The sequence below is a fragment of the Aeromonas sp. PrichA-15 genome, assembly GCF_017939245.1.
GTDB classification, from domain to species: domain Bacteria; phylum Pseudomonadota; class Gammaproteobacteria; order Enterobacterales; family Aeromonadaceae; genus Aeromonas; species Aeromonas caviae.
In genome coordinates this window covers 1-46,738 of sequence record NZ_JAGKRH010000024.1, presented here as the reverse complement: position 1 = coordinate 46,738, position 46,738 = coordinate 1, and the positions used below count along the sequence as shown (strand labels likewise).

Annotated in this window: 48 protein-coding genes; 19 read left to right on the top strand and 29 right to left on the bottom strand. The window is 63.3% G+C overall.

All coding sequences use genetic code 11. From position 1 onward, the window contains the following. Positions 1 to 170 precede the first annotated feature (170 nt). Positions 171 to 581, bottom strand: coding sequence for a large-conductance mechanosensitive channel protein MscL (gene mscL / locus J9889_RS04180; RefSeq protein ID WP_010673746.1), 411 nt, complete (start codon positions 579 to 581; stop codon positions 171 to 173). Positions 582 to 841: 260 nt separating this feature from the next. On the opposite strand from mscL, the gene J9889_RS04175 reads away from it, so the two are divergent. The 6 genes from J9889_RS04175 (at position 842) to nqrE (ending at position 6,521) form a co-directional block, all read left to right on the top strand. Continuing rightward, the gene (locus tag J9889_RS04175) at positions 842 to 1,546 is read left to right on the top strand and encodes a disulfide isomerase DsbC N-terminal domain-containing protein (RefSeq protein ID WP_039041117.1); all 705 of its coding nucleotides are present in this window, start codon (positions 842 to 844) and stop codon (positions 1,544 to 1,546) included. Next, entirely contained in the window at positions 1,512 to 3,242 is a 1,731-nt protein-coding gene (gene recJ / locus J9889_RS04170; protein ID WP_180911426.1) for a single-stranded-DNA-specific exonuclease RecJ, read from the top strand. The genes J9889_RS04175 and recJ overlap by 35 nt, the downstream gene beginning before the upstream one ends. A 150-nt stretch (positions 3,243 to 3,392) precedes the next feature. Next, on the top strand, positions 3,393 to 4,574 hold the full coding sequence (locus J9889_RS04165; protein WP_210556010.1) for a MerR family transcriptional regulator: 1,182 nt from the start codon (positions 3,393 to 3,395) through the stop codon (positions 4,572 to 4,574). A 40-nt stretch (positions 4,575 to 4,614) separates the two neighbouring features. Continuing rightward, positions 4,615 to 5,118, top strand: coding sequence for an N-acetyltransferase (locus J9889_RS04160; protein ID WP_104452442.1), 504 nt, complete (start codon positions 4,615 to 4,617; stop codon positions 5,116 to 5,118). Between the two features lie 306 nt (positions 5,119 to 5,424). Continuing rightward, the gene (locus J9889_RS04155; protein WP_010673751.1) at positions 5,425 to 5,718 is read left to right on the top strand and encodes a hypothetical protein; all 294 of its coding nucleotides are present in this window, start codon (positions 5,425 to 5,427) and stop codon (positions 5,716 to 5,718) included. Positions 5,719 to 5,921: 203 nt separating this feature from the next. Beyond that, positions 5,922 to 6,521 (top strand): NADH:ubiquinone reductase (Na(+)-transporting) subunit E, encoded by a 600-nt coding sequence (nqrE, locus tag J9889_RS04150; protein ID WP_167824705.1) that lies wholly within the window; start codon positions 5,922 to 5,924, stop codon positions 6,519 to 6,521. 33 nt (positions 6,522 to 6,554) lie between these two features. Here nqrE and J9889_RS04145 read toward each other — a convergent pair whose 3' ends face one another. From J9889_RS04145 to leuS, 15 genes are all read right to left on the bottom strand, one after another. Continuing rightward, positions 6,555 to 7,043, bottom strand: a complete 489-nt coding sequence (locus J9889_RS04145; RefSeq protein ID WP_171864896.1) for a GNAT family N-acetyltransferase — start codon at positions 7,041 to 7,043, stop codon at positions 6,555 to 6,557. Between the two features lie 145 nt (positions 7,044 to 7,188). Further along, positions 7,189 to 8,154 (bottom strand): lipoyl synthase, encoded by a 966-nt coding sequence (gene lipA / locus J9889_RS04140; RefSeq protein ID WP_109111910.1) that lies wholly within the window; start codon positions 8,152 to 8,154, stop codon positions 7,189 to 7,191. An 85-nt stretch (positions 8,155 to 8,239) separates the two neighbouring features. Then, positions 8,240 to 8,932 carry a lipoyl(octanoyl) transferase LipB gene (gene lipB, locus J9889_RS04135; RefSeq protein WP_171864895.1) on the bottom strand — a complete coding sequence of 231 codons (693 nt, stop codon included), beginning with the start codon at positions 8,930 to 8,932 and terminating at the stop codon, positions 8,240 to 8,242. A gap of 93 nt (positions 8,933 to 9,025) precedes the next feature. Continuing rightward, positions 9,026 to 9,289 (bottom strand): DUF493 family protein YbeD, encoded by a 264-nt coding sequence (gene ybeD, locus J9889_RS04130; protein WP_010673756.1) that lies wholly within the window; start codon positions 9,287 to 9,289, stop codon positions 9,026 to 9,028. 279 nt (positions 9,290 to 9,568) lie between these two features. Beyond that, positions 9,569 to 10,798 (bottom strand): D-alanyl-D-alanine carboxypeptidase family protein, encoded by a 1,230-nt coding sequence (locus J9889_RS04125; protein WP_010673757.1) that lies wholly within the window; start codon positions 10,796 to 10,798, stop codon positions 9,569 to 9,571. 165 nt (positions 10,799 to 10,963) lie between these two features. After that, entirely contained in the window at positions 10,964 to 11,893 is a 930-nt protein-coding gene (locus J9889_RS04120) for a septal ring lytic transglycosylase RlpA family protein (RefSeq protein ID WP_210556009.1), read from the bottom strand. Continuing rightward, complete coding sequence (gene mltB / locus J9889_RS04115) at positions 11,835 to 12,833, bottom strand: lytic murein transglycosylase B (protein WP_210556008.1); 999 nt, start codon at positions 12,831 to 12,833, stop codon at positions 11,835 to 11,837. Before mltB ends, J9889_RS04120 begins: the two co-directional genes overlap by 59 nt. Further along, positions 12,833 to 13,936, bottom strand: a complete 1,104-nt coding sequence (gene rodA, locus J9889_RS04110) for a rod shape-determining protein RodA (protein ID WP_010673760.1) — start codon at positions 13,934 to 13,936, stop codon at positions 12,833 to 12,835. Before rodA ends, mltB begins: the two co-directional genes overlap by 1 nt. Beyond that, positions 13,933 to 15,846: a penicillin-binding protein 2 gene (mrdA, locus tag J9889_RS04105; protein WP_010673761.1), complete on the bottom strand. Its 1,914-nt coding sequence runs from the start codon at positions 15,844 to 15,846 to the stop codon at positions 13,933 to 13,935. Before mrdA ends, rodA begins: the two co-directional genes overlap by 4 nt. Positions 15,847 to 15,910: 64 nt before the next feature. After that, positions 15,911 to 16,378, bottom strand: coding sequence for a 23S rRNA (pseudouridine(1915)-N(3))-methyltransferase RlmH (rlmH, locus tag J9889_RS04100; RefSeq protein WP_005298242.1), 468 nt, complete (start codon positions 16,376 to 16,378; stop codon positions 15,911 to 15,913). Between the two features lie 21 nt (positions 16,379 to 16,399). Further along, positions 16,400 to 16,741, bottom strand: coding sequence for a ribosome silencing factor (rsfS, locus tag J9889_RS04095; RefSeq protein WP_010673762.1), 342 nt, complete (start codon positions 16,739 to 16,741; stop codon positions 16,400 to 16,402). A 212-nt stretch (positions 16,742 to 16,953) separates the two neighbouring features. After that, positions 16,954 to 17,607, bottom strand: coding sequence for a nicotinate-nucleotide adenylyltransferase (gene nadD / locus J9889_RS04090; RefSeq protein ID WP_041215656.1), 654 nt, complete (start codon positions 17,605 to 17,607; stop codon positions 16,954 to 16,956). After that, a complete protein-coding gene (gene holA / locus J9889_RS04085) occupies positions 17,601 to 18,635 on the bottom strand; it encodes a DNA polymerase III subunit delta (protein WP_210556007.1) in 1,035 nt (344 codons plus the stop codon). The genes nadD and holA overlap by 7 nt, the downstream gene beginning before the upstream one ends. A gap of 27 nt (positions 18,636 to 18,662) precedes the next feature. Next, entirely contained in the window at positions 18,663 to 19,145 is a 483-nt protein-coding gene (gene lptE, locus J9889_RS04080) for an LPS assembly lipoprotein LptE (RefSeq protein ID WP_043153202.1), read from the bottom strand. 114 nt (positions 19,146 to 19,259) lie between these two features. Further along, positions 19,260 to 21,836: a leucine--tRNA ligase gene (leuS, locus tag J9889_RS04075; RefSeq protein ID WP_210556006.1), complete on the bottom strand. Its 2,577-nt coding sequence runs from the start codon at positions 21,834 to 21,836 to the stop codon at positions 19,260 to 19,262. 251 nt (positions 21,837 to 22,087) lie between these two features. Here leuS and J9889_RS04070 point away from each other — a divergent pair, with 251 nt between their 5' ends. Next, entirely contained in the window at positions 22,088 to 22,576 is a 489-nt protein-coding gene (locus J9889_RS04070) for a zinc ribbon-containing protein (protein WP_041215952.1), read from the top strand. Positions 22,577 to 22,661: 85 nt separating this feature from the next. Here the strand turns inward: J9889_RS04070 and lnt are convergent, their stop codons facing one another. From lnt to miaB, 5 genes are all read right to left on the bottom strand, one after another. Beyond that, positions 22,662 to 24,191: an apolipoprotein N-acyltransferase gene (gene lnt / locus J9889_RS04065; RefSeq protein ID WP_210556005.1), complete on the bottom strand. Its 1,530-nt coding sequence runs from the start codon at positions 24,189 to 24,191 to the stop codon at positions 22,662 to 22,664. 180 nt (positions 24,192 to 24,371) lie between these two features. Continuing rightward, entirely contained in the window at positions 24,372 to 25,253 is an 882-nt protein-coding gene (corC, locus tag J9889_RS04060) for a CNNM family magnesium/cobalt transport protein CorC (RefSeq protein ID WP_210556004.1), read from the bottom strand. A 95-nt stretch (positions 25,254 to 25,348) separates the two neighbouring features. After that, positions 25,349 to 25,813, bottom strand: a complete 465-nt coding sequence (gene ybeY / locus J9889_RS04055; RefSeq protein WP_039041101.1) for an rRNA maturation RNase YbeY — start codon at positions 25,811 to 25,813, stop codon at positions 25,349 to 25,351. Further along, positions 25,810 to 26,868: a PhoH family protein gene (locus tag J9889_RS04050; protein WP_010673771.1), complete on the bottom strand. Its 1,059-nt coding sequence runs from the start codon at positions 26,866 to 26,868 to the stop codon at positions 25,810 to 25,812. The genes ybeY and J9889_RS04050 overlap by 4 nt, the downstream gene beginning before the upstream one ends. Positions 26,869 to 26,918: 50 nt before the next feature. Further along, entirely contained in the window at positions 26,919 to 28,352 is a 1,434-nt protein-coding gene (gene miaB / locus J9889_RS04045; RefSeq protein ID WP_010673772.1) for a tRNA (N6-isopentenyl adenosine(37)-C2)-methylthiotransferase MiaB, read from the bottom strand. Positions 28,353 to 28,576: 224 nt separating this feature from the next. Between miaB and J9889_RS04040 the strand changes: the two genes are divergently transcribed. The 3 genes from J9889_RS04040 to J9889_RS04030 all read left to right on the top strand — a co-directional run bounded on the left by J9889_RS04040 (position 28,577) and on the right by J9889_RS04030 (position 31,186). Continuing rightward, a complete protein-coding gene (locus tag J9889_RS04040) occupies positions 28,577 to 29,740 on the top strand; it encodes an FAD-dependent monooxygenase (RefSeq protein ID WP_201984930.1) in 1,164 nt (387 codons plus the stop codon). Between the two features lie 140 nt (positions 29,741 to 29,880). Continuing rightward, positions 29,881 to 30,447: an isochorismatase family cysteine hydrolase gene (locus tag J9889_RS04035; RefSeq protein WP_210556003.1), complete on the top strand. Its 567-nt coding sequence runs from the start codon at positions 29,881 to 29,883 to the stop codon at positions 30,445 to 30,447. A 103-nt stretch (positions 30,448 to 30,550) separates the two neighbouring features. After that, positions 30,551 to 31,186, top strand: a complete 636-nt coding sequence (locus J9889_RS04030) for a cold shock domain-containing protein (protein WP_210556002.1) — start codon at positions 30,551 to 30,553, stop codon at positions 31,184 to 31,186. Positions 31,187 to 31,231: 45 nt separating this feature from the next. On the opposite strand, the gene J9889_RS04025 is transcribed toward J9889_RS04030, so the two are convergent. Next, positions 31,232 to 32,119, bottom strand: a complete 888-nt coding sequence (locus tag J9889_RS04025) for a LysR family transcriptional regulator (protein WP_210556001.1) — start codon at positions 32,117 to 32,119, stop codon at positions 31,232 to 31,234. Positions 32,120 to 32,233: 114 nt separating this feature from the next. Between J9889_RS04025 and J9889_RS04020 the strand changes: the two genes are divergently transcribed. Together J9889_RS04020 and J9889_RS04015 are read left to right on the top strand one after the other, a co-directional pair. Then, positions 32,234 to 32,458, top strand: a complete 225-nt coding sequence (locus J9889_RS04020) for a hypothetical protein (protein WP_134996970.1) — start codon at positions 32,234 to 32,236, stop codon at positions 32,456 to 32,458. Beyond that, positions 32,455 to 33,126, top strand: coding sequence for an HAD-IA family hydrolase (locus J9889_RS04015; RefSeq protein ID WP_210556000.1), 672 nt, complete (start codon positions 32,455 to 32,457; stop codon positions 33,124 to 33,126). Before J9889_RS04020 ends, J9889_RS04015 begins: the two co-directional genes overlap by 4 nt. A gap of 21 nt (positions 33,127 to 33,147) precedes the next feature. Here the strand turns inward: J9889_RS04015 and J9889_RS04010 are convergent, their stop codons facing one another. Both J9889_RS04010 and J9889_RS04005 read right to left on the bottom strand, forming a co-directional pair. Then, positions 33,148 to 33,696, bottom strand: coding sequence for a GGDEF domain-containing protein (locus tag J9889_RS04010; RefSeq protein WP_246878031.1), 549 nt, complete (start codon positions 33,694 to 33,696; stop codon positions 33,148 to 33,150). A 240-nt stretch (positions 33,697 to 33,936) separates the two neighbouring features. After that, positions 33,937 to 34,539, bottom strand: a complete 603-nt coding sequence (locus J9889_RS04005) for a nitroreductase family protein (RefSeq protein WP_010673779.1) — start codon at positions 34,537 to 34,539, stop codon at positions 33,937 to 33,939. Between the two features lie 290 nt (positions 34,540 to 34,829). Here J9889_RS04005 and J9889_RS04000 point away from each other — a divergent pair, with 290 nt between their 5' ends. Together J9889_RS04000 and J9889_RS03995 are read left to right on the top strand one after the other, a co-directional pair. Beyond that, positions 34,830 to 36,374, top strand: coding sequence for a sensor domain-containing diguanylate cyclase (locus tag J9889_RS04000; RefSeq protein ID WP_210555999.1), 1,545 nt, complete (start codon positions 34,830 to 34,832; stop codon positions 36,372 to 36,374). Positions 36,375 to 36,615: 241 nt separating this feature from the next. Next, positions 36,616 to 37,089: a YMGG-like glycine zipper-containing protein gene (locus J9889_RS03995; RefSeq protein WP_039041096.1), complete on the top strand. Its 474-nt coding sequence runs from the start codon at positions 36,616 to 36,618 to the stop codon at positions 37,087 to 37,089. 86 nt (positions 37,090 to 37,175) lie between these two features. Here the strand turns inward: J9889_RS03995 and J9889_RS03990 are convergent, their stop codons facing one another. Together J9889_RS03990 and J9889_RS03985 are read right to left on the bottom strand one after the other, a co-directional pair. After that, on the bottom strand, positions 37,176 to 38,132 hold the full coding sequence (locus J9889_RS03990) for a D-2-hydroxyacid dehydrogenase (RefSeq protein WP_039041095.1): 957 nt from the start codon (positions 38,130 to 38,132) through the stop codon (positions 37,176 to 37,178). 116 nt (positions 38,133 to 38,248) lie between these two features. Continuing rightward, positions 38,249 to 39,019: a DUF3530 family protein gene (locus tag J9889_RS03985; RefSeq protein WP_104455463.1), complete on the bottom strand. Its 771-nt coding sequence runs from the start codon at positions 39,017 to 39,019 to the stop codon at positions 38,249 to 38,251. Between the two features lie 309 nt (positions 39,020 to 39,328). On the opposite strand from J9889_RS03985, the gene J9889_RS03980 reads away from it, so the two are divergent. From J9889_RS03980 to J9889_RS03965, 4 genes are read left to right on the top strand one after another with little or no spacing between them, the layout of a single operon-like run. Beyond that, entirely contained in the window at positions 39,329 to 40,369 is a 1,041-nt protein-coding gene (locus tag J9889_RS03980; protein WP_210555998.1) for an isopenicillin N synthase family oxygenase, read from the top strand. 21 nt (positions 40,370 to 40,390) lie between these two features. Further along, on the top strand, positions 40,391 to 41,203 hold the full coding sequence (locus J9889_RS03975; protein WP_210555997.1) for a MetQ/NlpA family ABC transporter substrate-binding protein: 813 nt from the start codon (positions 40,391 to 40,393) through the stop codon (positions 41,201 to 41,203). Next, positions 41,200 to 41,994 carry an ATP-binding cassette domain-containing protein gene (locus J9889_RS03970; protein WP_210555996.1) on the top strand — a complete coding sequence of 265 codons (795 nt, stop codon included), beginning with the start codon at positions 41,200 to 41,202 and terminating at the stop codon, positions 41,992 to 41,994. The genes J9889_RS03975 and J9889_RS03970 overlap by 4 nt, the downstream gene beginning before the upstream one ends. Next, on the top strand, positions 41,979 to 42,650 hold the full coding sequence (locus J9889_RS03965) for a methionine ABC transporter permease (RefSeq protein ID WP_010673787.1): 672 nt from the start codon (positions 41,979 to 41,981) through the stop codon (positions 42,648 to 42,650). Before J9889_RS03970 ends, J9889_RS03965 begins: the two co-directional genes overlap by 16 nt. 94 nt (positions 42,651 to 42,744) lie before the next feature. Here the strand turns inward: J9889_RS03965 and efp are convergent, their stop codons facing one another. From efp to J9889_RS03950, 3 genes are all read right to left on the bottom strand, one after another. Further along, positions 42,745 to 43,311, bottom strand: coding sequence for an elongation factor P (gene efp, locus J9889_RS03960; RefSeq protein WP_010673788.1), 567 nt, complete (start codon positions 43,309 to 43,311; stop codon positions 42,745 to 42,747). Between the two features lie 45 nt (positions 43,312 to 43,356). Next, complete coding sequence (gene earP / locus J9889_RS03955) at positions 43,357 to 44,553, bottom strand: elongation factor P maturation arginine rhamnosyltransferase EarP (protein ID WP_210555995.1); 1,197 nt, start codon at positions 44,551 to 44,553, stop codon at positions 43,357 to 43,359. A gap of 92 nt (positions 44,554 to 44,645) precedes the next feature. After that, positions 44,646 to 45,689: a GMP reductase gene (locus J9889_RS03950; RefSeq protein WP_010673790.1), complete on the bottom strand. Its 1,044-nt coding sequence runs from the start codon at positions 45,687 to 45,689 to the stop codon at positions 44,646 to 44,648. Between the two features lie 379 nt (positions 45,690 to 46,068). On the opposite strand from J9889_RS03950, the gene J9889_RS03945 reads away from it, so the two are divergent. Then, positions 46,069 to 46,560: a RimK/LysX family protein gene (locus J9889_RS03945; RefSeq protein ID WP_246876605.1), complete on the top strand. Its 492-nt coding sequence runs from the start codon at positions 46,069 to 46,071 to the stop codon at positions 46,558 to 46,560. Positions 46,561 to 46,738 lie beyond the last annotated feature (178 nt).

Below are 46,738 nucleotides of genomic sequence, written 5' to 3'. Positions count from 1 at the left end.
TATAACCTGGCCAGAAGGAGGCAATATCAATATGATGCACGGCGACAGCAGGGTGATGGTGGTGGTGTGTTTGGAGACAGCCAGTTTACCAGCACCCTGTCTGTCAACTTCCACTTCCCCAAGATCCCGCGAAGAACCTTTTTTTTCAGCACACGACAGGGAGGAAACGGTTATTTCCCCTGCTGGGATTTCAGCAAGTCGCGGATCTCGGTCAGCAGCTCCTGATCCTTGGTGGGGCCGGCCGGGGCAGCGGCTTCCTCTTCCTGCTTCTTCTTCAGGGTGTTGATGGCCTTGAGCCCCATGAAGATGGCGAAGGAGATGATCAGGAAGTCGATACAGGTCTGGATGAACTTGCCGTAGGCGATGACCACGGCAGGGGCATCCCCTTCGGCGGCCTTCAGGGTCACGGCGAGATCGCTGAAATCCACGCCCCCCAGGATCAGCCCGATGGGGGGCATGATCACGTCTCCCACGAAGGAGGAGACAATCTTGCCAAAGGCGGCACCTATGATGATACCGACCGCCATGTCGATCACATTGCCCCTGGATGCAAAGGCCTTGAACTCTTGAATCAGACTCATTTTTCCCCCTAGAAATGGACAACGTGCCACCTGAGCGCACGTCGATTTGAATAATAAAACATCAGCATAACAGAGGGATGACTAAAGATGTCTCCCGTCGTCCTGATTAGCTTGCGGGGCTCAAGCCCGATTGGCAACCTGTCATCCCGTGATTTTTTCTTGCGGACGATTATTAATCGATCACTAATTAAGGTCTTTGGGAGAGGGAATTGTCTGGGTTACCTTATGAGACCCTTCAATCATGCCAAGTGAATGAGCTGATGCGATATTTACTGCTGGGAATGATGCTGCTGTGCGCTTTTGCGGCCAGCGCGGGGATGGACCCCCATGTGTTGAAACAGACCATAGAGCAGCGCCTCGGTGTGCAGGTCTACCTGGTGGACGAGACCCCCATGCCGGGCCTCTATCTGCTGGGCACGGCCCAGGGACTGCTCTACAGCGATGCCAGGGGAGACTATGTGCTGCAGGGCTCCATGCTGGATCTGGCCCACGACATGAGAAACCTCACCCGGCTCAGCCAGCAGCAGCAACGCAGGCTGGCGCTCTCCCAGATAGGGGAGGCCCGGCTCTGGCTCAAGGCCACCCCTGAACGCCACCGCCTCACCCTGTTTACCGATCTCGCCTGCGGTCCTTGTCGCATCGCGCTGGAGGAGTTGCCCCGTTTGCAGGCGAGGGGCGTGAGCGTGCAACTGCTGCCTGCGCCTGTCGCCGCCTCGGATCAGGCTAGCTGGTGCGATCCCGGGCTGCTGCGCGAACTCAACTTCAGCGATCGTTTGCCTGAGAGCGGCTGTAATGCGATCCTTGCCCATCATATCGGCCTGAGCCAATGGCTCGGGATCAAGGCGTCACCGAGCTGGGTCCTGCCCAATGGCGACCTGGTGCGCGGTTATCAGAGCCCTGAACAACTGCTCAAGATACTGGATCACATCAATGCCCCTGCTAATCCGTCGTCGTCCGCGAGTTGATGATTCTCATCTGCCCGCCACCCTGCACCCGTTGCTTCGTCAAATCTTCGCCAGCCGCGGGGTCGAAGACCCTGCCCTGCTGGAGCGCAGTGCCAACCAGCTGCTGCCGCCCCAGCGCCTGTTCGGCATGGCGCAGGCGGTGCCGCTGCTGGCCGAGGCGCTGACGGCGCAAAAACGCATTCTCATCGTCGGTGACTTCGACTGCGACGGCGCCACCAGCTCGGCGCTGTGCGTGCTGGCCTTGCGCGCCATGGGGGGGCACCACATCGATTTTCTGGTGCCCAACCGTTTCGAGTTCGGCTATGGCCTCACCCCGGAGATCGTCGAGCTGGCGGTGGCCCGCGGCGCCGAGTTCCTGATCACGGTGGACAACGGGATCTCCAGCATCGCCGGGGTGGCGGCGGCCAAGGCGGCCGGCATGCAGGTACTGGTTACCGATCACCATTTGCCGGGTCAGGAGCTGCCTGACGCCGACGCGATAGTGAACCCCAACCAGCATGGCTGCAACTTCCCCTCCAAGTCGCTGGCCGGGGTCGGGGTCGCCTTCTATCTGATGGCGGCCCTCAACACCCATCTGCGCCAGAGCGGCTGGTATGAGCGCCAGGGGCTGCGCGCCCCCAACGTGGCTGATTACCTCGATCTGGTGGCCCTCGGCACCGTGGCCGACGTGGTGGCGCTGGATGGCAACAACCGCATCCTGGTCCATCAGGGGTTGCAGCGGATCCGGGCCGGCCGTTGTCGCCCCGGCATCCAGGCGTTGGTGGACGTGTCGGGCCGCGACGGGCGTCGCCTGTGCGCTGCCGATCTCGGCTTTGCGCTGGGGCCGCGCCTCAACGCGGTGGGCCGGCTCGATGACATGTCCCTCGGGGTCGCCTGTCTGCTCTGTGACGACATCAATCTGGCGCGCCAGTTCGCCTCCGAAATGGACAGCCTCAACCAGGAGCGCAAGGAGATCGAGCAGGGGATGCAGCAGGAGGCGCTCGCCACTTTGGAGCAGATCCGTTTTCGTGACGGCGAGGTGCCCTCCGGCATCGTGCTGCACCGAAACGAGTGGCATCAGGGGGTGGTGGGGCTGGTGGCCTCCAAGGTGAAGGAGAAGTACTACCGCCCGGTCATCGCTTTTGCCGAGAGCAGCGAGACCGAGCTCAAGGGCTCCGGGCGCTCCATCCCGGGGGTGCACCTGCGCGATGCGCTGGAACTGCTCGATACCCGCCACCCCGGCTTGATGGGCAAGTTTGGCGGCCACGCCATGGCGGCCGGGTTGACCCTGCCCAAGGCCAATATCGAGGCCTTCGGGCGGGCTTTTGAGGCGGTCATCGGCGAGCTGGTGACCCCTGAGCTCTTGACCGGGGTGCTGCTCACCGATGGCGAACTGCTGCCGGACGAGCTCACCCTCGAGCTGGCGGAGCTTATTCGCGCCTCCGGCCCCTGGGGTCAGGCCTTCCCCGAGCCGCTGTTTGACGGCGAGTTCGTGCTGGTGCAGCAGCGGTTGGTGGGGGAGAAGCACCTCAAGATGATGCTGACCACGGATTCCGGCCACGCGGTGGATGCCATCGCCTTTGGCGTCGACTTGCAGCGCTGGCCCGATGCCTCGGTGAAGCGGGTGCGGCTGGTCTACCGGCTCGACGTCAACGAGTGGCGCGGCAACCGCAGCGTGCAGTTGTTGGTGGAGCATCTGGAAGCCGCCGGCCTCTGATCCCGCGAGTCTCTCTTGCTGTCGATGACGGCCACCTCAGGGTGGCCGTTTTTTTATGGTGTGAACCCGGATGTTGTCGTTGACCCGTCTATTGCTTCACAGTTTAAGCTTCCCTTCATCGGGTCACGGACCCCTCAGCGAGTCGCTGTCATGAAAATATCCGAACTGGCCCGGCGCTGCGGCCTGGCCCGCTCCACCCTGCTCTATTACGAGAAGCTGGGGGTGATTGCGGGCACGAGGGGCGCCAACGGCTATCGCCACTACGACGATGACGATCTGCAGCGGCTGCGGATGGTACAGGCCCTGCAGGCCGGCGGGCTCAGCCTCAAGCAGTGCCTCGCCTGCCTGGCGGGCGAGCTGGAGCAGGCAACGCTGGAAGCCCGGGTCAGGGAGCTGGATGAAGAGCTGGCGCGGATGCAACGCGCCCGGGATCTGCTGGCGGATCTCGCCGGTTTGCGTGCGCACTCCGGCGACGAGTTCAAGGCCTGGCAGCGGCAACTGCAGCATCAAGCCCCGCAGGCCTACTTTGCCTGGGTGATGAAGCAGGGATTCAGTGAAAAAGAGCGTTACCACCTGCAGTGGCTCAGCAAAGACATGAATGAACATGAACGTTATATCCGGGATTTCAAGCTGCTGCTGGATGGCATGAGCTATTGGGGGCCGGGCGATAGCCTCTTCACCCAGCAGCAATTTGCCGCGCTGCCCAGCCAGCCTCGCCGGATCCTCGACATGGGCTGCGGGCGCGGCGCCGCCACCCTGGCGCTGGCACAGGTGACGGACGCCACCATAGTGGCCATCGATCTGGACGAGGAGGCGCTGGCCGCCGTGGCCCGTAGCGCCAGTGCGGCGGGGCTGAGTCAGGTCACTACCCTGTGCGCCAACATGGCGGCGCTGCCGGCAGATCTTGCCCCCGCCGATCTCATCTGGGCCGAGGGGAGCGCCTACACCATCGGGGTGGCCAACGCCTTGCAGGCATGGCGGCCGTACCTTGCCGGCCCTGCTGCCTGCCTGGTGCTGAGCGACCTGGTGTGGCTGACGGACACGCCCCCAGAGGAGGCACTGGCGTTCTGGCAGCGGGATTATCCCGCCATGCAGACCCTGGCGGGCCTGCTCAAAACGGTGAAGGAGGCGGGTTATCGCTGCCTGTGGCACACCCCGTTGCCGCAAAGGGCCTGGGACAACTATCTGGATCCCATCGAGCGCAATCTGGCGCGCCACCGTGCCGAGCTGGGGGATAGCCCAGCCTGGCAGGATCTGAGCCGGGAAGTGGCCATCCACCGCCAATACCTGGGCAGCTATGGCTATGTGATCTGCTGCCTGCAGACAGTCTGATCAGGCCATCCATTGCAAGATAACAAACGGAGAAAACCTTATGAATATTCTCATTCGACCTGAAACGGGCGCCGATCACGACGCCATTGAAGCGCTGACCGTGGCCGCGTTCCTCAATGCCCCCCATACCGATCACAACGAACAGCTGATCGTGCGCGCCTTGCGCCAGGCCGGGGCACTCAGCCTGTCGCTGGTGGCGGAGCAGGCGGGGCGGGTGGTCGGCCACCTCTGCTTCTCGCCGGTCACCATCAGCGATGGCAGCCCGCACTGGTATGGCCTTGGCCCCATTTCCGTCTCCCCTGCGCTTCAGGGCAGGGGGCTGGGGTCACGGCTGATGGACGCGGGTCTGGCCGAGCTCAAGGGGATGGGAGCGGCCGGCTGCGTGGTGCTGGGGGATCCCGGCTTCTACGGCCGTTTTGGTTTCGTGTCCGAGCCGGGGTTGACGCTGCCCGGCGTGCCGCCCGAGTACTTCATGACCCGCTCGTTCGGCGCTGCCATGCCCAGTGGTGAAGTGCGCTATCACCCGGCCTTCGAGCAGGGGTGAGCCCTCACCTTGAGGAAGATGCAAGTCGCTTTCTCAAGGTGGTGCAACCTTGCCGGTTTTAGGGAATGGGGCGGTGTTTAATATCGCTCCTGTTAATATCTCATGGTGGAAAATGCAATAAGTGACGGTATTGTGATATATTCCACCTGTAATTTTTCTTGACGGACAGCCCCCTTGTCATCCTCTCGCCGCCCCTCGTCATGGCCGATGGTGCTTGCCATCGCCTGCCTTCTCTGGCTTGCCGCTGCGGCGGCGGCAGGGGTCGTTGCAACTAGGGGAATGGAGACGCAAGGGCAGGAGCGGCCGATGCTGTTCCATGAGCCAGCGAACCCGGGGCTTGCCGACAACGTCAGCCTGCCGCCCGCCTCCCAGTGGCGGCTCGGTTTCGAGCAGGGACGGCGACTGGAAGGGGCTGCTCATGCCGAGCTCTACCAGATGCTGCTGGCCTGGTTCCAGCACGAGATCCTCGGCCTGCTCTGCGGCCTGCTGTTTTTCCTGCCTCTCATCTATCTCAGGCAGCGGCCCGACTACTTCGGCGCTCTGCACACACGGCGGCTTCGCTGCCACCACCTGCAATATCGCTTCTGCCAGGGCGACTAGGTTCACCAGCCGGGCGCCCGCCCGTTTGATCCCCGTCATTGAGTACCGCTGACCGGGCTGCTCGGCAGTCTGGCGGCTGCCGTGGTCATTACCGGGCGCTGCGCCAGCTCTCTCTGTAAACGTCATCCGTGACGTCATCTTCGCGACTGGCCGTTGGCCGGGCGCGGACGTGCTCTTATTGCAACCAAGTGGTGAACTCATTCATGGACTATTACGTCAATCTCTTCATCCAGTCGATTTTTGTGGAAAACCTGGCGCTGGCCTTCTTCCTTGGCATGTGCACCTTCCTGGCCGTTTCCAAGAACATCAACACCGCCTTCGGTTTGGGCATGACGGTGCTGGTGGTCATGGTGATCGCCATCCCCCTCAACAACCTGATCTACCGCCATATCCTGCGTCCCGAGAGTACCTTCCTCGGGGAGTTTGATCTGGGCTTTCTCGATTTCATCGTCTACATCGGGGTGCTGGCGGCGCTGGTGCAGGTGATGGAGATGGTGCTCGACAAACATTTCCCGGCGCTCCATCACGCGCTCGGCATCTACCTGCCGCTGCTGACGGTGCACTGCGCCATCTTCGGCGGGGTGATGTTCATGGCCCAGCGGGATTACGACTTCATCGAATCCGTGGTCTACGGGGCGGGCTCAGGGCTGGGCTGGCTGCTGGCCATCGTCGCCATTGCGGGGTTGCGCCAGAAGATGAAGTATTCGGATGTGCCCGAGGGGCTGCGGGATATCGGCATTACCTTCATCGTGGCCGGGCTGATGTCCCTCGGCTTCATGTCCTTTTCCGGCATCTCGCTCTGAGCCATGGGCCGGGTGGTGGCCCAATGAAGGTGCTCAATCCAGACGCTTTGCCATGTTGTAGCCGGTGATGGTGAAGCCCAGCGCCTGATAGAGCGCCAGTGCCCTCGGGTTGTCATGGGCCACCCTCAGCTTGATCTGGTGGATGCCTAGGGGGGCGAGCTGCGCTTCCAGGGCGGCCATGGCTGCCTTGCCGAGGCCGCGACCACGATGGGGCGGTGTCACATAGAAGTCGTAGATGAAGGTGGTGCCGGCAGCGGCGTCGATGGCGTGCCAGAGATAGCCCAGAGGCTCGCCCGGCGAGTTCGAGGCTTCAGGTACCATGGCGAGCAGGTGATGACCCGGGGTGGCGACACCCAGTGGCAGGAGCTGCTGCAACGAGGCGTCGGCCTGACGGTGGGCGTCAGGCAGCGCCATCCCGTGGTTGCTGGCAAGATCCTGGGCGTAATCCTCGATGAAGTAGTCGCGATAGGCGGGAAAGTCTGCGTCACGCAGGGGGATCAGGCGAACGGTGAGAGTCGGCATCCGGCACAGCACTCCAGAGAAGGGGAGTGGCCACGTTACGCCAGAACGGCGCCAATCACAAAGGGACAACCGCTGCCTGCGAGGTGACGGCGATAAAAAAAGAGCGCCCAAGGGCGCTCTTTTTTCTGCCAGCAGGAAAAGAGGCTTATTTGACCTCTTCCCCCTTGGCTTGCAGGTCTGCGTGGTAGGAGGAACGCACGAAGGGACCGCAGGCGGCGTGGCTGAAGCCGAGCTCCATGGCCACATCCTTGAGTTCGTCGAACTCTGCGGGCGGCACATAACGCTTCACCGGCAGGTGGTGGCGGCTCGGTTGCAGATACTGGCCCAAGGTCAGCATGTTGACGCCGTGCTCGCGCAGATCCTTGAGTACCTCGACGATCTCCTCGTTGGTCTCGCCAAGGCCCATCATCAGACCGGACTTGGTCGGCACGTGGGGGTGCATCTCCTTGATGCGGCGCAGCAGCTCCAGGGACCACTTGTAGTCGGCACCCGGACGGGCAACCCGGTACATGCGCGGGGCGGTTTCCAGGTTGTGGTTGAAGACGTCAGGCGGGGTCTCGCGGAACACCTCCAGCGCCTGCTCCATCCGGCCACGGAAGTCCGGGGTCAGGATCTCGATGCGGGTCTGGGGGCTGTGCTCGCGGATCTCGCGGATGCAGTCGGCGAAGTGCTGGGCACCGCCGTCCCGCAGATCGTCGCGGTCCACCGAGGTGATCACCACGTACTTGAGGTTCATCTCCTTGATGGTGAGTGCCAGCTTCTTCGGTTCCTCCGGATCCAGCGGCAACGGACGGCCGTGGGCCACGTCGCAGAAGGGGCATCGGCGGGTACAGATGGCGCCCATGATCATGAAGGTCGCGGTGCCGTGGTTGAAGCACTCCGCCAGGTTGGGGCAGGAAGCCTCTTCACACACAGAGTGCAGCTTGTTTTTGCGCAGGGTGCTCTTGATGTGCTCGATCTTCTGGCTCGACGGCGGCAGCTTGATCCGCATCCACTCCGGCTTGCGCAGCACTTCCTCGTTGGGATCCGGCATGAATTTCACCGGGATCAGGGCCATCTTGTCGCCATCGCGCAGCTTGACGCCCGGCTCCATACGAACGGGTTTGCTCATGATTCACTCTCGGTGTTTGTTATTGTCTGGTTGACGGTCACCAGGGGCCTTGCGGCTCCCTCGTGACCACGGGGCATGGGGTTGCTCATGCCGCCTCTTCGGTATTCGTGATCTCTTGGTAGCCAATCAGGTGGGCCAGCTCCGTCACCAGCAGGGACTGTGCCTCGGCGACGCTCTGCGGGCCGCCCAGGGCGCTGGTCTGGGTCATGGCCATGCCCGCATAGCCGCACGGATTGATGCGCAGGAAGGGAGTCATGTCCATGTTGACGTTGAGGGCCAACCCGTGGAACGAGCACCCCTTGCGAATGCGCAAACCCAGGGACGCCAGCTTGGCTTCCATACCCAGATCGCTCTTCACGTAGACGCCCGGGGCATCGGCCTTGGCGTAGGCCTCGATATTGCTTTTGGCGAGCGTGTTGATGATGGCGGTTTCGAGGCAGGTCACCAGCTCCCGTACAGAGAGCTTGCTGCGGCGCACATCCACCAGAACGTAGAGCACCAGCTGGCCCGGGCCGTGATAGGTCACCTGGCCGCCGCGATCACTCTGCACCACCGGGATGTTGCCGGGGGCGAGCAGGTGTTCGGCCTTGCCGGCCTGACCCTGGGTGTAGACGGGGTCATGCTCCACCACCCAGAACTCGTCCGGGGTGTCGGGGGTGCGATTGTCGGTGAACGCCTTCATGGCGTCCCACACCGGCTGGTAGGGGCGACGGCCCAGCTGTCTGACGAGCAGTTGGCCGGCTGACGGTTGTGGCTCTGCGGGCGTTTCGAGTGACATCTTTCCTCACTGGCGGCGCGGTGTCGGTACGGTCGCCGCTGCGACCGGGCGGCAAATAATCAGTCGCCCCGGTGGCGGGGCGACAGAGGCAACTTACAGGACGTAACGAACCAGCTCGATCTTGCCAAGGGCGGTATACATGGCCTCGATGTGTTCCTTGCTCTGGGCGGTGACCGTCACCCGTACCGAGTGATAGTTGCCCTTGGAGCTCGGTTGAACGGTCGGGCTGTAGGTGCCGGGAGCATGTTGCTGCAGCACTTCCACCACCATGTCGGGCAGGGCGGGATCGGCCACGCCAAGCACCTTGAACGGGAACTTGCAGGGGAACTCCAGCAGTTCATCAAACTTGGTATTCATCTACTTCACCTTTCTGGGTCGCCGGGACGCGGCGTCATCTTTACGTCTTTGAGGGCCGCCGAAACGGTCCCCTCATCTGCCCCCAGGGGACAGTTCCCAGTCTATATGGGCATGAGCCGCCTCGGGATCAAGACCCGGCGGTGCGGCAAGACGTGGAAATGCTGCTTTTTACCACAAATCGTCAGTCGGCGGAACCTGCAGATTACAGGGTTATTGACTGGACAGACCGCAAAAGACAGCAGCGGCGCCTGTTGGCGCCGCTGCTTGAGGAAGGGTCTGTTACTTGAACCAGCTGGAGACCAGCATGACCAGGTAATCCCACAGGCGGCTCATCAGGCCACCTTCCTGCACCTCTTCCAGGGCAACCAGGGGAACCTGCTTGATCTCCTTGTCCCCTTGCTTGAGGTACACGGTGCCGACGCGCTGGCCCTTGGCCAGGGGCGCCTTCAGCTCGCTCTCCAGCTGGAAGTCCGCCTTGAGGTTGTTGCCCTGGCCACGGGTGACCAGCACGGAGACGTCCTTGTCGACCCCCAGCTTCACTTCCGGCTTGTCGCCCATCCAGATCTTCTGGGTGACCAGTTCGGTGCCCGCCTTGTAGGGGGTCAGGCTCTGGAAGAAGCGGAAGCCGTAGGTGAGCAGCTTCTTGCTCTCGGCAGCGCGTGAGGCCTCGCTGTTGGCCCCCATGACCACGGCGATCAGGCGCATGCCTTCGTTGTTGGTGGCGGAAGAGACCAGGTTGTAGCCGACCTGGCTGACGTGACCTGTCTTGATGCCGTCAACCTGCAGGGATTGGTCCCACAGCAGGCGGTTGCGGTTGTGCTGGGTGATGCCGTTGAACACGAAGGACTTCTGGGAGTAGATCTTGTACTCCTCCGGCTGATCGTGGATCAGGGCCTGACCCAGGCGGGCCATGTCGCGGGCGGTACTGTAGTGGCCCTCTTCATCCAGGCCGTGGGGGTTCTTGAACTGGGAGTCCTTCATGCCGAGCTTGGCGGCCCAGGCGTTCATCAGGCTGGCGAAGGAGTCGGTGCTGCCTGCCAGGTGCTCGGCCATGGCGACGCAGGCGTCGTTGCCGGACTGGATGATGATGCCCTTGTTGAGATCATCGACGGAGACCTGCTTGCCCACCTCGATGAACATCTTGGAGGAATCGGAGTAGTTCTTGGACCAGGCGTTCTGGCTGATGGTCACCATGTCGGTGCCCTTGATGTTCCCCTTGTGCAACTCGTCGCCGACGATGTAGGAGGTCATCATCTTGGTCAGGCTGGCGGGGGGCAGACGCTCGTCGGCGTTCTGCTCGGCCAGCACCTGTCCGGAGAAGTAGTCGATCAGGATGTGGGCCTTGGCGGAGATCTCGGGCGCGGCAGGCACCACCATGGGGGCGCTGTTCAAAGTGGGGACCGGCTGGGCACTCGGCAGGGCCGAATCCGGGGTTGGAACAGGCTGGTTGGCCTGAGCGGTGGCGCTTAACAGGGAGGCCAGAATAACGGAGCGGGCAAATTTGGACATCTTGAAATTCCTGGTGCCTGGATGGGATGTACCCAAGTTGAAAAAAAGCGGGCCCCACTATACCAGATGTGCGTGTCGGTCATAGTCCGAGATGCGACCTGGACGGGATTTTATGGGATGGCCCCCGACCTCGCGTCGTATCCCGGCGCGAGGTCGGGGCGGGTATCAGGGCACGATGAAGGCCTGCTCCAACCCGCCCTGGCGGATCTGCTCGAGCAGGGGGGCCTGCTTGTCGCTGGCCACGGGCCCGAGCAGGACGCGGAAGACGGCGCCATGTGCCACCACCTGGTACGGCACGCCATAGCGCTGGGTCATCACTTTGCCCATGGCCTCGGCCCGCGCCTGCGAGCCGCTGGCGAGCACCTGGATCATCTTGCCCTGGGTCGCACCGGCCTTGGGGGGGGAGACGGTGGTGGTTGCCGTGGCGGCAGGAGCAGGCGCAGGGGCGGCCTTGGCCGGTGCCGTGGGGGCCGGCGTCTCGTTCGCGAAGGAATTGGCGGCTGGCGCCGCAGGCTCCATGGGCGTCATCGGGGTCATGGGCACCATCTCCACCATCTGATCCGGCTGATCGGTGATGAGTTCGAGGCGCACCCGGGCCTCACCCCCTTCCACCATCTCCAGCTGCGCGGCGGCGGCGTGGGAGAGATCGATGAGGCGATCGCTGCCGAAGGGGCCGCGATCATTGACGCGTACTATGGTCTCCAGACCGTTGTCCAGATTGGTGACCCGCACGTAGCTTGGCAGGGGCAGGTTGCGGTGGGCGGCGCTGAACAGGGTGCTGTCCTGCACGTCGCCGTTGGCAGTCTTGTTGCCGTCCAGATCCCGGGAGAGCCAGCTGGCAGTGCCTTCCTCGCTGTAGTGCTTGACGTCGCGCCACACCTCAAACTTCTGCTTGCCGATCCAGTAGTCCCGGTTGCCGCTCTCGCTCATGGGTTCGGGGCGGGGAATGGCGCCGGTCGCCTGGGGGATCTCGATGACCTGGGGTTTCTCCTGGGGGACGGGCTCTGGCGGCAGCGGCTGGGGTTCGGGTTGGCTGCTACAGGCGGCCAGCAACAAGGTCAGGCTGAGGGGAAGAAGTTTGTGGCTGTAATGCATAAGCGTCCTGGATTGCTTGACTGAGTTGATGCACCGCCATCGCATAGAGAGGGCTGCGATTGTAGCGGGTGATCACGTAAAAATTGTGGCGCGCGACCCAGTATTCCGGTCCTTCGGCCTGCTCCATCGCCAGCAGTTTTACCGGCGTCTCGGGTGACGGCGGTGTGGCGACTTCAATGCCCGCAGCGGCCAGCTCTGCCCAGCGGTGTCTTAGCTCGGGCTCGGGTGCAAGCAGGGTACCTACTGGCGCCAATCCGATCAAGGCGGGCTCCACCACCGGCTCGCCCCAGCGCCAGTGGTGCAGGGCGAAGTAGTTGGCCACGCTGCCGATGGCATCTACCGGGTTGGCGAAGAGATCCCGCTTGCCGTCTCCGTCGAAGTCGACCGCGTAGTGGCGGTAGCTGGAGGGCATGAACTGGCCCATGCCCATGGCGCCGGCATAGGAGCCCTTGAGGGTGGTGAGCGGCCACTTCTCTTCCCGGGCAAGCAGCACCAGCTGGGCAAACTCCTTGGCGAAGAAATCCGCCCGTTCGGGGTAGTGGAATCCCAGGGTGTAAAGGCTGTCGAGCACCGGATGGCGCCCCATCTGTCGACCGTAAAAGGTCTCGATGCCGATGATGGCGACGATGAGGGAGGCGGGGACCTGGTAGGTCTGCTCGGCCCGTGCCAGGGTGGCGGCATAGCGCTGCCAGAATCCCACTCCGTCCCGGATGCGCTCCGGGGTGACGAACAGCGGCCTGTAGCGGTGCCAGGGCTTGGCTTCCCAGGGGCGGTGGATGGTGTCCAGTACCTCCTGGCGCAGGCTGGCCTGGGCGGCGGCGGCCTGCAACTCTGCCAGCGGCACCTGTTGCTGCTCGGCCAGCAGGCTGAGCCGGGCCGGCGAGACGGCAGCACCCGCCGTCAGGGTGCACAGAGACAGAGCCAGCCAGCCGAGCCGCATCAGGCGAGCAGCCGCCTGTGGGTCTGGATGGACATCAGAACGCCGAAGCCCGCCATCAGGGTCACCATGGAGGTGCCGCCGTAGCTCACCAGTGGCAGGGGAACTCCTACCACCGGCAGGATGCCGCTTACCATGCCCATGTTGACGAACACATAGACGAAGAAGGTCAGGGTCAGGGCGCCCCCCAGCAGGCGTTCGAAGCTGTTCTGGGCCTGCATGGAGATAAACAGGCAGCGGCTGATGATGTAGAGGTAGATGACCAGCAAGAGGGCCACTCCCACCAGACCGAACTCCTCGCTGAAGACGGCGAAGATGAAGTCGGTGTGGCGCTCTGGCAGGAATTCGAGCTGGGACTGGGTGCCTTGCAGCCACCCCTTGCCGAACACGCCGCCGGAGCCGATCGCAATCTTGGACTGGATGATGTGATAGCCGCGACCGAGCGGGTCCTTCTCCGGGTCCAGCAGCATCAGCACCCGCTGGCGCTGGTAGTCGTGCATCAGGAAGAACCAGAGCACCGGCATGAAGGCGCAGATGAGCAAGACCGCGAGCCCGATGAGCCACCAGCTGATCCCCGCCAGGAAGATGACGAAGAAGCCGGAAGCGGCCACCAGGATGGAGGTGCCGAGATCGGGTTGGGCCGCGATCAGCAGGGTGGGCAGCAGCACCATCACCAGGGCGATCATCACATGACTGAACTTTGGCGGCAGGGAGTGCCGGCTGAGCCAGGCGGCCACCATGATGGGCATGGAGAGTTTCATCACCTCGGAGGGCTGGAACTTCATGAAGCCGAGATCGAGCCAGCGCTGGGCCCCCTTGCCGATGTGGCCGAACACGTCCACAGCGATGAGCAGCAGCACCACCACCGCAAACAGGGGCACCGACCAGCGGGCATAGAGGGAGGGTGGCAGCTGGGCCATGCCGATCATCAGACCGAAGGCCAGGGCGCCGCGCACCAGCTGGCGCACGATGGAGTCGAGATCCTGGCCCGAGGCGGAGTAGAGCACCACCATGGAGAGGGCCATCAGGGTCAGCAGGCCGAGCAGCAGCGGCAGGTCGATGTGCAGCTTGTACCAGATGCTCTGCTGGCGGGCAGAATTACTCATTGGGAAACGACCTCACTCGGTTGGGACGGCTTTTCCGGTGCCGGTGGCAACTGGGGTTCCGGCGGGAGCAGATAGGCATCCAGCATGTGGCGGGCGACCGGTGCCGCCATGGCGCTGCCGCCCCCGGCGTTCTCCAGCACCAGGGCGACGACCGCCTTGGGTGCCTCGAAGGGGGCGAAGGCGACGAACAGGGCGTTGTCGCGGTGCTCCACCTTGGTGGTGGCCGCGTTGTAGACCTGGTTCTCCTTGAGACCCACCACCTGGGCGGTGCCGGACTTGCCCGCCGCCTTGTAGGGGGTATTGGCGAAGGCGCGGCGCCCCGTCCCTTCGTGGCCGTTGATGACGCGCCACATGCCGTCTTTGGCCACCTGCCAGTAGGTATCGCTCTTGGCGGCGATGGCCACGTTCGGGTTGATGGGGGCGTTGACCACGCCATCGGACGAGGCGGTGCTCTTGAGCAGGTGCGGCGTCACGTCGTGACCGTTCTGGGTCAGGATGCTGATGGCCTTGGCGAGCTGGATCGGGGTGGCGCTCCAGTAGCCCTGGCCGATGCCGATGGAGATGGTGTCCCCCTGGTACCAGGGTTGACGCCAGCGGGCCATCTTCCAGTCCCGGGAGGGCATGACGCCCCGGGTCTCTTCATAGAGGTCCACGCCGCTGTACTGGCCGAAGCCGAACTTGGTCATGTAGCTGTTGATCTTGTCGATGCCGACCCGGTAGGCGAGATCGTAGAAATAGGTATCCGCCGACACTTCGATGGCGCGATAGACGTCGAGCCAGCCGTGGCCCCAGCGGCGCCAGTCCCGGAACTTCTTGGTGGTGCCCGGGATGGAGAAGCTGGGCCCGCCGAAGTAGCGGTAATTGGGGGTGATCGCCCCCTCGTTGAGCCCCATCACCGCCATCATGGGCTTGACGGTGGAGGCGGGGGCATAGATGCCCTGGGTGGTTCGGTTCACCAGCGGCCGGGCGGGATCATTGAGCAGCGCCGAGTAGTTGGCGCTGGAGATGCCGGTCACGAACAGGTTGGGGTCGTAGCTCGGGCTCGACTCCATGGCCAGGATGGCGCCGGTGTTGGGCTCCATCATCACGATGGCGCCCCGGCGGCCGGCCAGCAGCTCCTGGGCCTTCAACTGCAGGCGGATGTCGATGTTGAGGTAGATGTCCTTGCCGGGCTCGGGGGGCTGGAATTTCAGGGTACGTACCACCCGGCCGCGGTTGTTCACCTCGACCTCCTGATAACCCGCCACGCCGTGCAGCTGATCCTCGTAGTACTTCTCCACCCCCTGTTTGCCGATGTCCTTGGTGGCGGCATAGTTGGCGAGCTTCTCCTCCTTCTCGAGGCGCTCCACGTCACGGGTGTTGATCTTGGCCACGTAGCCCAGGGCATGGGTCAGGGTGTCGCCGAACGGGTAGTAGCGCTTGAGGTAGGCCTCGATGCTGGCCCCCGGGTAGTTGTGCTGGTTGACCGAGAAGAGGGCGACCTGGTATTCGGTCAGCTTCTCGAACAGGGGCACGGGCTTGAAGCGGCGCTGACGCTTGACCTCGGCCAGGAACTTCTCCTTGGTCCCCTCCGGCAGGGCCAGCAGGGTGATGAGGTCGTCCGCGGTCTTCTCCAGGTTCTCGGTCTCTTCGGGCACGATCTCCAGGCTGTAGACAGGGCGGTTTTCCGCCAGCAGGACACCGTTGGCGTCGTAGATGAGGCCACGGGGCGGCGCCACCGGTACCACACGGATGCGGTTGTCGTTGGATCGGGTCTGATAGGTTTCGTAAGACTCTACTTGCAGGTAGTAGAGGTTAGCCAGCAGCACCAGCATGAGGGTGACCATGCCGATGTAGGCGACCAGGGTGCGCCGGAAGAACAGACGTCCCTCGGCACTGTGATCGCGCATTTCAATGCGATTCTTCAGCATGCCGTTACCTTGTGGCTGACGTGCGGGTGAGAGAGGAGAAATGCATGCTCAGGGTCGGCATGGGTCACTCTCTGTGATAAGGGTGATTGGTGGTGATGCTCCAGGCGCGATAGAGGCTCTCGGCCACCAGCACCCGCACCAGGGGATGGGGCAGGGTCAGGGGCGAGAGCGACCAGCTCTGCTCCGCAGCAGCCTTGCACTCGGGGGAGAGCCCCTCCGGGCCACCCACCAGCAGCGCCACGTCCCGGCCATCCAGCTTCCAGGCTTCCAGTTGCACGGCGAGCTGCTCCGTGGTCCAGGGCTTGCCCGGAATGTCCAGGGTCACGATACGAGAGCGGCCGGCGGCGGCCAGCATGGCTTCCCCTTCCTTTTGCAGGATGCGGGGAATGTCGGCATTCTTGCCGCGCTTGCCTGCGCCGATCTCGACCAGCTCGAACGGCATGTCTTTGGGGAAGCGGCGACGGTACTCTTCGAAGCCATGCTCTACCCAGGCAGGCATCTTGGTGCCCACGGCAATCAACTGGATCTTCATCTTTGGTTACGCTGTCGCCCTTTATTGCGAATTGACCTGGGCGGCGCCGCTCCAGAGTTTTTCCAGCTGGTAGAAGTCGCGGTACTCATCCTGCATCACGTGGACGATGACCGACCCCATGTCCACCAGCACCCACTCACCGGTGAGTTCCCCTTCCACGCTCAGCAGGTCGAGCCCCGCATGACGGGCCTCGCTGGCGAGGTTGTGGGCGATGGCACTGACGTGACGATTGGAGTTGCCGGAGCAGATGATCATGGTGTCCGTGATGCTGGATTTGCCGCGCACATCGAGGGTGATGATGTCGCGGCCTTTCATGTCATCGATCTTGTCGACGATAAAGGCGAGCAATTCTTGGCCTTGCAATGTCTTCTCCTATCTTCCGGCGCCAGAGGGCGGCGGATTATATCATGGTCACTCCCGTTTCCCAGCCTGGCAAAGGGAGCATCGCCCGGGGAGCCGTCCCGTGGGGGAGGGGCCCCTTGACGATCACTATAGTGTGCAACCCGGCCTGGCAATAGTCAGGGCCGGGCCCGGTGCGCCCGGACGTGTCGGCTGAGCCGCCTGCGTGGCGCCGTTTACTGCGTTGCCGATGAGCGGTAGAGCCCGTGGCGCCGGATATAGTCGGCGACCGGGTTGGGCAGCAGGTATTTGGGATCCTGGCCTGCCGCGAGCAGGGCACGCAGGCGTGTGGCCGACAGCTCGACGGGCAGGTTGTCACAAAGCCAGACATGACCGTGGCGCTGGCGATGGAGATCCTGAATATCCCGGGTCTGGTGGCGGGCCAGCAGCTCGGCCACCTGGACGGGATAATCCGGTTGCCAGCCTGGGCGGCAGCTCACCACCAGATGGGCGTAATCGAGCAACTCCTGCCAGCGGTGCCAGCCCGGCAGGCCGAGCAGGGAATCCATCCCCATCAAAAAGCAGAGCGGGGTGTCCGGCAGCTCGCTCCTCAACTCGACAAGGGTGTCGATGGTCCAGGAGGGGGTGTCGCGCCTGAGCTCCCGCTCATCCACCACGAATCCCGGGTTGTCCGCCGCAGCGAGCCGGACCATGGCGAGCCGCTGCTCGCTGGAGCAGAGCGGATTGGCCCGGTGGGGCGGGATATGGTTCGGGAGCAGGCGCACCTCGGCCAGACCCAGGGCGTCCCGTGCCTCGATGGCGGGCCTCAGGTGGCCGATGTGAATGGGATCGAAGGTGCCGCCGAGGATCCCGATGGGCGGTGTCAGCATGATTCCGTCTCCAGCAGGGGGAGCGGGGTACCGTCACGAAAGCCGAGGGCGATGGTTTGCAGCATCAGCCAGGCCTGTTCGGTGTCGAAATGGCGCTGGGCATGGTCCAGCTGGGCCATCAGTTGCCAGAGTTGCCGGATCTTGGGGAAGGGAAGTCGGGTCAGCGCCTGCTGGATGAGCTGCTGGCGGCTCTGCCAGATGCGCAGGCGGCTGAAATGCTCCACCAGGGGCTGTCCGGCGCGGGCGGCCAGCGCCAGCTCGGTGAGCTGCTCCAGTTCGCGGCACAGGGTCCAGGCCAGCATGCCGGGTTCGGTGCCCTCGGCGCGCAGGGCCAGCAGGATGCGCTGGGCCCGGTTCACCTTTCCTTCCAGCAGGGTATCGACGAGCTGGAAGGGGGTGAAGTGGGCGTGGCGGATGATGGTCTCCTGCAGATAGGCGACGCTGATGGGCTGGGGCGGGGAGAGCAGGGTCAGCTTCTCGATCTCCTGGCTCGCGGCCAGCAGGTTGCCCTCGTAGGAGTGGCACATGAAGTTGACCGCATCCGGCAGCGCCTTGAGGCCGAAGCGCTGAAAGCGGGCGCTCATCCAGCGCGGGAAGAAGCGGGGTTCGGGGTGGTTGACCGGCACATAGGTGCCGCTCTGGCTCAGCTTGTCGAACCAGGCTGCCTTCATCTGGGTCTGGTTGAGGCGGGGGCCCGAGAGCACCAGCAGCAGGTCGGGGTGGAGCTGCTTGCCAATGTCGCTGATGCGGGCGGCGAGATCCTTGTCGATCTTGGCGGGCAGCTCCAGCTCGATGATCTGGCGGGCCGAGAACAGGCTCATGGCCTGGCAGGCATCGTAGACCTGGTTCCAGTCCAGCCCCTGTTCCACCACGAAGCTGTGGCGTTCATCGAAGCCTTGTTTGCGTGCCACCTGACGCACGGCGTCGATGGCTTCCAGCTTGAGCAGGGGCTCGTCCCCAAAAATGAGATAGCAGGGCTTGAGCCCTGCCTTGAGATGATCCGCAAACTGCTCGGGATAGACTCTCATCAACACCCTCTCATCAAGATACGCGCATCAGAACTTGACCTGACTGAGCTGGCGAATAACCAGGTTGGCGGCCTGCTCCTGCATCTCCTTGCCCAGCTGCTCCTGCTCGCGGGAGGAGGCGAGTGCCGCATCCGGCTTGTTCAGGAAGCTGCGGTTGAAGGTGATGGGGAAGACCTGGGTTGGTTTGCCCGGCATGACCACGGTGAACTGGGTGCTGTAACTGAGCAGGTATTCGCGGTCCTGGCCGATGGAGTCGACGGAGGCGACCTGGCTGCGGCTACGAACCCCGGCCAGGGTCAGCACCGGGATGCCCTCCTTGTCGGCGAGTTCGACGCCAGCGGCCTTGAGACGGGTGGTGACGAGTCGGTAGAAGTCGCTCTTGTTGTCACCGACCACTTTCATGGTCATCAGTTCGGGGGGAATGGCGGTGCCCCGCATCTGAAAACCGCAGGCCTGCAGCAACAGTCCTGCCAGTACGATGGCCATCCAGCGCGTGAAGATGGTGCCCATAAAAAATCCTCTTTGCATGAAGGGAAGAGCGGCGGGCGCAGGGCCCGCCGTCATCATCCGTGTGTCGTCAGCCCCTGGCGGCCAGACCGTCGGCCGCCGCCAGGGGAGGCGTCATCAGTTGGCCACGATGTTGAGCAGCTTGCCCGGCACGTACACGACCTTGCGCACGGTCAGACCGTCGGTGAACTTCTGTACGGACGCATCGGCCATGGCCAGCTTCTCTACGTCGGCCTGGCTTATCTCGGCCGGCACGGTCAGCTTGCCGCGCATCTTGCCGTTGATCTGCACCACCACCAACTTCTCGGTCTCGACCATGGCCGCTTCGTCGGCCACCGGCCAGGCCGCGACATCGATGTCCCCTTCCTTGCCCAGCATCTTCCACAGCTCGAAGCCGATGTGCGGGGTGATGGGGTAGAGCATGACCACGACCGCTTCCAGCGCTTCCTGCATCAGGGCGCGATCCTGAGCGTCACTGCCCAGTTTGGCCAGGTTGTTCATCAGCTCCATGATGGCGGCGATGGCGGTGTTGAAGGTCTGACGGCGACCCACGTCGTCGCTCACCTTGGCGATGGTCTTGTGCAGCTCGCGGCGCACGGCTTTCTGGTCGCTGGTGAGGGCGGCGATGTCCAGTGCGGCAACGGCGCCACCGGATACGTGCTCGAAGGTGATGCGCCACAGGCGACGCAGGAAGCGCTGGGCACCTTCCACGCCGGAGTCGGACCACTCCAGGGTCATCTCGGCCGGAGAGGCGAACATCATGAACAGACGGACGGTATCGGCGCCGTAACGCTCCACCATCAGTTGCGGGTCGATGCCGTTGTTCTTGGACTTGGACATCTTGGTCATGCCGGAGTGGATCACTTCACGGCCTTCGAGGTCGACCGCCTTGGTGATGCGGCCCTTGTCATCACGTTCCACCTTGACGTCGAGGGGGCTGACCCAGACGTTGCCGCCCTTCTCATCCTTGTAGTAGAAGGCGTCGGCCAGCACCATGCCCTGGCAGAGCAGGCGCTTGAACGGCTCGTCGCTGTTCACGAGGCCCGCATCACGCAGCAGCTTGTGGAAGAAGCGGGCGTAGAGCAGGTGCATACAGGCGTGCTCGATGCCGCCGATGTATTGATCCACCGGCAGCCAGTGGTTGGCAGCCGCCGGATCCAGCATGCCCTTGTCGTAGTCCGGGGAGCAGTAGCGGGCGTAGTACCAGGAGGACTCCATGAAGGTGTCGAAGGTATCGGTCTCGCGGAACGCTTCCTGGCCGTTGTAGGTGGTCTTGGCCCACTCGGCATCGGCCTTGATGGGGCTCTGGATGCCATCCATCACCACGTCTTCCGGCAGCAGTACCGGCAGTTGATCTTCCGGGGTCGGCACCACGGTACCGTCCGCCAGGGTCAGCATGGGGATGGGGGCGCCCCAGTAGCGCTGACGGGAAACCCCCCAGTCGCGCAGACGGTAGTTGACGGTGCGCTTGCCCTTACCCAGTGTTTCCAGCTTGTTGGCGATGGCATCGAAGGCACCCTGGAAGTCGAGGCCGTCGAACTCGCCGGAGTTGAACAGCACGCCCTTCTCGGTATAAGCCGCTTCGCTCACGTCGACGTCACCATCAACCGGCTTTATGACAGGCTTGATCTCGAGGCCGTACTTGGTGGCGAATTCGTGGTCACGCAGGTCGTGACCCGGTACCGCCATCACGGCGCCGGTGCCGTAGTTCATCAGCACGAAGTTGGCGACCCAAACGGGCACCTTGCGGCCATCCAGCGGGTGAATGGCGTAGAGGCCGGTTGCCATGCCCTTCTTCTCCATGGTGGCCAGTTCAGCTTCGGCTACCTTGGTGTTCTTGCACTCTTCGATGAAGGCGGCCAGCTCCGGATTGTTCTGGGCTGCTTGCAGCGCCAGCGGGTGGCCGGCGGCGATGCCCACATAGGTCACACCCATGAAGGTGTCCGGACGGGTGGTGTAGACCTCGAGGTGCTCGGCCTGACCGTCGATATTGAAGCTGATGTTGACCCCTTCGGAGCGGCCAATCCAGTTGCGCTGCATGGTCTTGACCATTTCCGGCCAGCCTTCCAGATTGTCGATGTCGTTCAACAGCTCTTCGGCGTAGTCGGTGATCTTGATGAACCACTGAGGGATCTCTTTTTGTTCCACCGGGGTGTCACAGCGCCAGCAGCAGTTGTCCACTACCTGCTCGTTGGCCAGCACCGTCATGTCGTTCGGGCACCAGTTGACGGAGGAGGTCTTCTTGTAGACCAGGCCCTTTTCGTAGAGCTTGGTGAAGAACCACTGCTCCCAGCGGTAGTAGTCCGGCTTGCAGGTGGCCAGCTCCCGATCCCAGTCATAACCCAGACCCAGCATCTTCAGCTGGTTCTTCATGTATTCGATGTTTTCGTAGGTCCAGGGGGCCGGCGCCGTGTTGTTCTTGATGGCGGCGTTTTCTGCCGGCAGGCCGAAGGCGTCCCAACCGATGGGTTGCAGCACGTTCTTGCCATTGAGCCGTTGATAACGGGAGATCACATCACCTATGGTGTAGTTGCGAACGTGCCCCATGTGTAGACGACCAGACGGATAGGGGAACATGGAGAGGCAGTAGAACTTTTCCTTGTCTACTTTCTCCACCGCCTTGAAGGTTTTCTTGGCATCCCAGTGCTTCTGCACTGCTGGTTCTATGGATTGGGGAACGTATTGCTCTTGCATTGGTGACATCCGGATCTGTGAAATGAATAGATAAAACGGCTGGGAAATCCCGATAGAATACCCATATCCTGCGGCGGCAACAACCGCCAGCATCCGCCCGGTCTCGGGCCTGGTCCGGTACCCGCTAGGATTTGCAGAGCCGCAAGAGCCGCGAGAGTCGCAACGAAGTGAGAATGGCAACCGCCGCCCGTATCCGCCGAGCCCGAGGTCAGGGTCTGGCTCGATCGGGATTCAGCAGAGGAGTGATGGCCATGGACAAACGTCGACAAGGGTATGAAGCCTTTATCGCCCAGCTCAAGAAGCAGTGGGAAGAGACGGAAGCGTTTCAGGGAGAGCGCCTCAACCGGATGATCGCCAAGGTGCAGGCCTATCTGGAGGCGGCCGGGGATCTGACCCAGGACGAGCTGGCGCTGATCGCCGAGTATGTTAAGCGGGATCTGGGCAACTATGACGAAGGGCGCAAGGATGAGCAGGTGGAGGAGTCCGCCTTCATGCTGGCGCTCAAGGACACCGCCTGGTCCTGGCTGGCAGACGTGACCGACCGCACCCAGGTGGAGTGGCAGGAGTTGGCGGACGAGCTGGAGCACAAGGGGGTCTACCGGGCGGGGGACTGGGTGGGACTCGGGGTGCTGGTGTGCGATCACTGCGAGTGGCGCCATACCGTGCTGCACCCGGAGCAGCTTGGCACCTGCCCCGAGTGCGGGGCCGATGAATATCATCGCGAGCCGCTGTCTCCTTGAGCCACCAGACTGTGCCAAGCCATAAGCCAAACCATAAAAAGAGGCGCCCAAGGGCGCCTCTTTTGTTTATCGGGGTTGTGTGGTCTTAGCCCTTGCGCGCCCAGGGGTGGGCGCGGGGGCGTAGCCACAGGGCCAGCCCCAGCAGGGCGGCGGCCAGGCCATACATTGGCCAGCTGCCAAAACGCAGATAGGGGGTCTGGCCGTGGGCGGGGCGTACCTCGGCACGCAATACTCCAGCCTCGAACTGCGGGATCTGGGCGATGATGCTGCCGTCTATCTCGGTGACGATGGTGATGCCAGTGTTGGTGTCGCGCAGCAGTGGGCGGGCCAGCTCCAGGGCGCGCATGCGGGCGATCTCCATGTGCTGCCAGGGGCCGATGCTGGTGCCGAACCAGGCGTCGTTGGAGACGGTCAGCAGGAAGTCGGTATCCGGCTGCACGTTGCGGCGCACCTCGTCCGGGAAGATGATCTCGTAACAGATGGCGGCGGCAAACTTGAGCCCCTTGGCGATCAGGTTCGGCTGCACCTCGTCACCCCGGCTGAAGGAGGACATGGGCAGGTTGAAGAAGGGGGCGATGGGACGCAGCAGATCTTCAAAGGGCACGAACTCGCCGATGGGCAGCAGGTGGTACTTGTAGTAGCGGTTCTTGTGCTCGTAGTAGTAGGACTCCTTGCCCTCAGCATCCTGCACCCCCATGCCGAGCACGGTATTGAAGAAGCGCTGCTGTTTCAGATCGTAATGGATGATCCCCGCCAGCAGGCCGGTGTCGTTCACCTTCATCGCCTTGTCCAGGCTCTCCAGATAGGTACCCATCTCCTTCTCGATGGCCGGGATGGCGGACTCCGGCCAGACGATGATGTCGGCATCCTGGTTCTCGCGGCTGAGATCCTGATACTTGCGCACCGTCGGCACCAGGGCCTCCGGATCCCACTTGAGGGACTGCTCGATGTTGCCCTGCACCAGCGCGACCTTGACCGGTTCACCCCGGGTCACCCAGTTGAGCTGCATCAGCCCCTGGGCGGCGCCCACCAGGGCGACGGGGAGCAGCAGCCAGGCCGGCTTGCGGTGCTGCCATACCAGCCAGAGGGCGGAGGCGGTGAGCAGCAGGGCGAGGGTGATGCCCTGCACCCCGAGAAGGGGAGCGAAGCCCTTGAGGGGGCCGTCTATCTGGGTGTAGCCGAACCAGAGCCAGGGGTAGCCGGTCATCACCCAGCCCCGCAGCCAGTCGGCCATCAGCCAGAGCGCCGGGAAGGCGAGCAGCCAGCGACTCCAGTGGCGGCCGACAAAGAAGCGGGCGAAGAGCCAGCAAGCCAGGGTCGGGTAGAGGGAGAGATAGGCGCAGAGCCCGGCCAGCAGCACGAAGGCGGCCGGCAGCGGAATGCCGCCAAACTCCGTCATGCTGACGTGGATCCACCACTGCCCGGGCAGGAACAGACCCATGGCGTAGCCGAAGCCGCGCCAGGCTGCCTGTTTGGGGGTGGCCTTGTCCAGCAGGGCGTAAAGGCCGAGCAGGGAGGGGATCACCAGGAGCCAGTAGCCGAAAGGGGAGAAGGCCAGCACGGCGATGGCGCCGCTGGCAATGGCAAACAGGCTGGTCAGGAGTTTCGATTTCACGGGGGATCGGGGCTCGAATTGGACTGAATGAAAACACAATGGCCGACATCTTAACCGCAAACCGGGTCAACGGCGAGCCTCGCGGTCGGCGTGGGCCCAGGGGCGGTCGCGCGGCGGGAGAGAGGCAAAAAAAGCGCCCCTGACGAGAGAGGCGCGCGATGTGCGTGGGGCTGGGCGGGATCAGGACTCCGGCTGCGCCGCCGCATGATGCTCGGGGATCTTCACCTGCAACTGTTGCAGGCGACGGCGATCGGCGTGCATCACCTTGAACAGGTAGCCGTCGAGTTCGATCTCTTCACCCTTCTTGGGCAGGTGGCTGAAGGCGTGCATCACCAGACCGCCGACGGTGTCCACCTCTTCATCGCTGAACTGGGTGCCGAAGAAGTCGTTGAAGTCCTCGATCTCGGTCAGCGCGCTCACCGAGAAGACCCGCTTGCTGATGCGGCGGATCTCTTCCGGCTCGTCCTCTATGTCGTCGAACTCATCGTCAATCTCGCCGACGATGAGCTCCAGAATGTCCTCGATGGTCACGAGACCAGAGACACCGCCAAATTCGTCCACCACGATGGCCATGTGGTAGCGTTCTTCCCGGAACTCCTTGAGCAGACGATCGACCCGCTTGCTCTCCGGCACGATCACCGTGGGACGCAGGATCTTCTCCAGCTGGAGCGGCTCGCTGGCATGCTGGCCGCCAAAACCGAACGGCAGCAGATCCTTGGCGAGCAAGATGCCCTCCACGTGATCCTTGTCTTCGTTGATCACCGGGAAGCGGGAGTGGCCGGATTCGATGATGATCGGCAGGAACTCGTCCACCGGCTGGGACTTCTCGATGGTCACCATCTGGGAGCGGGGGATCATGATGTCACGCACGCGCAGCTCGGCAATTTCGAGCACGCCCTCGATCATGTCCTTGGTGTCCTGATCGATGAGGTCCCGCTCTTCGGCATCGGCGATGACCTCTACCAGATCGTTGCGGTCTTTTGGCTCGCCCTGGAAGAGTTGGCTGAGTTTGTCGAGCCAGGTTTTCTTCGGCGAGCCGGTACTAGGGTGATCGTCGGTCATTTTCTCTCTTGGTTACTCGTATGAACACACTTGAAATCGTTGTGGCTATATGAGGATGGGCATCGGCTGTTTCAAGACGATGACCATCCGGTTCGTTACTCTTCGTCGTTCAGATAAGGATCGGCGAAGCCCAGTTCCTGCATGATGTCGCGCTCGAGCTGCTCCATCTCCTCGGCTTCCTCGTCCTCGATATGGTCATAACCTAGCAGATGCAGACTGCCATGCACAACCATGTGAGCCCAGTGGGCCATCAGGGGCTTGCCCTGTTCGACGGCTTCGGCCTCGACCACCTGGCGGCAGATCACCAGATCCCCGAGCAGGGGCAGCTCGAGACCCGGTGGCGCCTCGAAGGGGAAGGAGAGCACGTTGGTGGGCTTGTCCTTGCCGCGATAGGTATGGTTGAGCTCGCGGCTCTCCGCCTCGTCCACCAGGCGCACCGTCACCTCGGCCTCGGGCTGGAAGCCCAGAATGGTGCCGTCGAGCCAGCCTTGCAGCTGGGCCTCGGTCGGCAGGCCGTCCGGGCTGGCGCAGGCCAGTTGCAGATCCAGGGTCACGCTCATTGGGCGCTCTCTTTGCTGGTGTTCTCGTTGCGGGGAGTGGCTGCGCTCTTCTCGGCCGCCTGCTGGGCATCGAATGCCTCGTAGGCCTGCACGATGCGTGCCACCACGGGATGGCGCACCACGTCCTTGGACTCGAAGAAGTTGAAGGAGAGGCCATCGACCCCCTGCAACACCTCCAGGGCGTGGCGCAGACCGGATTTGGTGCTGCGAGGCAAGTCCACCTGGGTGATGTCGCCGGTCACCACCGCCTTGGAGTTGAAGCCGATGCGGGTCAGGAACATCTTCATCTGTTCCGTGGTGGTGTTCTGGGCCTCGTCCAGGATGATAAAGGCATCGTTGAGGGTGCGGCCGCGCATGTAGGCAAGCGGCGCCACCTCGATGACGTTGCGCTCCATCAGCTTCTCCACCCGCTCGAAGCCCAGCATCTCGAACAGGGCGTCGTAGAGGGGGCGCAGGTAGGGGTCCACCTTCTGGGAAAGATCGCCGGGCAGGAAGCCGAGCTTCTCACCGGCTTCCACCGCCGGGCGGGTCAGCAGGATGCGGCGGATCTCCTGGCGCTCCAGGGCATCCACGGCGGCGGCCACGGCGAGATAGGTCTTGCCGGTACCGGCCGGGCCTATGCCGAAGCTGATGTCGTGGCGCACGATATTGGCGATGTACTGGGCCTGGTTCGGGCTGCGGGGCTTGATGAGACCGCGCTTGGTCTTGACCGTGACCTCCTTGCCATACGGCAGGGAAGGGGCGGGTTCGTCGTCCTGCTCCAGCACGCGGGACTCCTGCACCGCCAGGTGCACCATCTCGGGGGTGATGTCGCTCACCTTGCTCCCCTTGAGGGGTTGGGTTTCCACATAGAGGTGCTTGAGGATGACGGCAGCCGCCTCCACCTGGGCCTGCTTGCCGATCACTTGGAAGTGGTTGTCCCGGTAGCTTATCTCGATGCCGAGACGGCGCTCCAGCTGCTTGAGGTTGTCGTCAAAGGGTCCGCACAGGCTGGCGAGGCGCTGGTTGTCGGCGGGTTCCAGATGCAGATTCAGGGTGGAGATGTGTCGGCTCAAGGTGTCCTCTTATCGGTTGTTCCCCCGCCACGGGGCGGGGGAGAGAGTCATCAATGGGGTCTGAAGGCCGCAACGCCCAGATCATCGGGCACGTTGTCAGGACGACGGGCGAGGATCTCGCTCGGGGCTGTGGCGATGCGCAGGTTCATTTCGTCCTCGCCGCGGATGAAGCGGCCGCGCAGGGAGTAGGGGCGTACGTCGGTGATTTCCACGTCGGCGAAGCCGCCGATGAGGCGGTGCGGCCCCTCGAAGTTGACCACCCGGTTGTTCTCGGTACGGCCACTGAGCTGCATGGGATCCATCTTGGAGGGCCCCTCCACCAGGATGCGCTGCACCGAGCCCAGCATGGCGCGGCCGATGAGCATGGACTGGTGATTGATGCGGTTTTGCAGTCGGGTCAGGCGGGCCTTCTTCACTTCCATGTCGACGTCGTCCGGCAGGTCCGCGGCCGGGGTGCCGGGGCGCGGGCTGTAGATGAAGCTGAAGCTCATGTCGAAGTTGATCTCCTCGATGAGTTTCATGGTGGCCTCGAAGTCTTCGTCCGTCTCGTTCGGGAAGCCGACGATGAAGTCGGAGCTCATGGTGATGTCGGGACGCACGGCGCGCAGGCGGCGGATCTTGGACTTGTACTCCAGCACGGTGTGCGGGCGCTTCATCATGGTCAGGATGCGATCCGAGCCGCTCTGGATGGGCAAGTGCAGGAAGCTGACCACCTCGGGGGTATCACGATAGACCTCGATGATGTCGTCGGTGAACTCGACCGGGTGGCTGGTGGTGTAGCGAATGCGGTCGATGCCGTCGATGGCAGCCACCAGGCGCAGCAGCTCGGCGAAGGTGCAGACCTCCCCGTCGAAGGTCGGCCCCCGGTAGGCGTTGACGTTCTGGCCGAGCAGGTTCACTTCGCGCACCCCTTGCTGGGCGAGCTGGGCGATTTCATAGAGCACGTCATCCAGCGGTCGGCTCACCTCCTCGCCACGGGTGTAGGGCACCACGCAGAAGGAGCAGTACTTGGAGCAGCCTTCCATGATGGAAACGAAGGCGGTCGCCCCCTCGGCACGGGGTTCGGGCAGGTTGTCGAACTTCTCGATCTCGGGGAAGGCGATGTCCACCTGGGCACCGCGCCCCTCCTGCACCTGCTTGATCATGGTCGGCAGGCGGTGCAGGGTCTGGGGTCCGAAGACGATGTCCACATAGGGCGCCCGGCTGCGCAGGTTCTCCCCCTCCTGGGAGGCGACGCAGCCGCCCACCCCGATCACCAGCCCCGGTTTTTTCGCCTTGAGCTTCTTCCAGCGACCGAGCTGGTGGAACACCTTCTCCTGGGCCTTCTCGCGGATGGAACAGGTGTTGAGCAGCAGCACATCTGCCTCTTCCGGCTCCTCGGTAAGCGTGTAGCCATTGCTGGCATCCAGCAGGTCCGCCATCTTGGACGAGTCGTACTCGTTCATCTGGCAGCCCCAGGTCTTGATATGAAGTTTCTTGCTCATTGCTTCTCGTGACTGGTTTTGAAATCGGCAGGGTCAAAGGACCGGCCATTTTACTCCGCAATCCCGGTGCTGACCAGTCTGGGGCCGCCCGTCGCCATCAGGGCCGGCTTGTCGTCGGCAATTGCGCATCCCCCTCACTGTTTCTGCCGCCTCCTTGCGTTATCATGCCCCATTCGGTTCGGCCCTTGCCCCTTATCGCGGGGACTCCTTGCAGGAATCAAGTTATGGAACAGTGTGATATTGCCATCGTCGGCGCCGGCATGGTGGGTGCCGCCACCGCCTGCCTGCTGGCGGCAGAGGGGCTCTCGGTGCGGGTCATCGAGACCCGGTTGCCCGAGCCCTATGCCCCCGAGCAGCCGCTGGATCTGCGGGTTTCCGCCATCAGTCAGGCCTCGGTGGCGCTGCTGACCCGGGCCGGTGCCTGGCAATATCTGCAGCAGATGCGGCTGTGCCCCTATCGCCGGCTGGAGACCTGGGAGCTGGACGGCTTCGCTACCCGCTTCGACGCGGTGGATCTCGGGCTGCCCCAGCTCGGCTACATCATCGAGAACCGGCTGATCCAGCTCGCGCTCCTGAAAAGGATGGAGGATTTCCCGACCATCCAGACCCATACCCCGGCGGCGGTGACGAGTCTGCGCCAGGGTGCGGATGACGCCGTGCTGACCCTGGATGACGGCACCGAGCTGCAGGCGCGCTGGGTGCTGGCCTGCGACGGTGCCGAATCCCACACCCGGCGATTGGCCGGCATCGGGGTGTCGCGTTTCGAGTACCGCCAGCACTGCATGCTGATCAACATCGACACCGATTTTGCCCAGGAAGACATCACCTGGCAGCAGTTCACCCCGAGCGGCCCGCGCGCCTTCCTGCCGCTGCCGGGCCGCCATGGCTCCCTGGTCTGGTATGACAGCCCGGCCCGCATCCGGGCGCTGGCCGCCATGAGCAACGAGACCCTGGCCGTCGAGGTGCGCCGCCACTTCCCGAGCCGCCTTGGCGGTTTCACCGTGACGGCCAAGGGTAGCTTCCCCCTGGTGCGCCGCCACGCCAACGACTATCACGCCGGGCGAGTGGTGCTGCTCGGGGATGCGGCCCACACCATCAACCCGCTGGCGGGGCAGGGGGTCAACCTCGGTTTCAAGGACGTGGCCTGCTGGACCGGGTTGCTCGGCAAGGCGGGGGCACAGTGGCACGAGCTGGCGCTGGCCGGGCGTTACGAGGGGCGACGCCGCCCTGACAACCTGCTGATGCAGTCGGGGATGGATCTCTTCTACGGGGTCTTCAGCAACGAGATAGGCCCCCTCAGGCTTGCCCGCAACCTGGCGCTGAATCTGGCGGACAAGGCGGGCCCCCTCAAGGAGATGGCGCTACGCTATGCGCTTGGGCTGGTATGAGGCAGTGCGTGGCACTGCCAGGTGCCAATCGGGTGGCATATCAATCCGTGTGATGGTGCCAGCCGGTTTTTTATATGGCCGCGAGGAGTGATCCGGGCGGCGCAGGGGCAAAACGGCCTCAGGCAAGGGGGGAGCACACCATGAACAAGGCATTGCTGGTGATCGATTTCATCAACGACATCGCCCACCCGGACGGGCGCATCGCCGCCTCGGCGGCCCAGGTGATCGAGCAGAATGCCATTGTGCACGCCAATCAGGCGCTGGCTCATGCCCGCGCTCACGGCTGGCTGGTGGTGCTCATCAAGGTGGGGTTTGACGAGGGCTATCTGCTGCATCCCAGGGGTTCCCCCATGTTTGGCCGTGCCCGGCAGTTCGGGGCCCTCTCCCTGGCGGACAGCGGCACCGACTTTCACCCGGAGCTCGATGTGCAACCCGGGGATCTGGTGCTGACCAAACCCAGGGTCAGCCCCTTCTACGGCACGGCGCTGGAGCCAGCGCTACGGGCCAATCGCATCGAGCATCTCTATGTGTGCGGCGTGAGCACCAGCTGGGCCATTCAGGGGGCGGTGCGAGATGGTCACGATCGGGACTACGCCATCACCATCCTGGAGGATGCCTGCGCGGCGGCGGATGCCGCAGAACACCAGGCTTCCCTGCGCATGCTCGGTCGCATTGCCGAGATCATCAAGGTCGCGGAGCTGCTCTGACCACTCGTATCTAATCCACTCATTTTTCATGCCAATGCTTTGTTGAAACCGAACCAATTTCGGGCAACATGAGTGAAACCGTACTGGCCACAAGGATGAGGACATGCGTTATCAGGGCAGGATCGCGAGCTGGAATTCACAACGCGGTTTCGGGTTCATCATGCAGGAGCAGGGCGGAGCCGATCTTTTTGTTCACATCACCACCCTGCAATTCGATGGCAGGCCGCCGGAGGTGGGGGAAAAAGTTTCCTATCTGATCGGGAGCAGCAAGGATGGCAAGCCTTGTGCCGTACAAGTGTTCTTTCCCGACCGCCCGCTCTCGCTGGCTGGCGGACCTATTTCATTCATGCCGGATCGTGGGAGCAGGGAGGATTTGAGCCCTCGGGCACCACACGCCGCCACACACAGAAACCGGGAGTATCATGTTCCTCGTCGCAAGGGGCGCTGGGGTGGCAAGTTAATCCCCCTTTTGGTGCTGGCGGGGTTGTTCTCCCTCTATTCCCGCTTCTCGGCCGAGTTTGCCTCACTTCCATCCGCTCCCTCTTTTAGCCAGGAGGACAGTACTTCGAACAGTACGATTCAGGCACCGACTTTTGTTCGTCAGTGCGATGGCCGTCAGCATTGCTCCCAGATGACTTCCTGCGAGGAGGCGACCTGGTTTTTGCAAAATTGCCCCAATACCAAGATGGATGGGGAAGGAGACGGCATCCCCTGCGAGCGGCAGTGGTGTGGCCATTAGCCAGCCGTTTTGTACTTCAGGATTCCGGTTCGGGCTGCGCTCCTCTCAGAGGCCGTGGCTCTGCGGATATGCCGCCCTGACCAGGGCCAGAAAGCGATCCCGAATGGGATCGGCAAATTCCGGGTTCCACACCAGGCTGATTTCCCATTCCGACCAGGGGCCGGAGAGGGGGTAGAGGGTCACCTCCTTGCCCGCGATGAACCCCACGCTGCGCGGCAGGATGGCGTTGCCGATACCGGCGGCCACCAGGGCGACCAGGGTCTGGATGTCTTCCGCCTCCTGGATGAGACCGGTCAGCCGGTTGGCACCGAGGAAGCGGGCGATCTGCTGGCTGAGGCCCGGGCAGCGATGGCCCACCATCTGCAGCAAGGGATCGCGGATCAGCGCTCGCTCCAGGTCGAAGTCCGGCCCTGCCACCTGGGTGGGGACGGCCAGCACCAGTCTGTCCGTCAGCAACCTGTGTTCCCTCAGTTGTGGCGCATCAGGCCGTCGCATGAAGCCCAGTTGCAGCCGACCCGCCAGCAAGTGCTCCTGCTGGATGGCGGAGGTGGTGTCCCGCAGGTGGACCAGCACGTCGGGGGCCTGCTGTTTGAAACGGGCCACCAGGGAGGGGGCCAGTGCGAAGCTGGAGAGCCCGAACCCGATGTTGAGGCGTCCGGCGGCACCGCTTGCCAGCGCCAGGACATGCTGCTCGAATCCCTTGCCGTGATCCACCAGAGCCCTGGCCTGGGGCAGCAACTGAAGGCCGATGGCGGTCAGCTCGGCCCCGTGGCGGCCCCGGTTGAACAGGGTGCTGCCGAGGGCTTGCTCCAGCCCCTGGATCTGCTTGGTCAGGGCCGGTTGCGTCACAAAAAGCCGGCTGGCCGCTTCCCGGTAGTTGGCACTCTCGGCCAGCATGACGAAGGCCTGCAATTGTCTCAGGTCGAATCTCATTCCATTTGGTTATCCAATGTAGCGATTTATTGATTATAAATTATCTAACCTCCTTGTTCTAATGGTCTCGAAACGGGCCTGCTTGCCCGCTGTTCAGCCACAAGGAGTCATGTCATGTCGAGCGAACGCTATCTCTTTTTGATCAAGGGGAGCCTGGTGATGGCTCAGCCACTGGCCGCACCGGAGACCGGGGTGCTGCTGACCAGTCTGTTGCAGCAGGGGTTCGTCGTCGCCCCCTTGCCGGTGTGGGCCAGCAATGCGGAGCAGGCGCTCGCCTGTTACGAGGCCGCTGCCCAGCGGCAGGTCTTCGCCGATGCGCTGGCGGGGAGAGCCTTGTGAGCGCGGTGCGCGTGAAGGCCGCGGCCCTGCTGCTGGACATGGACGGGACCCTGGTCCACTCCACCGGCGACGTGGAAGTCGTGTGGCGGCGCTGGTGTCAGCATCATGGGCTGGATCCCGCTCCCGTGCTCGCCATGTGTCACGGCGTGCGCTCACGGGAGGTGATAGGGTCCCTGGTTCCCCAGCTGGACATGGCGGTGGAGGTGGCCCTGCTCGACGATCTGGAGATGGCATACGCTGCGGCGCCGATGCCCCTGGACGGTGCCCGGCGACGGCTCGAACAGCTGCCGTCGACGCGCTGGGCGCTGGTGACTTCCGCAAGCCGGAGAGTGGCAGAGCACCGGCTGCTGCAAGCCGGATTGCCGCTGCCCCGACTCCTGGTGTGCGCCGGGGATGTGGTACGGGGCAAGCCGGATCCCGAGCCCTATTTGCTGGCTGCCAGCCGGTTGGGACTGGCTCCGGCCGATTGCCTGGTGTTCGAGGATGCACCAGCGGGCATCGCCAGCGCCCTGCAGGCGGGTTGCCAGGTGGTGCAGATGGGGGGAACAAGGCGGTATGACGACAGGCTCAAGGGCTGGCTGCGGGACTGGCGCGGGATCGAGATCGAGGTGGCACCAGACGGGCTCCATCTTCATCTGCCCGCCCCGCTGCCGGCAGAGGCCGGATGATGACGACAAGGGGCACGCCATTCAGGCGCCGCAAGATTGCCCGATGCTGGGGGAAGCCTGCTCGGCCGAATAGCGTTCCACCCGGTTGCGGCCATTGTGCTTGGCCAGATAGAGCGCCTGATCGGCGCGAGAGAGCAGCTCGTCCAGATTGAAGGGGCCCTCTTTCTGGGAGGCGATACCGATGCTGACTGTGATGCAGACGGCGGGCTCGGCTCCCTTTTCTTCCCCTGGCTGTGCGACGATTTTTCGCAGCCGCTCGGCAACTGCCATGGCCTGCTCCTCGCTGAGGCCGGGCCAGATGGCCACGAACTCCTCTCCCCCCAGGCGACAGAAGAGATCCCCCGGTCGAAGCTGGTCGCGCACACGGGCCGCGAAGCTGCTCAACTGGTTGTCACCCTCTTCGTGACCGTGACGATCATTGATGCGTTTGAAATGATCGATGTCCAGCATGCAGATCGCCACAGGGTAGCGCTGCACCGTGAGGTACTGGAGCAGTTCGTTGGCGGCCGACCAGAAGCCGGCCCGGTTCAGCGCACCGGTCAGGTGATCGTGGTGGGCCAGGTGTCTCATCTCCCGCAGCAGGCTGTTGCGGGCGGGTGAAGATGCCGATCAGCGAGAACAGCAGTACCAGGGCGGCGACACACAACAGAGCGGACAAGGGCGTCAATGTGCATGAGGTACGTTGGCGTGCGATGTCCCCCATGGGGACCTCCTGACAAGAGGGGGTTTGTTCAGAGTATGGCTGGCACGTGACAAGGGTGAACGAGGGGGAGAGAAGAAAACGCCCCCTGGTGGAGGGGGCGTGAAGGCTTACTTGAAGACCCGGAAACGCACGTCGTCGTCGATGAAGGTCTTGTCGCCGGCAGGTTGCTCTATGCTGCCAAAAGGCATCTGGGCACGAAGCAGCCAGCTGGCGGGCAGGTCCCACTCCTTGCGCACCGCATCGTCGATGAGCGGGTTGTAGTGTTGCAGGGAGGCGCCGATGCCCTCCTGGGCCAGGGTGGTCCAGACCGCGAACTGGGCGATCCCGGTGGCATGTTCGGACCAGATGGGGAAGTTGTCGGCATAGAGAGCGAATTTCTGCTGAAGATCCTCGATGACGGCGGTGTCTTCGAAGAAGAGCACGGTGCCAGCCCCGGCGCGGAAGCTGCCGTTGATCTTGGCTTCACTCTGAGGATAGGCCTCCGGCGGCACTATCTTCTTGAGCTCCGCCTTGACGATGTCCCACAGCTTGTGGTGCTGCTCGCCGAACAGGATGACGGCGCGGGAACTCTGGGAGTTGAACGAAGAGGGGCTGTGCTTGACGGCATCCTTGATGAGGGCGGTCAGCTGGGCCTCGGAGTGGGTCACCCGGTTGCCCAGGGCATAGATGGTACGACGTGCTTTGATCTGTTCGATAAACGGACTGCTCATAACATCTCCTTGGTTGATGAATCATCACCGCCAGCGTTGCCGACAAAGGTCATCTGGCTCCGATTTCTCGAGTCATCGACTATAGCACCTTGCGGGCAATAAACCGTCAACGACGAGTAATGACTGTTTCTACTTTTTATGGATATTCACATGACGGATGTGAATATGGCCGTGAGACACCTTGATATCTTTTTTATCATTAGCAGTGGATGTTAATGACTTCAATCAATATCTTTTGCAGATTTTTAATCTATAAAATTAATCCAATATGACATTTTATAGAGAGTGACATGACGGCGGCGCTGATCAAGGAACGCTATTACATACTGACTCCGCTGTCGTTTCTCCTGGGAGGGCTGGTGCTGATCGCCACCCTGTTGCTGGCGGCAGCCAGCTACCTGAGCAGCATCGACAAGACGGTGGCGGGTTACGGTCACATGCTGGCCGCCCTCGACGCCACCCTGCTCCAGGACATGGCGCAGGACAACCGCCGCCAGCTTGGCGTACTGGAGGCGTCCCTGGACAAGCAGGCCATCGCTGCCGGGGCATCGGCCATCAATCCCATCTGGGCCATTGCCCATCAGTTCAAGTACGACGCCCACTTCCTCTATTTCTACAACGCGCGCACCCATCGGCTCGACGGCTATCCCGACTGGCAGCAACCAGAGGGCTACCGGGCACAGGCGCGGCCCTGGTACCAGACCCTGTCCGGCGAGGGTGATGATCTCGTCTGGTTCGGTCCCTACCCGGAGTTCGATTCGGTCCGGCAGGTACTGACCCTCATCAAGCGGGTCAAGGATCATGAGGGGCAGCTGCTTGGACTGCTGATGGTGGACATGTCGTTCAGCGCCTTGCAGGGGGCGTTGCACCGGGCGGTGGGTGAGGATCCGGTGGCCCTCTACATCACCGAGCGCAAGGGCGGCAAGCTGGTGGTGGGGCACAATTTGTCGCTGTTGCCGCCCCATCTCGAGCGGGAGACGCAGGCGGTCGGCCTGGCTGGGTTCTGGGCCGGTCGCCACCTGCAACACGCTCTGGAGGGGATGGAGTGGGATCTCAACGTCTATCTCCCCCCCTCCCATTTTCATGAAAACCTGCAAGACACCCTGCTGATGGTGGTGCTGCCCGCCCTGGCGCTGCTCTGCATCTGGCTGTGCAGCCTGTGCTTTCTGATGCGGATCTTTCGCCAGGAGCAGGCGCTTGTGCAGGGCTCGCTCAGCGGCCTCATCCGGGATGAGGCGCGAAAGGAGATCCAGCGGCGTCAGCGAACCTGGTTCGTGCACGGCAGCCTGGGGGAGATAGAACAGGTGCGAAACAGCCTGCTGCAAGGGCAGGATGCCCTGCTCCACGACCCTCTCACCGGCATCCTGAACCGGAGGGCCTTCGATCAGCAGCGGGCCGGGCTGGAGCAGGCGGGGACACCCTACTGGCTGGTGCTGTTCGATGTGGACAACTTCAAGCGCGTCAACGACAGCTGGGGACACGGTGTGGGGGATGCGGTGCTGTTTCGGGTAGCCACCATCATGGCGAGAACCCTGGGGGATGAGCAGGTCTACCGCATCGGGGGCGATGAATTTGCGGCCTTGCTGCCCTGGGAGCAGGCGGAGGTGGAATGTCGCCTGACCCACCTGCTCGGTCGGGTGAAGGCCCTGAAATGGCGGGAGTTCGCCGACGCCATCACCCTGAGCGCCGGCGGCGCGCGCTATCCGGATGATGCCCTGACGCTGCTCGAGCGGGCCGATGCCTGCCTGTACGAGAGCAAGCACCAGGGGCGGGATTGCTGGCATCTGGCGGCGTCGTTGCCCGTTGACGGGGAGGTTGTGACAGTATCTGTCTGACGGTGATCGCTGCAAAAAAGGGCCTTTGGGCCTAGAAAAGGGTCATGACGGGGATGATTTCTCGTGTGACCTTTTTTTTTGATGTGGTTTCAGGTGGTTAGCCTGCGTTCTTGCATTGTGTCGCGAACCGGAGACAGGGAGGGCTGGCCGTGAGGTGCCCCTTGCGGCAGTGGCGCAGGTCAGGGGGCTTTGTATAGTGTAGGGAAAAATAATCAATCATCAGGTTTGACAGGAGTACCCCATGAAAATGAAACCGTTTGGCATGAGCGCACTGGCGCTGCTGGGGGCGTTGCTGTTGGGCACAGGACAGGTGCAGGCATCCGAGACCCTCAATACCATTCTCGGCGGCGGAGCCGGCGGGGTGGCGGGCACCATGATCGGCAAGGAGCTGGGTGGCGACACCGGCGCCCTGGTGGGGGCAGCCCTGGGGGGCGCGGCCGGTGGTGCGGCCACGGCCAATAGAGGCAACAAGAACGAAGCTGCGCTCGGCGGCGCCGTTGGTGCCCTGGGCGGGGCTGCCATCGGCAAGAGCGTCGGTGGCAGCACGGGCCAGCTGATCGGCGCCGGCATCGGTGGTGCCGGTGGCTCTGCCATCGGAGCCAGGACCGGGGATGGTCATGAGAGCCGCGGCGATCGCTATTACGATGACAGGCGCTATCACAAGCACCACAAGAAACACAAAAAGCACCGCAAGCACAGATGGCATGACGACTGATGCCGCGGCAAGCTGACCGACAAAAAGGGGCCTTTGGCCCCTTTTTTGATCCCGCTGCCGGCCCGTGAGGGGCGGCGAGCGGCCTCTTACACCAGCCGGTGCTGGCGCCTGCCAAGGGAGAAGGCGTTGATGTTGTCGATGAGCTGATCCGCGAGGCGCTGCATCGACTCTTCGCTGGCCCAGGCCACGTGGGGAGTCAGGATGAAATTGGGGTAACGCAGGGCCTGCATCAGAGGGTGATCTGGAGGCGGCGGCTCGACACTCGCCACATCGAAACCGGCGCCGCCCAGACGGCCGTTGCCGAGGGCTTCGAGCAGCGCCTGCTCGTCCACCAGGCCGCCACGGCCCACGTTGATGAGCAGGGCGCCCGGTTTCATCAGGGCCAGCTCCCGCTCCCCGATGAGATGGCGGGTGTAGGGGGTGAGCGGGCAGTGCAGGCTGATCACATCCGAACTTTGCAGCAGGGCATCCAGGGGCAGCCTGTCGTCATCCCCCGGGGAGCCGACCTGGCTCTGGGCATAGTAAACCTCCATCCCGATGGCGCTGGCCCGCTGTCCCAGCGCCTGTCCCAGGGTTCCCTTGCCGATGATCCCGAGGCGCTTGCCATGCAGATCCGTGATGGGGTGGTCGAAGAAGCAGAACTGGCCGCTTTGTTGCCAGCGCCCCTCCAGCAGGGACTGGCGCCAGGCGAACAGGTTGCGCGACAGGGCGAGCATCAGGGCCATGGCGTGCTCGGGGACGGAAGGGCCCGAGTAGTTGCGGATATTGCACACGGCGACATTGGCGGCGCGGCACGCCTCCAGATCCAGGTTGTCGCTGCCGGTGGCGGCCAGGGCGATCAGGCGCAGTTCGGGCAGCTGGGCCAGTTCATCGGCCCCGATGCGCACCTTGTTGATGATGGCGATGCTGGCGCACTTGAGCCGCTCCACCACCTGATCCGGTGCCGTGGTCGGGTAGCTTTGCCAGTGATGGGGAAAATCGGGGCGGCGCAGATTGATGCCGGTGTCCAGGGTGTCGCTGTCGAGAAACACGATTTGCTGCATGAAGCCTCCTGCCATTGATGAGGCCATCATGCCAAAGATGGGGGCGGGATGACCAGTCCGCTGGCCTGGGGGGCAGCTTTGGTTTGGCCCAATCCTTTTGATACTCAGTGATTGGGTCAGATCCAGCCCAGGTGCGTCAGCCAGCCCTGGATGCGCCCCGGCGTCTCCTCCAGATCCATCAGGGCATAGGGGCGGTAGTTGAGCTTGTGGCTGCGGCGGCTCTCGCTTCTGCGGGCTTCGGCTGCCAGCAGGGGCCAGCGTCCTCCCTCCTCCTGATAGAGATCCAGGGTAGGGATGCTGCCCTGGGCTATTTGCTTGGCGAGGGTCTGGTTGCTCAGCTGGTTGGGGAAGAAGCCATCGAGCAGCACCAGGGCATCGGGGGCGGGCAACTGCTCGCTGGCGATGAGGTTGGCGGCCCAGGCGGCGCTGGTACCCTGGGCCAGCAGCAGCTTGAAGCCCCCCTCCTGCAGCTTGGCATCCCCCAGCTTGCTGATGCGGGAGGCAAACTGCTTGCGAAAATCGTCGATGACCTGCTGTTTCTTCTCGGCGGCGGGGTCGAGCTCGGTCTGCTGCGGCGAGGGGAGCAGCAGCAGGGTATCGAAACCGAGGCGCCCCAGCTCCCGGGTCAGTTGCCACAGCTGGCCGCTGCGCTGCCAGTCGGGCAGCAGGATGACCAGACCCACGTAGTTGTTGCTGTCGTGCTTGGCAAACAGTACCTGTTGCTTGTCCACCCTGGTGCTGTCGGGTATTCCCTGCCAGTCGCTGCTCTGCCAGTAGTCGGGGGGAACCAGGGGGGCTGGATCCGGGGCGGCGCCTGACGGTGCCTGCCCGGCGCCGTGGGCGGCAAAAGCAAGCAGGGTCAGCAGCAGATAGGGGCGAAATGTCATGGGGGATCCTCCAGCACTCCCTCATAGCGGCCTCGCCGGGGGTTTCTTTAGGGCAAGGGGGCACATCGACATCGGCGGTGGCGAAGAGGGTCTGACCGGCGGGCCGGACACGGGCCCGGGATTGTTCCAAATGGCAAAGCATTCCCGGTTTTGATTGTTCCATCCCGTGACCCATACATGGTTCAGTAAGGGCAGACAGACAGGGGGCCGGGGCATGTCGCCACTGGCCGCAGGCGGAGAATTCTCCCCCCTGTCTCGTCAGAACGAGAGGTTCACCCTCACTTTCCATCGACAGGGAGCGTTATCGCCATGAGCACCTTGGTTCATTTGCCCATCCTCGACCTGAGGCAGCTGGATGCCTCGCCCGACGCCCGGGCCGATTTTCTGGCATCGTTGCGCGATGCCGCGAGAGAGACGGGATTTTTCTACCTGACCGGCCACGGCATCGATCCCGAGCTGCAGCAGGAGGTGCAGCAGCTGTCGCGGGCCTTCTTTGCGCTGCCTCTGGCGGCCAAGCAGCAGGTCGCCATGATCCACTCTCCCCATTTTCGTGGCTACAACCGACCGGGGGCGGAGCTGACCCGGGGTCAACCCGACTGGCGAGAGCAGTTTGATATCGGTGCCGATCGCCCTGCCTTGCCGCGCGCGGCGGGCGACCCGCCCTGGTGGCGGTTGCAGGGGCCGAATCAGTGGCCGGAGGCGCTGCCGACACTGCAACCCGTGCTGACGCGCTGGCGTGGGCAGATGACCCGGATGTCCCGTACCCTGCTCGGGGCTTTTGCCGAGGCGCTCGCACTGTCGCCAGATGCCTTCGATGCCCTGCATGGAGAGCGTCCGAACGAACATATCAAGCTGATCCGCTATCCCGGTGAGCGGGGCGCCACCCAGGGGGTCGGTCCCCACAAGGATTCGGGCTTCCTGAGCTTCCTGCTGCAGGATGACCAGCCCGGCCTGCAGGTGGAGGTGGCGCCGGATCACTGGATCGATGCGCTCCCGCTCCCCGGCACCTTCGTGGTCAACATCGGTGAGCTGCTGGAGCTCGCCAGCAACGGCTACCTGCGGGCGACCGTGCACCGGGTGGTGCCGTCGGCACCGGGGCAGGAGCGTCTCTCCATCGCCTTCTTCCTGGGGGCCCAGCTCGACGCCGTGGTGCCCGTCTATCCGCTGCCCGAGGCACTGGCCCGTGAAGCCAGGGGGCCTGCCACCGACCCGCACAATCCGCTGCTGCGGGAGGTGGGCTGGAACTACCTCAAGGGGCTGCTGCGTTCCCATCCTGATGTGGCATTGCGCCACCATGCCGATCTGTTGCCGGCGCCCCGGGCGCTGGCGGTCGGCGAAACCCCCCATTGATTGCATGGCAAGGAGCACAAGATGAACAAGCACGGACTGTTTTCCCTGAGCGGCCTGGTATTGGCCCTCGGACTCTCTCTCTCCGCCCAGGCAGCCCAGGCGCTGCGGGTTGCCGCGGATCCACTGCCCCATGCGGATATCCTCGGCGAGGTGAAACGCCAGGACCCTTCGCTGGATCTGCAGGTGATCGAGCTCAGCGGCGGCATCAATGCCAATGCCCTGTTGGTGGCGGGTGATGTGGATGCCAACTACTTCCAGCACGTCCCTTACCTGCGGGATCAGGAGAAGGCGCTCGGCACCGAGCTGGTGGTGGCCGCGACCGTACACGTGGAGCCTCTTGGCATCTATTCGAAGAAGTTCAAGCACCTGAGGGAGGTACCGGAAAAGGCGGTGATCGCCCTGCCCAACAATGTCACCAACCTGAGCCGGGCCCTCTATCTGTTGCAGCACGAGGGGCTCATCACCCTCAAGGCCGGCCATGAAGATCCGGCGCGGGATCTGGCGACGGTGCACGACATCGCCACCAACCCCAAGGCGCTCAAGATCCTGGAGATCGAGGCGCCGCAGCTGCCGCGCTCCCTCGATGACGTGGATCTGGCGGTGATCAATGGCAACTATGCCCTGGAGGCGGGGTTGGAGCCTGCTCGCGATGCCCTGGGGCTGGAGAGCGCCCAGAACAATCCCTACGCCAACATCCTGGTGACCACCCCGGCGCTCAAGGATGATCCGCGGATCCGCCAGTTGGCGCGGGATCTGGAGTCCAGGGCGATCGCCGACTTCATTCGCAAGAGCTACAAGGAGTCGGTGATTCCGGTGGCCGGGCGGCAGTCATGATAGTGCTGGAGGGGCTCGGCAAGCAGTACCCGGGGCACGGGCAACCCGCTCTGGAGGGGGTGTCGCTCGAGATTCCGGATGGGGCCATCTACGGCATTCTCGGGCGCAGCGGGGCGGGCAAGAGCACACTCATTCGTTGCCTCAATCTGCTGGAGCGGCCAAGCCGGGGCCGCATCCTGTTCGATGGCCGCGACATTACGGCACTGGAGGGGGCGGCCTTGCGCCGCCACCGTCAGGGGACCGGCATGATTTTCCAGCACTTCAATCTGCTGCACGCCCGCAGTGTGGAGGAGAACGTGGCAGTCCCGCTGGAAATCGCCGGAGTGGCGCGCCGGGAGCGGGCGGCTCGGGTCAGCGAGCTGCTGGAACTGGTGGGGCTTGGCGAGCACCGTCGCGCCTTCCCCTCCCAGTTGTCGGGGGGGCAGAAGCAACGAGTGGGCATCGCCCGCGCCCTGGCCGCCAATCCGCGCCACTTGCTCTGTGACGAGGCGACCAGTGCCCTGGATCCGGAGACCACGGAGTCGGTGCTGGCGCTGCTTGCCGACATCAACCGCCGCCTCGGGATCACCATAGTGCTCATCACCCACGAGCTGGAGGTGGTCAGGACCATCTGCGATCACGCGGCATTGCTTGAACGGGGTCAGCTGGTGGAAAGCGGCGCTCTGGGCACCCTGCTGGCCAACCCCGACTCCCGCGTGCGGCAGGCCCTGTTGCCGGATCCCGAGATCCTGCGGCGTTTCATGGCGCGTCACGGAGTCACAGAGGAGGTGCGTTTATGCAGAGTCGCCTGAGTGTCGATGCCTTGCTCGAACTGATGTATCAGGGGTCGCTCGAAACGCTCTACATGGTGGGAGTGGCGGCCGTGTTCACCCTGTTGCTGGGGCTGCCGACCGGGGTGCTGCTGGTGGTGACCCGTCCCGGGGGCGTGCTGCCCTTGCCCCGTCTCAACATGGTGCTGGGGATCGGTATCAACATCGGGCGGTCGCTCCCCTTCGTGGTGCTCCTGATCGCCCTGATCCCCCTGACCCGGCTGGTGGTCGGCACCTCACTGGGCAGCACCGCCGCCATCGTCCCCATTACCCTGGGGGCCTTCCCCTTCTTTGCCCGGGTGGTGGAGAGCGCCCTTGATGAGGTGGACAAGGGGCGCGTCGAAGCCGTGCTCGCCATGGGGGGCAGCGGCTGGCACGTGGTCGTCAAGGCGCTGCTGCCCGAGGCCTTGCCGGCGCTGCTGGCCGGACTCACCCTGACGGTGGTGATGCTCATTGGCTTCTCCTCCATGGCGGGGGTGGTCGGTGGCGGCGGGCTCGGGGATCTGGCGATCCGCTACGGCTACCAGCGCTTTGACGACAAGGTGATGGCAGGGACAGTGGTCATGTTGCTGCTGCTGGTGCAACTGGTACAGGGGGTGGGGGACAGGCTGGTGCGGGCACTGGCCCATCGCCGCTAGGGGCACGGATTCTCATCAGGCAGACCGTGAGGTACCAGCCAATAAAAAAGCGAGCCTTGGCTCGCTTTTTTTGCAATCACATCAAGGGGTCAACTTAGTTGACGCGACGCTTGAATTCACCGGTACGGGTGTCGATTTCGATCTTGTCACCGATCTCCACGAAGGCGGCAACGGCCAGCTCGTAGGAGGTGCCCTTCAGGCGGGCAGGCTTGGTCACTTTACCGGAGGTGTCGCCACGGGCGGCCGGCTCGGTGTACTCGACTTCACGCACGATGGTGGTCGGCAGTTCTACGGAGATGGCTTTCTCGTTGTAGAAAGTCACTTCGCAGAGGTCTTCCATGCCGTCTACCAGGTAGTTCAGGGCATCACCCAGGTTGTCTTTCTCGACGTCGTACTGGTTGTACTCGGTGTCCATGAAGACATACAGCGGGTCGGAGTAGTAGGAGTAGGTGCACTCTTTACGCTCCAGCTGAACGACTTCCAGCTTGTCGTCGGCCTTGAAGACGGTCTCGGTGGCGCTGCCGTTCAGCAGACCCTTCAGCTTCATCTTGACCACGGCGGAGTTACGGCCGGATTTGTTGAATTCAGCCTTCTGGACCACCATCGGCTCGGTGCCGATCATGACTACGTTACCAGCGCGGATTTCCTGTGCGGTTTTCATGTAAAAAATTCCTGTTCGTGAAACGGACGGATAAAAACTGCCAGATTATATACGGCTTTCTAAAAATTTCACCAACCTCGTGACGAGATCCCCGTCCGCCAGCAGCCTCTGTGGCCAGGTGCGCCCATGTTGCTGCCATATGGCCGCGTATTGCGGCCATTGTGCCCAGAATTCACCGGTGTGTTCCCCCCGGTTGAGGGCATGGTTGAAGCGGCGCAGCCACTGACCGGCCGGCGCTGGCAAGGGGGAGAGGTAGTGGTCGAGAAAACCGTCCAGCTTGACCATGTGGGCATCCTCTTCCTGCTGGTAGATATGCCAGAGGAAGGGGCGCCCCGCCCACTGGGCCCGCACGAAGGAGTCCTCCCCGCGCACCAGGTTGAGATCGCAGCTCCACAGCAGGCGATCGTAGCCCCTCTGATCGGTCATCGGCAGCAGCTTGATGGTGAGGTTGCCCGCCTGGAGCAGATCTCCGGCCCGGGCACCGGGAATGGCCTCTGCCAGTCCTGCGCCGATGAGCACATCGTCGAGGGAGCGCCCCAGCGGCAGCAGCAGGGTGACGGGGGTGACGCTCTGGCGCCAGCCCTCGACCAGGCTCCTGAGCGCCTCGCTCTCGTAGGTAAAGAGGCTGACCCGCAGCTCGTCTTCTCGTTGGGGTGGCAGGCCGAGGCTGGCCCAGTAGGCGGTCAGTCCCGCTTCATCCTGTTGCCAGCGCTCGCGCTCGACGATGAGGCCGTGCTCGCACAAGAGGCCGCCGGTTCTGGCGGTGAAACCCGGGAAGAAGAAGTACTTGTCGAGGCGCCGGCTGCCGACCTGCTGGGGCGAGGCGAGGCCATGGCAATCCTCGACCCAGCTCTCGGCCGAGAGGTATTCGAGGTTGATCCAGCAGGGGGGCGTGGTCTGCTCGGCCATGCGTTCGATAAAGGGGGCGGGCAGCTCGCAGGCAAACGCCTCGATGACCACCCTGGCCGGGGTCATGTCGGCGGGGAGGCGCTCGTGCCAGTGCTGGACATAGATGCCATCGACCCACTGACCGTCCTGTGCGGGGTCGAGCGCCGGGCAGATGCGGGCGAAGCTAACCAGATCGTCCACCCAGAGCCGCACCTGCACCTCACTCTTCTGCGCCGGGAGCGCGCCTTCCTGTTTGAGCTGGCGGGCGAGTCGCCAGGTGACGCCGATGTCACCAAAGTTGTCGACGACGCAGCAGAAGATGTCCCAGTCGAACGGGGGGAGAGGGCTTGTCATGGCGCGGGATCCCAGATGCAAAAAAACCGGTGCGCAGGGTAGCACACCGGTTGGCTGGCTTCTAACGGTCGGCTCGGGGCCGAAGGAGGGACTTACTCCTTGCCGTAGACGTTGTTCTCCTGCTCGCGCACCCGGATGAAGGTGGTGCGTTTGGTGAGCTCTTTCAGCTGGCTGGCACCCACATAGGTGCAGGTGGATCGCACCCCACCCAGGATGTCGCGCACCGTGTTCTCCACCGGGCCGCGGTAGGGCAGCAGCACGGTTTTGCCTTCGGAGGCGCGATACTCGGCGACGCCGCCGGCGTGCTTGTCCATGGCGCTGGCCGAGCTCATGCCGTAGAACTTCATGAAGGGCTCGCCATCGACCTCGACGATTTCACCGCCGCACTCTTCGTGAGCGGCCAGCATGCCCCCCAGCATCACGAAGTCGGCGCCGCCGCCAAACGCCTTGGCTACATCCCCCGGGCAGGTGCAGCCGCCGTCACCGACGATCTGGCCACCCAGGCCGTGGGCCGCATCGGCACACTCGATGATGGCGGAGAGCTGCGGGTAGCCGACCCCGGTCTTGACCCGGGTGGTGCAGACCGAACCCGGGCCTATGCCCACCTTGACGATGTCGGCGCCGGAGAGGATCAGCTCCTCCACCATCTCGCCGGTCACCACGTTGCCCGCCAGGATGACGTGGTTCGGGCAGGCCTCGCGGATCTTGCGCAGAAACTCGACGAAGTGCTGGGAGTAGCCGTTGGCCACGTCCACGCAGATGAAGCGCAGGGCGCTGGACATCGCGAGGATCTGGCGGGTCTTGGTGAAGTCCTCCTCGGAGGTGCCGGTGGAGACCATTACGTGGCCCAGCAGGGCCGGGTCGGTCTCATTGACGAAGGTTTGCCACTGCGCAAGGCTGTAGTGCTTGTGCACCGCCGTCATCATCTCGAAGCTGGCCAGGGTACGCGCCATGGCGAAGCTGCCGACGGTATCCATGTTGGCGGCGATGACGGGCACGCCCTGCCATCGGGTCTGGGTGTGCTTGAAGGTGAACTGGCGGGTCAGGCTGACTTGGGAACGGCTCTTGAGAGTAGAGCGCTTGGGGCGAAACAGGACATCCTTGAAACCGAGCTTCAAGTCTTCTTCGATACGCATTGCGAATTCCTTATTGAGCCTTGTGTGAGAGGTCACTTTGCAGTGGCAACTTTTCGGCAGGCGCAAAAAAACCGGTGGTTTTCAGGCCCTCCGGTTTACAGCAGTGTAGGCAAAAATCCCGTCAGAACAAGACTGATAATTCACGCACCGCTGTGGTAGCCTTTGGCGTCACAACCTGAGGATGGCCGCCAGCGTCATCCCGCACCCTGTTCTCCCCTCGTTTTCCTGCTTCATTCCCCACTCACGCGCCGTACCCGGCATGGATTGTCGTCTGTTGGTACCGCGTCCAGAGCCCGCTCCCCTGCGCGCCAGAATCCGGTTGACCCGCCGGGCGGCTGTGATAGATCTGGGCCCAGGTTACACAAGGCGAGAGAGCGAGATGGGCAAAATGATGGTGGGTGCGGCCATGCTGCTGGCGTTGTGCGGCAGCAGCATGGCGGCGCCGGCCAGCTACGGCTGGATCGAGAAGGGGCTGCTCATGCCCTCCGGGGTGGCGGTCAAGATGAAGCTGGATACCGGCGCCCTCACATCCTCTCTGGATGCCCGGGATCTGCGACACTTCAAACGCGACGGCAAGCCCTGGGTGCGCTTCAACCTGGAGCTGACCGACGCCAACACCGACAAGGTGGTGCGCCAGACCCTGGAGCGGCCGGTGGAGCGCAGCGTCACGGTGCGGGGGGCGGGCGGCATGGAACAACGCCCCACGGTGACCATGAGCATCTGCGTCGGCGACAAGGTCTATGAGGAGTGGTTCACCCTGCGGGATCGCAGCAAGATGATCTACCCTGTGCTGCTCGGCCGCCGTTTGCTGGCCGAACTGGGGCCGGTGGATGCGAGGCGTACCTTCACGGTACAGCCCAGCTGCCGCTGAGGGGCGTGGAGAAAAAACGGGGGCCAGGCCCATAATGCCGATCAGTTAAGGATCCATTGACCGATCCTCAGGCTGTGTAAGAATCCGAAACTCCTTGTTGGGTTTCGGATTTTTTTATGCGTATCGACCAAGCTCTCGACTTCATTCACGCCTGTCCTCCCGGAAAGTTTGAGTCCCT

What these genes read in the sequence shown, in the direction of transcription:
- efp (WP_010673788.1), bottom strand. Translation starts at nt 43,311, where the DNA reads ATGAAAACCGCACAGGAAATCCGCGCTGGTAACGTAGTCATGATCGGC.
- rlmH (WP_005298242.1), bottom strand. Translation starts at nt 16,378, where the DNA reads ATGAAGATCCAGTTGATTGCCGTGGGCACCAAGATGCCTGCCTGGGTA.
- J9889_RS04145 (WP_171864896.1), bottom strand. Translation starts at nt 7,043, where the DNA reads ATGCCGACTCTCACCGTTCGCCTGATCCCCCTGCGTGACGCAGACTTT.
- J9889_RS03985 (WP_104455463.1), bottom strand. Translation starts at nt 39,019, where the DNA reads ATGACATTTCGCCCCTATCTGCTGCTGACCCTGCTTGCTTTTGCCGCC.
- J9889_RS04005 (WP_010673779.1), bottom strand. Translation starts at nt 34,539, where the DNA reads ATGAGCAGTCCGTTTATCGAACAGATCAAAGCACGTCGTACCATCTAT.
- J9889_RS03975 (WP_210555997.1), top strand. Translation starts at nt 40,391, where the DNA reads ATGAACAAGCACGGACTGTTTTCCCTGAGCGGCCTGGTATTGGCCCTC.
- J9889_RS04120 (WP_210556009.1), bottom strand. Translation starts at nt 11,893, where the DNA reads ATGCATTACAGCCACAAACTTCTTCCCCTCAGCCTGACCTTGTTGCTG.
- mscL (WP_010673746.1), bottom strand. Translation starts at nt 581, where the DNA reads ATGAGTCTGATTCAAGAGTTCAAGGCCTTTGCATCCAGGGGCAATGTG.
- J9889_RS04040 (WP_201984930.1), top strand. Translation starts at nt 28,577, where the DNA reads ATGGAACAGTGTGATATTGCCATCGTCGGCGCCGGCATGGTGGGTGCC.
- J9889_RS04035 (WP_210556003.1), top strand. Translation starts at nt 29,881, where the DNA reads ATGAACAAGGCATTGCTGGTGATCGATTTCATCAACGACATCGCCCAC.
- J9889_RS04010 (WP_246878031.1), bottom strand. Translation starts at nt 33,696, where the DNA reads ATGAGACACCTGGCCCACCACGATCACCTGACCGGTGCGCTGAACCGG.
- J9889_RS04155 (WP_010673751.1), top strand. Translation starts at nt 5,425, where the DNA reads ATGCTGTTCCATGAGCCAGCGAACCCGGGGCTTGCCGACAACGTCAGC.
- J9889_RS04070 (WP_041215952.1), top strand. Translation starts at nt 22,088, where the DNA reads ATGGACAAACGTCGACAAGGGTATGAAGCCTTTATCGCCCAGCTCAAG.
- J9889_RS03945 (WP_246876605.1), top strand. Translation starts at nt 46,069, where the DNA reads ATGGGCAAAATGATGGTGGGTGCGGCCATGCTGCTGGCGTTGTGCGGC.
- J9889_RS03990 (WP_039041095.1), bottom strand. Translation starts at nt 38,132, where the DNA reads ATGCAGCAAATCGTGTTTCTCGACAGCGACACCCTGGACACCGGCATC.
- J9889_RS04020 (WP_134996970.1), top strand. Translation starts at nt 32,234, where the DNA reads ATGTCGAGCGAACGCTATCTCTTTTTGATCAAGGGGAGCCTGGTGATG.
- holA (WP_210556007.1), bottom strand. Translation starts at nt 18,635, where the DNA reads ATGAGAGTCTATCCCGAGCAGTTTGCGGATCATCTCAAGGCAGGGCTC.
- mrdA (WP_010673761.1), bottom strand. Translation starts at nt 15,846, where the DNA reads ATGCTGAAGAATCGCATTGAAATGCGCGATCACAGTGCCGAGGGACGT.
- J9889_RS04160 (WP_104452442.1), top strand. Translation starts at nt 4,615, where the DNA reads ATGAATATTCTCATTCGACCTGAAACGGGCGCCGATCACGACGCCATT.
- J9889_RS04175 (WP_039041117.1), top strand. Translation starts at nt 842, where the DNA reads ATGCGATATTTACTGCTGGGAATGATGCTGCTGTGCGCTTTTGCGGCC.
- lipA (WP_109111910.1), bottom strand. Translation starts at nt 8,154, where the DNA reads ATGAGCAAACCCGTTCGTATGGAGCCGGGCGTCAAGCTGCGCGATGGC.
- recJ (WP_180911426.1), top strand. Translation starts at nt 1,512, where the DNA reads ATGCCCCTGCTAATCCGTCGTCGTCCGCGAGTTGATGATTCTCATCTG.
- J9889_RS04165 (WP_210556010.1), top strand. Translation starts at nt 3,393, where the DNA reads ATGAAAATATCCGAACTGGCCCGGCGCTGCGGCCTGGCCCGCTCCACC.
- leuS (WP_210556006.1), bottom strand. Translation starts at nt 21,836, where the DNA reads ATGCAAGAGCAATACGTTCCCCAATCCATAGAACCAGCAGTGCAGAAG.
- nadD (WP_041215656.1), bottom strand. Translation starts at nt 17,607, where the DNA reads ATGCTGACACCGCCCATCGGGATCCTCGGCGGCACCTTCGATCCCATT.
- J9889_RS04125 (WP_010673757.1), bottom strand. Translation starts at nt 10,798, where the DNA reads ATGTCCAAATTTGCCCGCTCCGTTATTCTGGCCTCCCTGTTAAGCGCC.
- J9889_RS04025 (WP_210556001.1), bottom strand. Translation starts at nt 32,119, where the DNA reads ATGAGATTCGACCTGAGACAATTGCAGGCCTTCGTCATGCTGGCCGAG.
- rodA (WP_010673760.1), bottom strand. Translation starts at nt 13,936, where the DNA reads ATGAGTAATTCTGCCCGCCAGCAGAGCATCTGGTACAAGCTGCACATC.
- miaB (WP_010673772.1), bottom strand. Translation starts at nt 28,352, where the DNA reads ATGAGCAAGAAACTTCATATCAAGACCTGGGGCTGCCAGATGAACGAG.
- lipB (WP_171864895.1), bottom strand. Translation starts at nt 8,932, where the DNA reads ATGTCACTCGAAACGCCCGCAGAGCCACAACCGTCAGCCGGCCAACTG.
- mltB (WP_210556008.1), bottom strand. Translation starts at nt 12,833, where the DNA reads ATGCGGCTCGGCTGGCTGGCTCTGTCTCTGTGCACCCTGACGGCGGGT.
- J9889_RS04030 (WP_210556002.1), top strand. Translation starts at nt 30,551, where the DNA reads ATGCGTTATCAGGGCAGGATCGCGAGCTGGAATTCACAACGCGGTTTC.
- J9889_RS03970 (WP_210555996.1), top strand. Translation starts at nt 41,200, where the DNA reads ATGATAGTGCTGGAGGGGCTCGGCAAGCAGTACCCGGGGCACGGGCAA.
- corC (WP_210556004.1), bottom strand. Translation starts at nt 25,253, where the DNA reads ATGACCGACGATCACCCTAGTACCGGCTCGCCGAAGAAAACCTGGCTC.
- ybeD (WP_010673756.1), bottom strand. Translation starts at nt 9,289, where the DNA reads ATGAATACCAAGTTTGATGAACTGCTGGAGTTCCCCTGCAAGTTCCCG.
- lptE (WP_043153202.1), bottom strand. Translation starts at nt 19,145, where the DNA reads ATGGGCACCATCTTCACGCGCTGGATGGCCATCGTACTGGCAGGACTG.
- J9889_RS03995 (WP_039041096.1), top strand. Translation starts at nt 36,616, where the DNA reads ATGAAAATGAAACCGTTTGGCATGAGCGCACTGGCGCTGCTGGGGGCG.
- J9889_RS03950 (WP_010673790.1), bottom strand. Translation starts at nt 45,689, where the DNA reads ATGCGTATCGAAGAAGACTTGAAGCTCGGTTTCAAGGATGTCCTGTTT.
- J9889_RS04000 (WP_210555999.1), top strand. Translation starts at nt 34,830, where the DNA reads ATGACGGCGGCGCTGATCAAGGAACGCTATTACATACTGACTCCGCTG.
- ybeY (WP_039041101.1), bottom strand. Translation starts at nt 25,813, where the DNA reads ATGAGCGTGACCCTGGATCTGCAACTGGCCTGCGCCAGCCCGGACGGC.
- J9889_RS03980 (WP_210555998.1), top strand. Translation starts at nt 39,329, where the DNA reads ATGAGCACCTTGGTTCATTTGCCCATCCTCGACCTGAGGCAGCTGGAT.
- J9889_RS03965 (WP_010673787.1), top strand. Translation starts at nt 41,979, where the DNA reads ATGCAGAGTCGCCTGAGTGTCGATGCCTTGCTCGAACTGATGTATCAG.
- earP (WP_210555995.1), bottom strand. Translation starts at nt 44,553, where the DNA reads ATGACAAGCCCTCTCCCCCCGTTCGACTGGGACATCTTCTGCTGCGTC.
- nqrE (WP_167824705.1), top strand. Translation starts at nt 5,922, where the DNA reads ATGGACTATTACGTCAATCTCTTCATCCAGTCGATTTTTGTGGAAAAC.